Source organism: Chitinophagales bacterium, assembly GCA_020636535.1.
GTDB lineage: Bacteria > Bacteroidota > Bacteroidia > Chitinophagales > JADIYW01 > JADJSS01.
Genome location: JACJXT010000011.1, coordinates 2,076,174 through 2,133,844 on the forward strand (window position 1 = coordinate 2,076,174; position 57,671 = coordinate 2,133,844).

Annotated in this window: 48 protein-coding genes and 2 tRNA genes (2 of these 50 cut by a window edge); 20 read left to right on the forward strand and 30 right to left on the reverse strand. The window is 30.5% G+C overall.

Annotation, left to right across the window (positions count from 1 at the left end; all coding sequences use genetic code 11):
- A protein-coding gene (locus H6553_09550; GenBank protein ID MCB9034070.1) for an acyltransferase crosses the window boundary here: on the forward strand, window positions 1-574 show its 3' portion. It extends 482 nt beyond the left edge of the window; only the last 574 of its 1,056 coding nucleotides appear in the window; its start codon lies off the left edge, out of view; it ends in the stop codon at window positions 572-574.
- Window positions 575-698: 124 nt separating this feature from the next.
- Entirely contained in the window at window positions 699-1,439 is a 741-nt protein-coding gene (locus H6553_09555) for a mechanosensitive ion channel (GenBank protein ID MCB9034071.1), read from the forward strand.
- A 69-nt stretch (window positions 1,440-1,508) separates the two neighbouring features.
- Here the strand turns inward: H6553_09555 and H6553_09560 are convergent, their stop codons facing one another.
- Window positions 1,509-2,981 carry an IS1634 family transposase gene (locus H6553_09560; protein MCB9034072.1) on the reverse strand — a complete coding sequence of 491 codons (1,473 nt, stop codon included), beginning with the start codon at window positions 2,979-2,981 and terminating at the stop codon, window positions 1,509-1,511.
- Between H6553_09560 and H6553_09565 the strand changes: the two genes are divergently transcribed.
- The gene (locus H6553_09565; protein MCB9034073.1) at window positions 2,927-3,514 is read left to right on the forward strand and encodes a mechanosensitive ion channel; all 588 of its coding nucleotides are present in this window, start codon (window positions 2,927-2,929) and stop codon (window positions 3,512-3,514) included. The genes H6553_09560 and H6553_09565 overlap by 55 nt on opposite strands.
- A 36-nt stretch (window positions 3,515-3,550) precedes the next feature.
- On the opposite strand, the gene H6553_09570 is transcribed toward H6553_09565, so the two are convergent.
- Together H6553_09570 and H6553_09575 are read right to left on the reverse strand one after the other, a co-directional pair.
- Entirely contained in the window at window positions 3,551-8,527 is a 4,977-nt protein-coding gene (locus H6553_09570) for a T9SS type A sorting domain-containing protein (protein ID MCB9034074.1), read from the reverse strand.
- Between the two features lies 1 nt (window position 8,528).
- Window positions 8,529-9,653 (reverse strand): PorV/PorQ family protein, encoded by a 1,125-nt coding sequence (locus H6553_09575; GenBank protein ID MCB9034075.1) that lies wholly within the window; start codon window positions 9,651-9,653, stop codon window positions 8,529-8,531.
- Between the two features lie 185 nt (window positions 9,654-9,838).
- Between H6553_09575 and H6553_09580 the strand changes: the two genes are divergently transcribed.
- From H6553_09580 to H6553_09590, 3 genes are all read left to right on the forward strand, one after another.
- Complete coding sequence (locus tag H6553_09580; protein MCB9034076.1) at window positions 9,839-11,119, forward strand: tyrosine--tRNA ligase; 1,281 nt, start codon at window positions 9,839-9,841, stop codon at window positions 11,117-11,119.
- 619 nt (window positions 11,120-11,738) lie between these two features.
- Window positions 11,739-12,623 carry a hypothetical protein gene (locus H6553_09585; protein ID MCB9034077.1) on the forward strand — a complete coding sequence of 295 codons (885 nt, stop codon included), beginning with the start codon at window positions 11,739-11,741 and terminating at the stop codon, window positions 12,621-12,623.
- A gap of 15 nt (window positions 12,624-12,638) precedes the next feature.
- Window positions 12,639-13,049: a GNAT family N-acetyltransferase gene (locus H6553_09590; protein ID MCB9034078.1), complete on the forward strand. Its 411-nt coding sequence runs from the start codon at window positions 12,639-12,641 to the stop codon at window positions 13,047-13,049.
- A gap of 25 nt (window positions 13,050-13,074) precedes the next feature.
- Here H6553_09590 and H6553_09595 read toward each other — a convergent pair whose 3' ends face one another.
- Complete coding sequence (locus H6553_09595) at window positions 13,075-13,356, reverse strand: 2Fe-2S iron-sulfur cluster binding domain-containing protein (protein ID MCB9034079.1); 282 nt, start codon at window positions 13,354-13,356, stop codon at window positions 13,075-13,077.
- 90 nt (window positions 13,357-13,446) lie between these two features.
- Here H6553_09595 and H6553_09600 point away from each other — a divergent pair, with 90 nt between their 5' ends.
- The 3 genes from H6553_09600 to H6553_09610 all read left to right on the forward strand — a co-directional run bounded on the left by H6553_09600 (window position 13,447) and on the right by H6553_09610 (window position 17,855).
- Window positions 13,447-15,189, forward strand: a complete 1,743-nt coding sequence (locus H6553_09600) for an amidohydrolase family protein (protein ID MCB9034080.1) — start codon at window positions 13,447-13,449, stop codon at window positions 15,187-15,189.
- An 83-nt stretch (window positions 15,190-15,272) separates the two neighbouring features.
- Window positions 15,273-16,754: a DNA (cytosine-5-)-methyltransferase gene (gene dcm, locus H6553_09605; GenBank protein ID MCB9034081.1), complete on the forward strand. Its 1,482-nt coding sequence runs from the start codon at window positions 15,273-15,275 to the stop codon at window positions 16,752-16,754.
- A 3-nt stretch (window positions 16,755-16,757) separates the two neighbouring features.
- Window positions 16,758-17,855, forward strand: a complete 1,098-nt coding sequence (locus tag H6553_09610; protein MCB9034082.1) for an HNH endonuclease — start codon at window positions 16,758-16,760, stop codon at window positions 17,853-17,855.
- Window positions 17,856-17,865: 10 nt separating this feature from the next.
- On the opposite strand, the gene H6553_09615 is transcribed toward H6553_09610, so the two are convergent.
- Window positions 17,866-18,318 (reverse strand): RES family NAD+ phosphorylase, encoded by a 453-nt coding sequence (locus tag H6553_09615; protein ID MCB9034083.1) that lies wholly within the window; start codon window positions 18,316-18,318, stop codon window positions 17,866-17,868.
- Between the two features lie 2 nt (window positions 18,319-18,320).
- Window positions 18,321-18,758: a DUF2384 domain-containing protein gene (locus tag H6553_09620; GenBank protein MCB9034084.1), complete on the reverse strand. Its 438-nt coding sequence runs from the start codon at window positions 18,756-18,758 to the stop codon at window positions 18,321-18,323.
- 169 nt (window positions 18,759-18,927) lie between these two features.
- On the opposite strand from H6553_09620, the gene H6553_09625 reads away from it, so the two are divergent.
- Window positions 18,928-21,174, forward strand: coding sequence for a cation:proton antiporter (locus tag H6553_09625; protein ID MCB9034085.1), 2,247 nt, complete (start codon window positions 18,928-18,930; stop codon window positions 21,172-21,174).
- A 107-nt stretch (window positions 21,175-21,281) separates the two neighbouring features.
- Here H6553_09625 and H6553_09630 read toward each other — a convergent pair whose 3' ends face one another.
- A complete protein-coding gene (locus tag H6553_09630) occupies window positions 21,282-22,892 on the reverse strand; it encodes an IS1634 family transposase (GenBank protein ID MCB9034086.1) in 1,611 nt (536 codons plus the stop codon).
- 249 nt (window positions 22,893-23,141) lie between these two features.
- The gene (locus H6553_09635; protein MCB9034087.1) at window positions 23,142-23,660 is read right to left on the reverse strand and encodes an acyl-CoA thioesterase; all 519 of its coding nucleotides are present in this window, start codon (window positions 23,658-23,660) and stop codon (window positions 23,142-23,144) included.
- 69 nt (window positions 23,661-23,729) lie between these two features.
- Here H6553_09635 and H6553_09640 point away from each other — a divergent pair.
- Window positions 23,730-23,803 (forward strand) — tRNA-Arg (locus H6553_09640).
- Between the two features lie 14 nt (window positions 23,804-23,817).
- Entirely contained in the window at window positions 23,818-24,267 is a 450-nt protein-coding gene (locus H6553_09645; GenBank protein MCB9034088.1) for an SRPBCC family protein, read from the forward strand.
- On the opposite strand, the gene H6553_09650 is transcribed toward H6553_09645, so the two are convergent.
- The 13 genes from H6553_09650 to H6553_09710 form a co-directional block, all read right to left on the reverse strand.
- A complete protein-coding gene (locus H6553_09650; GenBank protein ID MCB9034089.1) occupies window positions 24,261-24,854 on the reverse strand; it encodes a bifunctional phosphoribosyl-AMP cyclohydrolase/phosphoribosyl-ATP diphosphatase HisIE in 594 nt (197 codons plus the stop codon). The genes H6553_09645 and H6553_09650 overlap by 7 nt on opposite strands.
- A 126-nt stretch (window positions 24,855-24,980) precedes the next feature.
- Complete coding sequence (locus H6553_09655) at window positions 24,981-25,820, reverse strand: phosphopeptide-binding protein (protein MCB9034090.1); 840 nt, start codon at window positions 25,818-25,820, stop codon at window positions 24,981-24,983.
- The gene (locus H6553_09660; protein MCB9034091.1) at window positions 25,798-27,246 is read right to left on the reverse strand and encodes a hypothetical protein; all 1,449 of its coding nucleotides are present in this window, start codon (window positions 27,244-27,246) and stop codon (window positions 25,798-25,800) included. Before H6553_09660 ends, H6553_09655 begins: the two co-directional genes overlap by 23 nt.
- Window positions 27,239-28,435 (reverse strand): oligosaccharide flippase family protein, encoded by a 1,197-nt coding sequence (locus tag H6553_09665; GenBank protein ID MCB9034092.1) that lies wholly within the window; start codon window positions 28,433-28,435, stop codon window positions 27,239-27,241. Before H6553_09665 ends, H6553_09660 begins: the two co-directional genes overlap by 8 nt.
- A gap of 146 nt (window positions 28,436-28,581) precedes the next feature.
- Window positions 28,582-29,304 carry a sulfite exporter TauE/SafE family protein gene (locus tag H6553_09670; protein ID MCB9034093.1) on the reverse strand — a complete coding sequence of 241 codons (723 nt, stop codon included), beginning with the start codon at window positions 29,302-29,304 and terminating at the stop codon, window positions 28,582-28,584.
- Window positions 29,301-29,747 (reverse strand): FixH family protein, encoded by a 447-nt coding sequence (locus H6553_09675; protein MCB9034094.1) that lies wholly within the window; start codon window positions 29,745-29,747, stop codon window positions 29,301-29,303. The genes H6553_09670 and H6553_09675 overlap by 4 nt, the downstream gene beginning before the upstream one ends.
- Window position 29,748: 1 nt before the next feature.
- Entirely contained in the window at window positions 29,749-31,152 is a 1,404-nt protein-coding gene (gene ccoG, locus H6553_09680; GenBank protein MCB9034095.1) for a cytochrome c oxidase accessory protein CcoG, read from the reverse strand.
- Between the two features lie 10 nt (window positions 31,153-31,162).
- Window positions 31,163-32,287, reverse strand: a complete 1,125-nt coding sequence (locus H6553_09685) for a c-type cytochrome (protein MCB9034096.1) — start codon at window positions 32,285-32,287, stop codon at window positions 31,163-31,165.
- A 1-nt stretch (window position 32,288) separates the two neighbouring features.
- A complete protein-coding gene (locus H6553_09690) occupies window positions 32,289-32,480 on the reverse strand; it encodes a CcoQ/FixQ family Cbb3-type cytochrome c oxidase assembly chaperone (protein ID MCB9034097.1) in 192 nt (63 codons plus the stop codon).
- A gap of 3 nt (window positions 32,481-32,483) precedes the next feature.
- Window positions 32,484-34,607, reverse strand: coding sequence for a cytochrome-c oxidase, cbb3-type subunit I (ccoN, locus tag H6553_09695; protein MCB9034098.1), 2,124 nt, complete (start codon window positions 34,605-34,607; stop codon window positions 32,484-32,486).
- A gap of 13 nt (window positions 34,608-34,620) precedes the next feature.
- Window positions 34,621-34,773, reverse strand: a complete 153-nt coding sequence (gene ccoS, locus H6553_09700; GenBank protein ID MCB9034099.1) for a cbb3-type cytochrome oxidase assembly protein CcoS — start codon at window positions 34,771-34,773, stop codon at window positions 34,621-34,623.
- 155 nt (window positions 34,774-34,928) lie between these two features.
- Window positions 34,929-35,010: transfer RNA gene (locus H6553_09705), tRNA-Leu, on the reverse strand.
- Window positions 35,011-35,125: 115 nt separating this feature from the next.
- The gene (locus H6553_09710; GenBank protein MCB9034100.1) at window positions 35,126-36,286 is read right to left on the reverse strand and encodes a porin; all 1,161 of its coding nucleotides are present in this window, start codon (window positions 36,284-36,286) and stop codon (window positions 35,126-35,128) included.
- Between the two features lie 314 nt (window positions 36,287-36,600).
- Between H6553_09710 and gltB the strand changes: the two genes are divergently transcribed.
- On the forward strand, window positions 36,601-41,139 hold the full coding sequence (gene gltB / locus H6553_09715) for a glutamate synthase large subunit (protein ID MCB9034101.1): 4,539 nt from the start codon (window positions 36,601-36,603) through the stop codon (window positions 41,137-41,139).
- A gap of 12 nt (window positions 41,140-41,151) precedes the next feature.
- Window positions 41,152-42,645 carry a glutamate synthase subunit beta gene (locus tag H6553_09720; protein MCB9034102.1) on the forward strand — a complete coding sequence of 498 codons (1,494 nt, stop codon included), beginning with the start codon at window positions 41,152-41,154 and terminating at the stop codon, window positions 42,643-42,645.
- Between the two features lie 196 nt (window positions 42,646-42,841).
- Here H6553_09720 and H6553_09725 read toward each other — a convergent pair whose 3' ends face one another.
- The 4 genes from H6553_09725 to H6553_09740 form a co-directional block, all read right to left on the reverse strand.
- Window positions 42,842-43,387 (reverse strand): NUDIX hydrolase, encoded by a 546-nt coding sequence (locus tag H6553_09725; GenBank protein MCB9034103.1) that lies wholly within the window; start codon window positions 43,385-43,387, stop codon window positions 42,842-42,844.
- A gap of 513 nt (window positions 43,388-43,900) precedes the next feature.
- Window positions 43,901-45,529 carry an L-glutamate gamma-semialdehyde dehydrogenase gene (pruA, locus tag H6553_09730; GenBank protein ID MCB9034104.1) on the reverse strand — a complete coding sequence of 543 codons (1,629 nt, stop codon included), beginning with the start codon at window positions 45,527-45,529 and terminating at the stop codon, window positions 43,901-43,903.
- A 245-nt stretch (window positions 45,530-45,774) separates the two neighbouring features.
- Entirely contained in the window at window positions 45,775-46,362 is a 588-nt protein-coding gene (locus tag H6553_09735; protein ID MCB9034105.1) for a hypothetical protein, read from the reverse strand.
- 242 nt (window positions 46,363-46,604) lie between these two features.
- Window positions 46,605-47,021 (reverse strand): transcriptional repressor, encoded by a 417-nt coding sequence (locus H6553_09740; GenBank protein MCB9034106.1) that lies wholly within the window; start codon window positions 47,019-47,021, stop codon window positions 46,605-46,607.
- Between the two features lie 53 nt (window positions 47,022-47,074).
- Between H6553_09740 and H6553_09745 the strand changes: the two genes are divergently transcribed.
- Window positions 47,075-47,464 carry a MerC domain-containing protein gene (locus tag H6553_09745; protein ID MCB9034107.1) on the forward strand — a complete coding sequence of 130 codons (390 nt, stop codon included), beginning with the start codon at window positions 47,075-47,077 and terminating at the stop codon, window positions 47,462-47,464.
- Here H6553_09745 and H6553_09750 read toward each other — a convergent pair.
- The 3 genes from H6553_09750 to lysM form a co-directional block, all read right to left on the reverse strand.
- On the reverse strand, window positions 47,447-48,358 hold the full coding sequence (locus H6553_09750) for a hypothetical protein (GenBank protein ID MCB9034108.1): 912 nt from the start codon (window positions 48,356-48,358) through the stop codon (window positions 47,447-47,449). The two genes, H6553_09745 and H6553_09750, sit on opposite strands and share 18 nt — an antisense overlap.
- A 7-nt stretch (window positions 48,359-48,365) precedes the next feature.
- A complete protein-coding gene (locus H6553_09755; protein MCB9034109.1) occupies window positions 48,366-48,719 on the reverse strand; it encodes a hypothetical protein in 354 nt (117 codons plus the stop codon).
- A 115-nt stretch (window positions 48,720-48,834) separates the two neighbouring features.
- Entirely contained in the window at window positions 48,835-49,296 is a 462-nt protein-coding gene (gene lysM, locus H6553_09760; GenBank protein MCB9034110.1) for a peptidoglycan-binding protein LysM, read from the reverse strand.
- A gap of 127 nt (window positions 49,297-49,423) precedes the next feature.
- Between lysM and H6553_09765 the strand changes: the two genes are divergently transcribed.
- Genes H6553_09765 through H6553_09775 form a run of 3 tightly spaced genes read left to right on the forward strand, consistent with a single transcriptional unit; the run spans window position 49,424 to window position 53,363 of the window.
- Complete coding sequence (locus H6553_09765; protein MCB9034111.1) at window positions 49,424-50,446, forward strand: fatty acid desaturase family protein; 1,023 nt, start codon at window positions 49,424-49,426, stop codon at window positions 50,444-50,446.
- 12 nt (window positions 50,447-50,458) lie between these two features.
- Window positions 50,459-51,709: an MFS transporter gene (locus H6553_09770; GenBank protein MCB9034112.1), complete on the forward strand. Its 1,251-nt coding sequence runs from the start codon at window positions 50,459-50,461 to the stop codon at window positions 51,707-51,709.
- Window positions 51,710-51,752: 43 nt separating this feature from the next.
- Window positions 51,753-53,363 carry an OmpA family protein gene (locus tag H6553_09775; GenBank protein MCB9034113.1) on the forward strand — a complete coding sequence of 537 codons (1,611 nt, stop codon included), beginning with the start codon at window positions 51,753-51,755 and terminating at the stop codon, window positions 53,361-53,363.
- A gap of 616 nt (window positions 53,364-53,979) precedes the next feature.
- On the opposite strand, the gene H6553_09780 is transcribed toward H6553_09775, so the two are convergent.
- Together H6553_09780 and H6553_09785 are read right to left on the reverse strand one after the other, a co-directional pair.
- Window positions 53,980-54,282 carry a GIY-YIG nuclease family protein gene (locus H6553_09780; GenBank protein ID MCB9034114.1) on the reverse strand — a complete coding sequence of 101 codons (303 nt, stop codon included), beginning with the start codon at window positions 54,280-54,282 and terminating at the stop codon, window positions 53,980-53,982.
- Window positions 54,283-55,001: 719 nt separating this feature from the next.
- Window positions 55,002-55,709, reverse strand: a complete 708-nt coding sequence (locus tag H6553_09785; GenBank protein ID MCB9034115.1) for a hypothetical protein — start codon at window positions 55,707-55,709, stop codon at window positions 55,002-55,004.
- A 251-nt stretch (window positions 55,710-55,960) separates the two neighbouring features.
- Between H6553_09785 and H6553_09790 the strand changes: the two genes are divergently transcribed.
- Together H6553_09790 and H6553_09795 are read left to right on the forward strand one after the other, a co-directional pair.
- Window positions 55,961-56,902, forward strand: coding sequence for an SH3 domain-containing protein (locus H6553_09790; protein MCB9034116.1), 942 nt, complete (start codon window positions 55,961-55,963; stop codon window positions 56,900-56,902).
- A gap of 749 nt (window positions 56,903-57,651) precedes the next feature.
- On the forward strand, window positions 57,652-57,671 hold the 5' end (the start) of the coding sequence (locus H6553_09795) for an NfeD family protein (GenBank protein MCB9034117.1). Its footprint extends 571 nt past the window's final position; the window shows 20 of its 591 coding nt (coding positions 1-20); it begins with the start codon at window positions 57,652-57,654; its stop codon lies beyond the right edge, outside the window.

A 57,671-nucleotide genomic window follows, 5' to 3' on the forward strand; every position in this document is an offset into this window, starting at 1 on the left:
TCAAATTGCAATCATTCTACTAATTCTAGTAGCGTGTCCTTTGTTTAGAGTTTATGGTATTATAAGTGAACACACTTGGAATAACGGTTTAACTATATTTCAAAGATTAGATGCTATAGCTATAGGTTGTTTAGCTGCTTTTAATTATAAAGTATTAACTAAATTTATTGTAAAAGCAGGACACTACATAGTTATTATAGTTGTTCTATATTTTATTTTATTTCCATACTTGGAGTATATCAATAGAGTTTTTTCTCTTCATATGAATCTTTTTATTGTTACTTTCTTTGGTTCGTTTGGAACATTCACCAATCTTATCATATTGTTTTTATTAATATATTCAATAAACATAAAAAATAGTATTGCATTTAAATTATTAAACAACAAATTATTAAATTTTATAGGAATTATTTCCTATAGTTTATATTTATGGCAACAGCTATTTGTTGCTGATACGGCATTTGGCATGAAAATATTTCCTTATAATATTATTCTAATTATACTCTGTAGTTTGATATCTTACTATGTAATAGAAAAACCTTTTTTAAAATTAAAGAAAAAGTTTAGTGTATAATATTATTAAAAATTACGACAAACAAAGTAATATATAGCAAATATAATTACTAGAAAATACAGAGTATATTGTGAATTCTTTTTTAAATCATAAACAAAATTAAAATATAGTTGTATTTTGCAATATGATTATTCATTCAATACTATTAAACAGTAACAATTTATCACCTTGGGAAAAGGTAAGCAATAAGCTAGTTGGCTGGTATGATGCTTTAGTTATTAATTTACCTAATATACTAATTGCATTATTACTATTTACCATATCCTTTTTCCTTTCAAAGTTTTTACAAGAAAAAATAAGTCGTTTATTGCGTCGTTTCATCAAACAACCCTCAATTAGAGAATTAATAGGTAATCTTACCGCTATTGTAATAATAATGCTTGGTCTAATTTTAGCACTAGCTGTTCTTAACTTAGATAGCACCTTAAAATCTTTATTAGCTGGTGCTGGTGTTGCTGGTTTAGCTATAAGCTTAGCATTACAAGGTGCATTAACTAATACTTTTTCTGGAATCTTTATTGCTGTAAATGATGAATTAAATATTGGAGACTGGATTGAAAGTAATGGATTTGCTGGAAATATTGAAGAAATAGATTTAAGAAACACAAAAATTAAAGAAGCAGATAACAATATTGTTGTTATTCCGAATAAAATGATTCTGGATAAACCATTTAAAAATTATGGTTTAACTAAAAGAATTAGATGTTCGATAGAGTGTGGAATAGATTATGAATCTGATTTAGAGAAAACTAAAAATATTGCAATAGCAGCAATACAACAAAAGTTTCCTAATAATGATGGCAGTAAAGTTGAGTTTTATTATACCAACTTTGGAGATAGTGCTATAGATTTTTCTCAAGTTTGACACGATATTGAGTTAATTAATTGATTATCAACAATAGTGTTATTGGATTGGCTCACTACAAATTGGATTTTATAGTGTTAGTTTGTCTTTTGGAATGATGGGTTGTAATGGCATTAAACCTATTGCTCTTTGAAGTGCAATTTCGTTTTCTGTTGGTCTTGAACGTACATAGATTTGCTCTTTATTGTGTTGTAACAAGCTTACTTGCATTTTATTTAGCGTAGTTCTTAGCGTATTCTCTGTGAGTTTTAGTCCGCTTTTATTGGTTCTTTGTAGTGTGTAGTTTAATAGTGTATAAGCGATATAGCATAAACAAATATGTCCTTTAATTCGTTTGTCTGTCCAATGAAACATGGGTCTTATTTCTAAGTGTGCTTTAAAGGTTCTAAAGGTGTGTTCTATTTTATAAAGTTGTTTGTATTGTTCTAATACTTGTGTTGCTGTAAGGGTTTTGTTGTTGGTGCTAATAGCCAAAATGCCATCGTACTTTGCATCGTTTATTAGTTTTTGTTCATTCAGTTCATAGCTGCCTTTTGGGTTTTGTTGTATATAAAACCTACTTGCTTTTTTGGTAATTAGAGCTGTATTTTTTAATAGTATTTTAGCTGTAGCTTCTTTGTCTTCTCTATCTTGTTTGTCTTTTTTTGCTCGTTTTTGGCTGTGTGTTACGATGATTGTTTTACCATCGTGTTCTACGGTTTTATATGTAATTACAATGGCTTCGCCAGTTGTATCATGGTATATCCATTGTTTGGTAAAAGAAGCTAAATCGGTAAGCTCGGTTTGTAATGTTTTAGGTAAACTTTTGATGCGTTCGCCAAGTATAAATTCGTAGCCATTGTTTTTGGTAATTTCGATGTTATGTTTCGATAACATACCTCTATCTGCTACCATAATTATTTTTTCTATTTGATATTGTTTTTTTAAATCGATTAATGCTTTTTCAAAAGTATGTCCTTCGTAGGTATTGCCTTCAAAAATTTGATAACCAATCGGATTTTTATCAGTATCTATGAGCATACAAAACAAGATTTGTGTGTTTCCTATTTTGCCATCTTTACTAAATCCTTTTTGCCTAAGTTTGCCTTGTTGTTCTACTTCACTTTCAAAATACAAAGTGGTTACATCATAAAATACAACATCCAATTTTTGATTAAATAAATCTCTGCCTGTTTGGAAAATTTGTTGTTGAATGAGCGATTGATTGTCGGCTAATTTATCTAAAGTTCGATACAAGTGATGTAGCGAAACAGTAGGCAAATTAAGATATTCCGACTGATGTAGATAATTTTGATGTTTACTACACGGATCTTGTAATCGCTCTAAAAGCATCAACAAAACAGCATCCGAAAAATTAAATTGTAGTTTGTTTTTTGAGGCTATTCTGCGAAACACATCTTGCAAACCATAATGCTGTAATACTTTTTGGTAGAGGTATTGATAGCCATAATTGTATCTGCCTAATTCTAACAAATCGCCAGTTAGCAATGCCTTTACTTCGCCACCACCTAACTCAAATAATTGGATACCGATGGCTCGCAATTGGGCTGGTTTATAATCTTCTACTTTGCCAAGTGTGTGTAATATTTTGTGCTTTGATTTGCCCTCATCATTTCGATAGCTTTCTAAGATACGCAAATACGTGCCTGATGATTTTTTCTCTATCCGCAAAAATGACATACTGCAAAAATAGAGCGGATAAACTAATTATAAAAGCAACCAAAAAAAAATCGGCTCACTACAAATTTGAAAAAATAAAAACAAAACTCAATAAAATAAGGCGTTCTCAGTCATATTTTATGAAAAGGTGTCAAACTCGAGAGAAAACTAAAAATATTGCAATAGCAGCAATACAACAAAAGTTTCCTAATAATGATGGCAGTAAAGTTGAGTTTTATTATACCAACTTTGGAGATAGTGCTATAGATTTTTTATTAAGATTTTGGGTAGATGCCAAAGAAAATAAAACTGCACTAGAGGTTAAGAGCGAAGCAATTATTGCTATTAAAACTGCTTTTGATGAACATAAAATTAATATTCCGTTTCCTATTACAACACTTATACAGCAAAGTTAATTAACGATACCTTTTAATCCTTAAGAAGATAAAATATTATCTAGCAATATATAATTTGCCATAACCATTTTCAAAGTATTTATCGGCGGCAGTTGGTCTGAGTTCTATATTAGCACCATCATTTGATTTAGCAATTACTTTATAGAAGTAAACACCATTAGCTAATTTATCACCATAAGTATCTGTTCCGTCCCAAGCAAAGTCGGTAATATTAGTACCAATATGAATATTGCCTAATTCTGCTCTAGAAATTTCTTTCACCATTTTACCACTTACACTATATATTTGAATTCTAAAATTATTAGGCACTTCACTTCCTGTAATAGTAAATACAAACCTAGTAGAAGTAGAAAACGGATTTGGATAATTCAATAAATTAGTAATTGATGGTTTTCCGTCTACTTTAAAGCGAATGGTATAATCATAAATTCCTGCATTATTACTACTTCTGTCTGTTCCTTGTGCTATTAATTCATATTCGCCATCTGCTAGTGTTGGTTTGTAGTACAACCTTGCTTCGTTATTAGTTGCTAACTGAGCTGCATTGGCTGGAATAAACGAAACACCTTCTGTACTTCCTGTAATTTGAATTGGATTCAAAGGATTGCTTAAATCTTTTAAATATATTGTAAAACCATTGGTATCATTCAAAGCCAATTGTTTGTTCTCATCTTTTAGTCTAAATAAAATTTCTGGTGTAGCAGAAACATATTCATTGTCTGTGATATGCCTTCCATCAAAAGTTACATCTAAAATTGGATTGATATTGTCTTTATCTACAAATACTACAAATTCTGCAAAGTTATTATAGTGAAATTGCTCTATTTGGTCATTATTTGGATTAACTTCTACTATAATTCTGTTTACTCCATAATAAAAAGGTGTAGGAAAATTATAATTAAAAACGATATCTAAACTAGACATACCTGGAAGTGGAGCTATTCGTTCATAAAACTCATATACATTATTATTAGCATTGATAATTGTAAACTTCACCAATAAGCTATCCATATTTATTGGAGTAACATTTTGCACTGCTACAGTTGCAGTATAATTATCTCCCATGGAAATTGAATCTGCTGATGTATGAAATGTAATTGTTGGATTGACTACTGCTTCTGGAGCTTTGTCGTAAGTAATTCGCCAATAATCGAGTTGTGGTGAAGTGCTATGCGTTCTGTCTGTAGAGTTCCATTCTAACTCTAAGAACGGATATGTTGTTGCATTTATATTAGCTAATGATAGTGAATTAACAGAAATATTATTATATAATATATTTCTAGTACCATTTGTATCAATACCAATAATATCTACATTACTTAAATCATTACTAGGCGTTTCTAATGCATGCCAATCAAATAAAAAATCTTTCCAAAGTTTTGATGGCCCAATTAAAGGCGATTGCATTACACCATTTGTCCAATTGCCAGAAAAAATAAAAGTAGTATCTATAATACCTTCTGAAGCTGGTCGTTTTATTTGAATTGGCGTAAATGCAGGATTATTTTTTTGTAAGAAAAATACAAAAGGCACATTATCTTGTTGATTACGAATTTGTGTTACACCTAAGTTTTCAAAAGCATCAAAAAGAGAGTTTCCATTAATAGCTAAATCGTTATTCCATTGAGAATAACCAGCATTATAGAAAGAATAACCCATTACATAAGCATTATCTGGAATAGAGTTTAAGAAATTAGTAAGTACTAATCTTTTATAAGCTCCTTCTGTTGGATCGGTATATCTTGTAGGAAATTCTGTTATATCTAAAGGAATAGAGTTTGTTACACAATTCCTGTCTCCATAAGTTCCAAGTCCAGTATTACCTATTTGATAAGATTGCCAATTTTTATTAGTATTAACATCATAAACAAAGAAAATAAAACTTCTTCTATCACAAGAGTTTCTAGCAATTAAAAAGTTATCAAAATAAGTTTCTATAGATTGATCACTAATAATTCCATTAATAACTCTAAGTGTTCTAAATGTATTTGGATATTTAAAAATTCTATTATTTGGAAGTTGCAGTGTTACAAATTTATCTTTTAAATATTGAAAATAATGCGATTGATTCCAACCAGTACTTAGTGATGTATTATATAGGAAAGAACTATTTCTCCAATTTAATGCATTATTGTATATCGTATCTAAACTGCCACGCCAATAATATACTTTATCTTCTAAATGTGGAATATTTGGATCCCAAACGATAGTAGCTCCTGGTGCATTTACTCTTTCTGTAACTAATAAAGGAGAATTAAACAATTCTGTAGTATCTATTTGAAAAATGTATTGTCTTGTTGGCGCAAAATTATCGGCAGTATTAAAAGTTAGTTTAAAATTTGGATTATTAACTATACAAAACTCGTAGGGAAACAAAGGCAAAATATCATCGGCACTAATTACTTTAGTTATAGTAACTTGGTTGTTGAACTCTGAATATTCATCTATTTCATCACCATAATCTACTTTTATCGTAAATGTATTAATTCCTGCACCAATAAATGGATCTGTTGGAATCCAAATACTTATATCATCTTCTCTTATGGTACTTGGAATACGCACACTATATGATCTTATAGTTCCATTAGGAAAAATTCTATCAATATTAACTGTAAAATAATCATTTACAGCTGCACCTAAATTTTGTATGTGAATATTTATTTGAAAAGAATCGTTAGACACATTTGGACTAAAAGGATTGAATGTAATACTACTAGCATCTATGTAGTAATCTGGTTTAGTAAATGTATTTATTTTTAGTGCTGGATCTCCATGAAAAATCATCTGTTCTCCCATTAATGGATCTAAAGGTGTATTAGGCAAGCCAATTACTTTTGATGCAGCTGCTTTTAAAGTATTTCCTATTGCCTCATTATAATGATTAAATGATATATTATTATAAAAATTAGTCGTATAGTTATTTAAAGTAGAAGCAATAGCTAAATATATTGGAGCAATAAATCCAATAGCCGCTTTCTCTGGTGCTAGTACAAATCTTTCACTATAGCTATTAGCACTGCTACCAAAAATATTCCCTACAAAACAACCATTCGATAATAACAAATGATACTTTCCTTTATTGGTATAATTTTCTGGTACTAAATTAAAATCAAGTGTGGTAGTAGCAGAGTGACCGAAAAAAGTAATTAAAGAAACACCATTATCAATAAGTGAATCTATAAAAACACTTTGAGCAACTTGTACTGGCTCTGCACTTGTTTTAAAAACACTATACACTTTCCCACCATATTTAGCAGCTTCTATAGTTGCTTTATAACCATTTAAATATGCTTTAAATACATCTTGTTCAAAACTAGAAAAACCTCCACCTAAATGCACTACACTTTTCATCCACGCTTTATTATCTGGTGTCATATCTGATGGCAGTGTATCTTGCTGAACGGCTTCGTACTCTTTAACTTTATCTAAGTAGGTTTTAATTTTATCGCCATTTGTAACAACAGATAATCGACCTATACCTATTTGTGGTGTATTTTGTGTAGCAGAACGAGCTACTAATAAATTATCGGAAGCTGGCGTTCCATATGTTTGTACATATTTATAAGCGTTAGTCTGATAATCAGATCCTTTTCCAATAATAAATGCTAACTCTGGTTTAATAGTAAAATTATCTATAGCATAGTTTACAAAATTTCTAATAGCCAATGGATGTTGCTCTACACCATAAATATACTGATCGTTTAATTGATCGATGTAAAAGATATTAGCATTATAACTTCCTCCTGCAACAGAGTTTCTATAGTTTTTATACTCTTGTAAATAATTTACACCGCTAGTACTTGTATTAAATGTAACATTAGATATAATTAAATAATTTCCTTGATTATTTAAAGCTGCATAATTGGTAAAATTTCTAGCAGTTAACGAAGTAATATAATTAATCTGCGTTACATCGCTGGTAGATAAAATTAATTTAGTTTTAGGTAATGCAGTTGCTGGTAAATTAAATACAATTTTAGTTCCAACAACAATTCCTTCATACCTTTGTTTATTATTTACATCATATAAAATTGGTCTTAAACCACCATTACTAAAATTAGTAACTTCAAAATAAACTGCATTGGTTTTATCTATGCTAAATTGAAATAATGATTTATTTTTAAAATTATAATTACAAGGATAGGTTAATTGCACTGCAATTGCTCTAATAGATTCGCCAGTAAGTTGTGTAGCAGCAGTTATACTAGTATTACCCGTTAAGTTTATAGTATTAGCATCAAAAGATAAATCTAGTTTTCTTACCATTCTACCAAAAAAATTATCCGTATATTGAAATATATTTCCTGCCTTTACTAGTATACTATGGCTCACTTGATTGACAAAGAAATTAATTTTAAGATTAGCCGTTAGTCCACTTGCATAATACGCATTATTTGTATTTATAGTATAACCTCCACTTAAAGCACCAGAATAACCTTCTGCCATATCGAAATCAGAATTGTATAAATCACTTACACCTGCATAAGCTAAAACACCGTCATTTTTTGTAGTAGAAAATTTTTCTTCGGTAGTATAACAATACGCTTCTTTTGTTGGATGAACCGTAGTATCGTTTGTAACAGCTGTAATTCTTGAATTAACTACAAATGGATCTATGGTTAAAAAATATGGAGCATTATCTGTAAACAAACTTTTTCTATCGTGTGGTTGATCTGTTGTTGGATTTTTATACAAAGCTACATCTAAACTACCATCGTTCATTTCTCCATAAAACTCAATAAAATCACTTGTGCCAAACAAATTCAAGGTAGAAGCATATACAGGAACTTCTTGTCCGTATCTATACAACTTAATATCTGAACCTTTTAAAATAGATGGATTAATACCTGCACTGACTAGATTACTATAATTAATTCTACACAAGCCATTTGTATTAACTGTAAATTTATAATAAGTTTTAGAATAATCTATCCATTCATTGCCATAAGTTTGTGCTTCTGCTTTAAAAATAAACAGCGTACACAATAGTATACAAGCAAATATTTTATTCATATTATTCAACATTATTTGAATTTTGTTCAACAGGAATTACTATAGGTTCTTTGTCGTTTTTATCTTTTCTTTTATTAATCCCAACTCTAGCAGAAACCACATGCGAATATTGGTTATTCGATGCTTTACCTACATCTGTATAAGCATAATCTACAAAAATACTTCTAAACCTTAAACCAACACCTAAGTTTGGCTGAACGGTCATTTTATTCTTTCCATTCTCATCAGGTATTTTTTGAAAATTACCCACTCCTGCTCTTAAATAAAAAATCTCAAAAAAACCAGCTTCTACACCCAATCTTGGATCCATACTAAACGCATTGGTAGCAATCAGTGTGTTTCTTTTACCATCTGTAGTAATTTCCCAATCTAACTCAGCATTTAAACTTACTTTTTTAAACTGTTTATTATAAGCAGCACCTAACTGAATTCTTGGCAAAGTAATTTCTAATGAACTCTTAGGAATTTCATTATTGGTTTGAGCTAAAATTTGTTTTTCTTTATCTGTAAATGAAAAAGACCAAGCATTAAATGTAGTAGTAATATCTTTAACTGTTAAACCAATCTTCCAATCTTTAATAGTATAAATAGCACCAACATCGACACCAAAACCCCAAGATTTTGCAAAACCACCAGCTTTATGATGTACTACTTTTGCAGTTGCTCCAATAGATAAATTAGGAATAATTTGATTGGCATACGACAGTAAAATACCATAATCTCCAACAGAAAATGATTTTACATTGTCGTAATTAATTGTTCCATCTGGCTCAATTAGTTCTAAAGTGTTCGGAATATCATCTACACCAAAACGAAGAAAATTTAATGCAAATGCATGTTTATTACTATCCAAAGGAAATGCAATTCCAGCATAATCGTATTTAGCAATACTAGCAAAATACTCGCTATGCATAAAGCTAAATTGTATATTATTTTCAATTTTTGTTAAACCAGCGGGATTCCAATAACCAGCAGTTACATCATTTGTAGAAGCAACGACAGCATTGCCTAAACCAAAGTTATGAGCTCCTACACCAATATACATAAAATCGTTACTATACTTTGGTGGTTGAGCCGAAAGTGTTACAACAAGTGATGTAAATATAAACAAAAAACATTTTTTCATATCCAATATGTTAGATAAGCATATATAGAAAAACTACTACTATACTTATCTGTAAAATTATTTAAAATTATTTACAATAAGATTAAAAAAGCTAAATTTTCGTTGCATTTCGTAAAATTGTGAATATTAACAGCAAGACAACGACTATTGAAAAAATAGATTGTATTTTTGGCAAAAAATATTCTATGGGATTTGTTGATGAATTGAGATGGCGTGGTATGCTACATGACATTATGCCTGAAACTGAAAATTTATTGAATAGTGGCAAAGTAGTAAAAGGTTATATTGGTTTTGATCCAACTGCAGATTCTCTTGGCGTTGGTAATATGGTACAAGTAATGACCTTGTTACATTTTCAGAAAGCAGGACATCAACCTATTGCATTAGTTGGTGGTGCAACTGGTATGGTTGGCGATCCAAGTGGAAAATCTCAAGAAAGAAATTTATTAAGTACAGAAGAATTAGAACACAATTTAGCTTGTCAGAAAAAACAATTAGAACAATTTTTAGATTTTGATTGTGGTGAAAATTCAGCCAAAATTGTAAACAACTATGATTGGTTTAAAGAGTTTAAATTTTTAGATTTCATTCGTGATGTTGGAAAACATATGACTATCAACTATATGTTAGCGAAAGAATCAGTACAAAGAAGATTGGAAAATGGTTTGTCGTTTACTGAATTTTCGTATCAATTAATACAAGGTTACGATTTCTATCACCTTTGGAAAAATGATGGCGTTTTACTACAAATGGGTGGAAGCGACCAATGGGGAAATATTGTAGCAGGAACAGAACTTATTCGTAGAAAAGATGCTGGAGAAGCGTATGCTTTAACTACACAATTAATTAAAAAAGCAGATGGTACTAAGTTTGGTAAAAGTGAAAGTGGAAATATTTGGTTGGATGCAAAAAAGACATCACCGTATAAATTTTATCAATTTTGGTTACATACTAAAGACAAAGACATAAAAAACTTTATAAGCATTTTTACTTTGAAGAATAAAGAAGAAATAGATAATATAATTAAAGAACACGAACAAGCTCCACATTTATGGATTGCTCAGAAAGCTTTAGCAGAAGATATTACTAAACGCGTTCACGGACAAACAGAATTAGATAATGCAATTAAAGCATCGAATATATTATTTGGCAATTCTACTAAAGAAGATTTTAATACACTAAGTATTGAACAACTATTAGATGTGTTTGATGGTGTTCCTTCTTTTAATATTAGTAGAGATAAACTCAACGCTGGTGTTAGTTTGATTGATTTATTAGCAGTTGAAACCAATATCATGCCATCTAAAGGTGAAGCTAGAAAAATGATAAACAGTAATGCCATTGCTATTAATATGGAAAAACTAAGCGATGAACAACAAGCTATTGATACTTCGTTTTTAATTCAAGATAAACTTTTAGTAGTAAAAAAAGGAAAGAAAAATAATTATTTAATAGTGGTTGAGTAATTGTATTTTATAACGCTGATGACAATGATTTTTTTGATTTTACGCTGAAGGTTTTTTAAACTATTGCTGCGATTATCTGCTGAATCTGCATTATCTGTGTTCTATAATTCTTGGAACGCTGATGACACTAATTATTATGATTTTACGCTGAAGGTTTTTTAAACTATTGCTGCGATTATCTGCTGAATCTGCATTATCTGTGTTCTATAATTCTTGGAACGATGATGACACTAATTATTATGATTTTACGCTGAAGGTTTTTTAAACTATTGCTGCGATTATCTGCTGAATCTGCATTATCTGTGTTCTATAATTCTTGGAACGATGATGACACTAATTATTATGATTTTACGCTGAAGGTTTTTTAAACTATTGCTGCGATTATCTGCTGAATCTGCATTATCTGTGTTCTATAATTCTTGGAACGATGATGACACTAATTATTATGATTTTACGCTGAAGGTTTTTTAAACTATTGCTGCGATTATCTGCTGAATCTGCATTATCTGTGTTCTATAATTCTTGGAACGATGATGACACTAATTATTATGATTTTACGCTAAAAATTTTCTTTGTCATTTATAAAAGTTTTTCATAACTTACATTAAAATTATAACTTATGAAAAATTTATTAAAACTTTTAATTGCATTTTTTGCACTTTCAATCATTGCTTCTTGTAATAAAGATGATGATAATAACACACCTATTACGCCAACACCTACTGATACCATAACTTACAAACCTCGTTTTTTTTCTTACGATTATTATAATGGTGCACTTCTTATTTATGATGTAAGCAATACAGCGAATGTAAAACAATATGCATATGCTTGGTCTAATACCAGTCATAAATTTGAGTATTCTAAAACAATAGATACATCTTCAAGTGGCGATTATAGACATTATATTTCTAAAAATTGGCCGAGTACTGTTACAGATCCTGTTGCAACTGGTGTTTATGGCGTTCATATACAAGATAGAAGTGCAAACAATAATACTTATTTTGTGTATGCCACAGACAATCCTTTATATGCTATAAATACGAGTACCATGACTGATGACCATACCAATATTCCACTTGCTTGGACAAATGCTGGAGTTATTGATGGATATGCTCTTTCTAATGAATATTACAATAGTACAAGTTATGCTTCAAGTCGAATTTTCTTTGATTTGAATAATGACAAATATATTATTCATAGAAGTAGTAGTATTGTAGAAAATGATTCAATTTCTAACTTTGTTAAAACACCTTTAGGTAATATGACTTCTACTTCTATTGATTTTACTTTGGCAGACGCTGTATTTTATATTGAAAGAGGTTTAGACGATAGATATCCTTATGAAACACTAATTTATTTTTTAGATTACGAAACCATGCAGTATGTATTAGTAACTAGAAAAACGGACTCTATTACAGTAAACGGAAAAAATACTTTAAGAACAACAACATGGCAACCAATATCTAATTTAATAGATAGTTGGAAGGTTGATTTACAATAGTACAATACTATATATATGATAATTAGACAAACTAAAGCTATTGAGCTTAGTAAAGTCTTAGCATTCTATAATACTTGTAATTATGGTGGTGGTACTACTTTAAATGATGTAATTGTTTGTGCTGAACAAGATGGAAAAATATTAGGTGTAGTTAGACTTTGCATTGAAAATAATATTCTTGTTTTGAGAGGCATGCAAGTAGATAAACAATTCCAAAGACAAGGTATAGGAAAAGCATTACTAAAACATCTCAACAAAATAATTGGTACACAGACTTGTTATTGTATACCTTATGGTCATTTAGAACATTTTTATTCAAGTATTGGATTTGAAAAAATTGAAGAAGCTCATATACCTTCTCATTTATTACAAAGACTAAATACTTACAAACAAAAAGACCAATCTATGATTGTAATGAAAAAATAGTTTAACTAGAAAATCACTAACTATATTAACCTTCGTCGTAAGAAATAACTACTCGCTCTGATTTTGGATGCGACTGACAAGTTAATATAAATCCTTCTGCAATCTCTTCTTCTGTTAATGGTTCATCATCGTCCATTTCTACTTCGCCTTCTATTAACAATGCTTTACAACTACAACAAGCCGCTACTCTACAAGCATGTGGTGGATCTAAATCAGCATCAATTGCAGCGTCTAAAATTTTATCTCGCTCATCTACAATTAATTCATGTTCTAAACCATCTAATATTATTTTTACTTTCGATTGCATACAAAATATTTGATTGCTATAATACAAAAATTCAGTAATATCAAGAACATTTGTACTCTTTTTTTGTATTTTTATACAAAAGTTAAATAAATGCACACAACTATAATCAGAAACGGTTTATATTTTGATGGATTAGGCAACTCACCACAAAAAAAAGATGTGGTAATTAAAAATAATATCATTGATGCTGTTGTAGATACTGCACCAACTATTGATGGTGCTAAAGAAATTGATGCTACTGGACATTGGATTACTCCAGGATTTATTGACTTACATGCTCACTACGATGCAGAGATTGAAGTAATGCCAAGTTTAGATGAATCGCTTAGACATGGTGTTACTACTGTAATTATTGGCAATTGTTCGCTATCTGCTGCTCTTGGAAAAGATGAAGATATTGTTGACTTATTTGCTAGAGTAGAAAATATTCCTGCAAAAGTATTGAGCGATTGGATTATTGGTAATGTGAAATGGAAAAATGTTAGAGAGTACTACGAACATGTTGATACTTTGCCTTTAGGTTGTAATGTGGCAAGTTTTATAGGTCATTCTAATATAAGAATTGAAGCAATGGGAATTGAACGAAGCTTCATGGAAAAAAATGCGACCAAAGCAGAAATAGACCGAATGAAAGGCATTTTAAATGAAGCTATGCAAGCTGGCTATTTAGGTATGTCGGTAGATATGTTGCCATTTCATAGATGGGAAGGTCATTTCAATCCAAAATATACTGGTATTTCTGTGCCATCACAAAGAGCTGCAAAATCCGAGTACTGGAAATTATCACATGTATTAAGACAATACAATAGAGTACTACAAATAACACCAAATGCTGTTGACAAAACATCTGTTGCTACAATACTTAAATTAAGTCACGGTTTATATAAGAAAAGTTTAAAAACAACTATTGTTGCTGCTTTAGATTTAAAATCAAATGAAAACATATATAAACTATTGAAATTATTTAGTGTATTAGGAAATGATGTTTTAAGAGCTAAGATGTTGTTTCAAACATTAGCAGAACCATTTACTGTTTATGGTGATGGTCCTATTACGCCTTTGTTTGAAGAATTTCCATCGATGATTGCTGCTATTAGTGCTTCTTCTGAAGAAAGAAAAAAATTATACAAAGACGAAAAATTTAGAGCTCAATTTTTGAAAGAGTGGTTTCATAAAGCAGACTCTGTATTTCCGAGAGCATTAGATCAAATGATAGTAGTGAACTCGCCAGACCAATCACATATTGGAAAAACATTTACACAAATTGCTGTTGAAGCCAACAAAGATGCTGCAGAACATTTCTTAGATTTATTTGCCGAATACGATACTGCTATTCGTTGGAAATGCGATACTTCAAATCATAGAGAAAAAGAAAGAATGAATTTAATGTCATCTAAACACTGTGTTCCAGGTTTTAACGATAGTGGTGCACACAATGTTAATATGGCTTTTCATGATGGTGGTTTACAATTGTTGAAACAAGCCATGAACAATCCTGAGTTTATGACTATTGAAAGAGCAATACAAAGAATTACTAGTGAGCCATCTAAATTTTTAGGCATTGATGCTGGTGATATTTCTGTTGGAAAGAGAGCAGATTTGAATATTATTGATCCTACAAAACTTAACAGCGATGTTAATTCTGATGTTGTTGAAGATTATCATCCAATGTTTAATGGTAGCTATAGATTGGTTAAACGCTCTGGTAAAGTGGTTAAACATGTATTTATTAATGGTGTTGAAGCATATAGCAATAATGGTATTGTTGGATTCCATGAAGATTTAGGTAAGAAAAAAACATTTGGTCAATTACTAAAATCTAGTTGGAATTAAAAATGGTTTTATAGATTTATCAAGAAAAATTTATTTATTCCATGTTTTTGGACTACTTTTGTCCTAATGGATTTATCTATAATATGGTTGTAACTTTTGGTGAATATATAAAACAAAGAAGAACTGAATTAGGATTTCCTCTTCGTAAAGTAGCATCACATTTAGATATTGATACATCTACATTGGGAAAAGTTGAAAGAGAAGAAAGAAGTCTATCTACAGAATTATTACCTATCTTAGCAAAGGTATTAGAAACTGATAGAAAAGAATTATATAACTACTATTATTCTTCTAGATTAATACAAGAACTAAAGGATTATAAGAACTATAAAGATGTATTAATTATTGTAAATAATCAATTAGATCAACATATATTAAAACAAGGTCGTTTTCTTTTTCAAGAACCATGGACTGAGAAGAATTTTGCTCATCCAAATAAAACTATTAAACTAGCTACACTATTTTCTGGAATAGGTGCAATTGAATTTGCTTTAAGAAGGTTAAACCTAAAGACTGAAATCATTTTTGCTTCTGATATTGACAAACATGCAAAAGAAAGTTATTTTGCAAATTACGATATAGATGATACTCGGTGGTATAATAATGTAAAAGATATTAATGGAAAAAAATACAAAAATAAAATAGATTTACTTGTAGGTGGAAGTCCATGTCAATCTTTTTCCATGGTAGGCAAACGAAAAGGATTAAATGATACAAGAGGTACGCTATTTTATGAATTTGCACGAATTGTAAAAGAAAGTCAACCTAATGTTTTTATTTTTGAGAATGTAAAAGGGCTTATCAATCACGACAAGGGGAATACTTTTGATACAATAAAAGCAACTTTTGATGAATTAGGTTATAAATACTTCTATCAAGTACTCAATGCTAAAGATTATGGAATTCCTCAACACCGAGAAAGAATATTTGTAATTGGTTTTAAAGATAAATCAATAAGCTTTGAGTTTCCTGAACCAATTGAATTAGAATATAAAATGCAAGATTTTTTAGAAGACTACATAGATAGTAAATATTATTTAAAAGAAAAAGGTGTAAAGTTTGTAACTAGCTCTAAAAATAGGCAAAAAAGATATACTCAAATTAACGGACAAATAGCTCTATGTCAAAAAGCTAATCAGCAATTTAACTGGCATGGGGATTTTATTTTTGAAAATATAATTCAACAAGAATTTGATGAATTTATATTTGATGTCAACCAAGTTGAAGAAAAATATTATTTATCAGACAAGATTAAAAAATATGTACTTTCTGAAGGTACTAAAAACTTCAAAACAAAAATAAAAACAGATTTAAACATAGCTCGTCCTTTACTTCAATCTATGCATAAAATGCATAGAGCTGGAGTAGATAATTATGTTACTCATGATAAAGGCAGAATTCGTAAATTAACACCTAAAGAATGTTTACGACTAATGGGATTTAGAGATGATTTTAAACAAGTCGTTAGTGATACGCAAATGTATAGACAAGCAGGAAACAGTATTGTAGTTGATGTTCTTATTGCTGTTATAAAACAATTAGATATAACTAAATTTACATACTAAACTATGAATAATTTTCAAAAAATCAAAATAGACACAAATGAATTTTATATTATTGACTCTATCCAAAACCTAAGAGCAGAAGATAGTTTTATTTATCGTAAGAATAAACTTTCAATCTATAAGGGCAATGGAGAATCACGGAAATATGTAGGTAGTTATATTGGCTCAAGCGGAGATAGACTATGTGATTTCTTTGAATATAATAATTGGGGGCAAGGAAGAAAAAATGAAGAACGAGTATATACGCTAATTCAAAACAAATGTTTCTTTAGTAAAACTAATTTATTAAAATATATGTACGATGCTCGAATTGAGTATCAAAGACAAGAACAAGTTTACAAATTTAATATTTCAGAATTTTACAGTAAGCGATTAGAAATAGTAAATAAACTCAAAACTGAAAAAATATTCTTTTCTATTTATGATGTATCTGATTTTATTGATAACAAATTAAATAGAGCTTATATTCGTTCAGATGCTAAAATTTGGGATATTTGGAGAAAGCTTGTTTTACCAAAAATTAGTTATCTTTCAATATTAAAACTAATTCCTGTTGAAAGTAAAGGAGAAAACTTACAACCTCTCTATTACTTTAGAATTTTGCTTGATTATCAGTTTAGATCCATTGTTCACCCTAAACTTACTATTTCAACAAATGAAATTTTAATTGAAGAGAAACACAAACGTATTACAAAGAAAACACCTTCAAGAGAAGGACAACAACAATATCGAAAAAAAGTAATTGAACACATGCCACAGTGTCCATTTACAAAAATTTCAGACGATAGATTATTAATAGCAAGTCATATTAAACCATATAAAACCTGTATCAATGAAGACAAAGTTCACGAAGCAATAGATCATTTAAATGGACTAGCTCTTTCTCCAACTTATGATAGACTTTTTGACCAAGGATATATAACTTTCACAGACAAGGGAGAATTAATTTGCGGAACTCAACTTACAGCATACACTTGGGAAAGATTAAATATAAATCCCAATGCAAAAAATATAATGAGAATTTATCCTGAAGAAAGAGAAAAATATTTAGAGTATCATAGACAAAATGTATTTCAAGATAATATAAATGAATTATTATAATACATTAATCTCACAGCAATCTATCATCCCAAGGAAAATCTTCTACTAATTGTACGCTTACTTTTTTGGAAAAACTTGGATGCTTGGTATTGATGAGATAATTATTTTCCCAATGAACTAAAGCAGATGGCACTTTTAACACTAACGACTGTTGTGATTGATACCATTTAGAACCAATGATTTGTAATTTGGGATAACACTCTATCGATTTCCAATTTTTAGGCAATTGTCTAATGTTTATTTCTACAATATCTGATTTTTTAATATTCAAATCAATAAACAGTAATTTGTAACCAGTAATGAGATTAATATTATTTCTATGTGCTACTAATTCTAAAGTAGATAGTGCAACAGAACTGCCTGTGTATATAATAAATTCGTCGTCTTTATTCCATCGGTTTGCAACACCAGATGCTTGTAACGAATTGGCATATTTAGCTTTTCTTATATTATAAACTATCACTACTACACATTTTCGCCAAACTCCATTGCTGTAAGCCGATTGTCAATTAATTTTATACCAGAAATAGTTTCTAAAAAATCTGTTGGTGCTTTGTCATCTAGAAAAACATTTTTTTTAGACAACCATATCTCAAAATTATCTACGGTATCAAAAAGTGCTACACCATGTTTATATAAAGATAAAATTAATATAATATGTTCTTTTATATTTTCTTTGAGTACTAAATTTTCTTTGTTTTTATAGTTTCTTAAAGTTCTTGTAGTAATGTTTAACCACTTAGACAAAACATCATCATTTAAACCTATAATGTTATCTAGCAAAGCAATATATTCAGGATCTAATTTAGATTTTATAGAATATATATAAATATTAGAGAAATCACTGACTGGAGGAATTGCTTCAATTATTTTTCTTTGTTTGGTATTTAATTGAACGGTCATTTTTGCATGTTTTATTTTTATGCTATACAAATATAGTGAAATTTTTCCGAATATACAAAGAAATTTTTCCTACATAAATATTAATACTCAAATTATCTAAACTATAATTTTTTATAAGGTATAGCATTCCAATTTGTATTTCATTAACTTCACGAAAGAAGTAATAAATATGCCAAATATTATTTTATCATCTACCATACATTTACCAGACCTAATTACTGATTTGGCACTAATTTTAATTACTGCAAGTATAGCTGTACTTATTTTTAAACGCTTAAAACAACCTTTGGTTTTAGGTTATTTGGTTGCTGGTTTTTTGGCTGGTAAAAATTTCGACTTCTTTCCTACTGTTGTAAAAACTACCGATGTTTCTGTTTGGGCAGAAATTGGTGTTATTTTTCTTTTGTTTAGTTTAGGTTTAGAATTTAGTTTTAAGAAACTAGCAAAAGTTGGCAATACAGCATCTATAACTGCTATTACTCAAATTATAGCCATGCTTTTTATTGGTTATAATGTAGGACAACTCATGCAATGGTCTGCTATGAACAGCATTTTTTTAGGTGTAATTTTGTCTATCTCTTCTACCACAATTATTTTAAAAGCATTTGACGAATTAGGTGTTAAATCACAAAAATTTGCAGGCAATGTAATCGGTTCGCTTATAGTACAAGATTTAATGGCAATTTTATTAATGGTATTGCTTTCTACCATTGCTGTTAGTAGTCAGTTTTCTGGTGGCGAATTATTATTTGCCATACTTAAATTATTTTTCTTTCTAACACTTTGGTTTATTGTAGGTATATTTTTTATTCCACCATTTCTACAAAAAGCAAAAAACATAATGACCGATGAAATGCTACTCATTGTATCTATTGCCATGTGTTTATTCATGGTAGTTTTTGCTGCTAATGTTGGTTTTTCTCCAGGACTTGGTGCTTTTGTAATGGGTTCTATTTTGGCAGAAACAACACAATCTGAACATATAGAAAAATTAATAAAACCAGTTAAAGATTTATTTGGTGCTATCTTTTTTGTATCGGTTGGTATGCTTATTAATTTAGACACTTTAGTACATCATTTTGTGCCTGTAATTATACTTACTTTTGTAACTATTTTCGGGCAATCTATTAGTTCTACTATTGGCAGTTTAATTTCCGGACAACCATTAAAACAATCAATACAAACAGGAATGAGCTTATCGCAAATTGGTGAGTTTTCTTTTATCATTGCCACATTAGGTAGTTCGTTAAAAGTAACTGAAGATTTCTTATATCCAATTGTAGTAGCTGTTTCGGCAATTACTACATTTACTACACCATATATGATAAAATATGCTACACCATTTGCCTTGTTAGTAGAACGAAAGTTGCCAAGAAGTTGGACTTACAAAATAGCACAGTACAGTGCCAATATGCAAACATTAAAACCTACAAACTTGTGGCGTTCTTACATTAATTCATATATACGATATATTGTAATTAATGTAGTAATTTCAATTGGCATAATATTACTTTCTAGAACATTACTACTACCATTTTTAGAGCGATTTGAATATGGTACTTATCTAACAGCTATTGTTACTATTATTATTTTACTACCATTTTTTTGGGCAATTTCTTTGCGAAAAATAAAAGCAGATAGCATTAGCGAATTAATCAAAGAAAGAAAATACAGAGGTGCATTAATTATTATGTCTATTGTTAGAGTTTTAATTTCGCTATCGATACTTGGATTTATACTCAACAATTTTATATCGCCAATTTTTGGAATTATCATGATTATTATATCAATATTCATATATATTATTTTTCCAAAACAAATCAATGAAATATATCATTATTTTGAAAATAGATTATTAAGTAATTTTAATAATGAAGAAGATGAAGTATTTACTACTACTGATAAGCATCATGTGCTACGACAAAATATTAATGCTTGGGACGGTCATATTGCTTCATTTATTATTCCAGAGAACACTACTATTCTAGGAAAAACACTAGAAGAATTACGACTTAGAGAACAGTTTGGAATTAATATTGCTTATATTAAAAGAGGTGATAACACAATATATATTCCTAAAAAAACAGAACGCATTTATCCTAATGATGAAATTAGTATTATAGGAACAGATAAGCAAGCCAAGAAGTTTAGCGAATACATAAACATTAATAATATACAACAAACAGACAATAAAAATATTGAAATAGTTTTGTGGAAAATGGATTTAATAGATGATAAGTATATTAATAAAAGTATTAAATATTCTAATTTAAGAGAAGCTACCAATGGCATTATTGTTGGTATAGAAAGAGATGGCAATAGAATTTTAAATCCAGAATCGAATTTTATATTACAAGCCAACGATGTACTTTGGATAGTTGGCGACAAACGAAAAATAATTTCTATAATAGAATAGTATTATCTTTCATTTTCCAATATTTTTCTCAAGTTTGACACGATATTGAGTTAATTAATTGATTATCAACAATAGTGTTATTGGATTGGCTCACTACAAATTGGATTTTATAGTGTTAGTTTGTCTTTTGGAATGATGGGTTGTAATGGCATTAAACCTATTGCTCTTTGAAGTGCAATTTCGTTTTCTGTTGGTCTTGAACGTACATAGATTTGCTCTTTATTGTGTTGTAACAAGCTTACTTGCATTTTATTTAGCGTAGTTCTTAGCGTATTCTCTGTGAGTTTTAGTCCGCTTTTATTGGTTCTTTGTAGTGTGTAGTTTAATAGTGTATAAGCGATATAGCATAAACAAATATGTCCTTTAATTCGTTTGTCTGTCCAATGAAACATGGGTCTTATTTCTAAGTGTGCTTTAAAGGTTCTAAAGGTGTGTTCTATTTTATAAAGTTGTTTGTATTGTTCTAATACTTGTGTTGCTGTAAGGGTTTTGTTGTTGGTGCTAATAGCCAAAATGCCATCGTACTTTGCATCGTTTATTAGTTTTTGTTCATTCAGTTCATAGCTGCCTTTTGGGTTTTGTTGTATATAAAACCTACTTGCTTTTTTGGTAATTAGAGCTGTATTTTTTAATAGTATTTTAGCTGTAGCTTCTTTGTCTTCTCTATCTTGTTTGTCTTTTTTTGCTCGTTTTTGGCTGTGTGTTACGATGATTGTTTTACCATCGTGTTCTACGGTTTTATATGTAATTACAATGGCTTCGCCAGTTGTATCATGGTATATCCATTGTTTGGTAAAAGAAGCTAAATCGGTAAGCTCGGTTTGTAATGTTTTAGGTAAACTTTTGATGCGTTCGCCAAGTATAAATTCGTAGCCATTGTTTTTGGTAATTTCGATGTTATGTTTCGATAACATACCTCTATCTGCTACCATAATTATTTTTTCTATTTGATATTGTTTTTTTAAATCGATTAATGCTTTTTCAAAAGTATGTCCTTCGTAGGTATTGCCTTCAAAAATTTGATAACCAATCGGATTTTTATCAGTATCTATGAGCATACAAAACAAGATTTGTGTGTTTCCTATTTTGCCATCTTTACTAAATCCTTTTTGCCTAAGTTTGCCTTGTTGTTCTACTTCACTTTCAAAATACAAAGTGGTTACATCATAAAATACAACATCCAATTTTTGATTAAATAAATCTCTGCCTGTTTGGAAAATTTGTTGTTGAATGAGCGATTGATTGTCGGCTAATTTATCTAAAGTTCGATACAAGTGATGTAGCGAAACAGTAGGCAAATTAAGATATTCCGACTGATGTAGATAATTTTGATGTTTACTACACGGATCTTGTAATCGCTCTAAAAGCATCAACAAAACAGCATCCGAAAAATTAAATTGTAGTTTGTTTTTTGAGGCTATTCTGCGAAACACATCTTGCAAACCATAATGCTGTAATACTTTTTGGTAGAGGTATTGATAGCCATAATTGTATCTGCCTAATTCTAACAAATCGCCAGTTAGCAATGCCTTTACTTCGCCACCACCTAACTCAAATAATTGGATACCGATGGCTCGCAATTGGGCTGGTTTATAATCTTCTACTTTGCCAAGTGTGTGTAATATTTTGTGCTTTGATTTGCCCTCATCATTTCGATAGCTTTCTAAGATACGCAAATACGTGCCTGATGATTTTTTCTCTATCCGCAAAAATGACATACTGCAAAAATAGAGCGGATAAACTAATTATAAAAGCAACCAAAAAAAAATCGGCTCACTACAAATTTGAAAAAATAAAAACAAAACTCAATAAAATAAGGCGTTCTCAGTCATATTTTATGAAAAGGTGTCAAACTCGAGAGATGGCAATAGAATTTTAAATCCAGAATCGAATTTTATATTACAAGCCAACGATGTACTTTGGATAGTTGGCGACAAACGAAAAATAATTTCTATAATAGAATAGTATTATCTTTCATTTTCCAATATTTTTTTAAAATATTCACTATCTGATGCTTTTAATTTTCCTGCTTGTACTAATCTAATTTCTCTTCTGTGCAAAGCATTTTCGTACAACACTTGTTCTCGTTCTGTTTCTGGTTCAATTGCCATTACTTTCACTGGTTTTTGGTCAAAATCTAATCCTACAAAAGTAAAAAATGCCTCATGCGATTTTGTTTCTGTTCCAGTTTGTACATTTTTTATATATACTTCACAAATTACTTCCATAGAAGTATTAAATGCTCTAGTTACAAATGATTTTAGCATTACAATATCGCCAACTTTTATAGGCAAATTAAACGAAACATTATCTAGAGATGCTGTTACTGCATAAGCACCACTATGTTTTATAGCACTAATTCCAGAACACACATCCATCCAACACAATAAATTGCCACCCATTAAATTACCAATTGGATTGGCATGTCCTGGCATAATTAATTCTGTTTGTATATTCAGTGTATCGCAAGGTTTTCTCGAACTCATAAACTGCAAGTTAATAAAAATGAAAATTATTTTGGATAAACATTTTAAACTATATTTGTGCTAATCATTGACCTCGTAGTTCAACTGGATAGAATATCAGATTTCGGCTCTGAGGGTTGAGGGTTCGAATCCTTCCGAGGTCACAAAAATAAATTCTATGGAAAAAATTCATATATTACAAGACTTTGATGCACCTATTCACAATGTATTTGCTTTTATTAGCAATCATAATAGGTGGAATGAAATTTTTCCTGCTGCGTATTTAAGACGCGTAATTAATAGTCCAGATCCTAAAAATATAAATGGTGTTGGTTCTACTAGAATTGTAGCTACTTTTCCTTTTCCTTTTTTTGAAACTATTACACAATATCAAGAAGATAAGTATTTAGAATATAAAATAAGTTCACCAAGTATACTTAAAAATCATATTGGTAAAATGAATTTTATTGCATTAAGCGATAGAAAATGTAGACTAGACTATACCATTGAATTTGATGGTGTAATTCCTTTTAGCAGTTTTATTATTAGAAATATCTTAGAGAAGGAAGTTGGCAATGGCATTAGAGATTTAGCATTAAAATTTAAGCGAAATCCAAATTATTATTGATGCCTGCTTTTAAGTTTGGCTAGTACTTCATTAAACGAATAACCTTTTGCTGCTAGTAAAACTAAAAAGTGATATAATAAATCTGCTGATTCGCCCAAGAATAAATCTTTATTATCGTCTTTAGCTTCTATGACTACTTCTATAGCTTCTTCTCCAACTTTTTGAGCAATTTTATTTATGCCTTTATTTAACAGACTATTGGTATAAGAACCTTCTTTTGGATTAGCTTTTCTATCTAAAATAACTTTTTCAAGAATATGTAAAAAAGAAAAATCTTGTACATTGTCTTCTGCCCAACAAGTATCTGTTCCTTTATGACAAACTGGTCCTCTTGGTTTTGCTTTAATCAAAAAGGTATCTTTATCGCAATCTAATTCAATGCTTACTACTTCTAAGAAGTTGCCACTCTCCTCACCTTTTGTCCAAATTCTATTTCTGCTTCTACTAAAAAATGTTGCTCTGTTTGTTTCTAGTGTAATCTTTAAAGATTCTTCTGTCATATAAGCTAACATTAATATTTTACCAGTTTCGTTGTCTTGTACAATTGCTGGTAACATTCCACCTTGTTTTGTAAAATCCGCTTGCATAAAAATTAATTGTAATATAAATGTAGCAATTAAAATTTATAGCACTAAGTTATTAGTTGAAATCAATATTAAGATTTCAATACATTTCAAAAGTAAAATGTTGTAATATCATTAATATATTACATATTAATTATCTGCTTTTTCTTTTAATGTAACCGTTCTTGTTACTGGATTGAACTGGCTATCTACTACATTATTATCTTTATCTAGCAAAGTAAGTGTAATGGTATTTTCACCCATTTTCATTCCTTCAATAAAAAATGGCACCCATTTAGTAATTAAAAATGTAGCGTCGTTAATTTGTGCTTTCACTTTATAACCTTTTTCAGATAAGTTACAATTAACTATAAAAAAGTCTAATAATACATCGTTTACTTCTTCTCCAACATAAGTACCTTTTGGTCTGCTGTAAAATAGATGTGGGTCATTTAATCGTGGATTAGCATATTTTGCTGTATATCTACTTTTTCCAGTTATAATACTTGTTAATATATATGCATTTGGATTTTTTACACTTTCGTGATAAGAACGAGACAAAAAACACAATACAACATGCTGACCATCTTTTGTATCTACACTAAAATCATTGGTATAATGTGCTGTATATGGTTGATTATCTACAATACAGTGTATGTGCTGACCTTGACCAGAATTGGCACAAGTTGCAATACCTGTTCTATCTGTTTGCTCGCCAAGTGTATAATTTTTTACATCAAAATTAAGATGAATTTTATTGTTATCTAGTTCTTCTAAATTAGATGATTTCATGAGTTGCAAACTTGCATCGGCAAAAGATTCTGGACTATACAGTTCTTTTAGTGTAATGCCTTTGTCTTTCATAGTAATTAAAGGTGTACCTAAATCTTCTATTGCTTTTTGTTTGGTTTTGGTTTCTGCACTTCTACAAGAAATAAAAAAAAGTATCGCGATAAAAAATATAATGCTACAAGCTAGTATCTTTTTCATTTAAAAATATTTTGTGAATGAAGTAATATGCCCACAATGTATTAAAATTATTTTGCTTTTGGAATTTTTTATTCTTAATTAATGTTTTGAGTTGCTTAGATAAGTACTGTGTATTTATTGGATCATTTTGCAGTTTTTTATAATTGTTATTTTGTATATATTTAACAATATTATTAGGTAAAATAGATTTGAGTATCTTTTTGAATTTGTTTTTTTTAGGATGAGATGGTTTATAAAAATCTATTTGCAGTAGTTTGAAAAAGTGTTGCATTAAAAACTGCTCATAGCTTGTATAGGCATCTTTTATAGGAACACTGTACCAGTTTTGAAATAAATCGTGATGATTAGATAAAATAAACCATGGATAGTTGAAGAATTCAAAAGTCCGAAGACCATTTGTACTAAACTTTGCAGCTCTATTGATACTGTACCACTGTCTATAATCTAATAAATTATTATTAATATATTCTTTATAGTAAGCTAAATAAAATTCGGATTGATACATACTAGCAGCAAAGCAATCGGCGAAAGTACCTTGTAAAAACAAAGCATTTTTAGGTATTAAATTGTGTTGTTGCATATAAGCTAATGCAAAATAATCTTGCTCGTTTGGCAAACCTGTGTAATGATGATTTTGGGTAGCAAACTCTATAAATCTTGTAGAAAGAAATTCATTCAAACTTACTTCATCGTATTCAATAAACAAGTGCTTATAGTTTAATTGTTGAGTTACTTTTTGTGCTATTTTATGTTCAAAACTATTTTTAACACCATAGGTATAAGTTAGTACATTTTCTATATTATTTAATTTCAATAATGCAACAATAGTTCTTGAATCGTAGCCAGCACTTAATGGCACTACAAAAGTATAGTTATTATAATTTTGTTGTAGCACCTTTATTTGTGTATGATAAGTATTCAATACTTTTTCTTCATTAAATAATAGTTTATTATTAATATGTTTAAAATAATAATCTATAGTTGTCATTTGATTGATTTTATCAATAAATAAATACTGTCCTGAGTTGAGTTGTTTTAGATTTTTAAGTAAGGTATGTTCGTTATTCGTAGTATAAATGGTTTTAAAAATCTGCACTTGCTCTTCATCTATAATAGTCGTGCTTTTAAATTCGTTGCTAATATCGTTTCCTATAAATATATTGTTGTTGTCTATTGCATAAAGTATTGGAAAACTTCTTAGTCTATCTACAGCTGCAAATAAAAATTCATCGTTATCATAAATAAAAGCAAAGCTATCTTTTATTGATGTACAAATTTGTAGGCAATCATTTAAATTATTTGGCTGAGAATTAAATAAATAATCTTCATTCGTTGAATTATTAGTAATTAATCTAAAATTATTTATTAGTTTATATTTAAAGTAAAATACATCATATAGTTCTATATTTATTTTAAACTTACTCATCAGACAGTTTTAAAATATAGTTTAGCAAATAAATATTGAATAGAATACTTACTACTACAAACAAGACAATAGCTACATAGAAGTCTTGTAAATAATATCCAATAGCAATTGCGAGTACTCTACAAAGCAAAAGTGAAGTATTCCATTTTAGTTCAACAGCTAATTTCTTTTTTATGTCTAGTAAAAAACTTATTGGTTGCACTACTATAGACAAAGCGTACCACAAAATTAAGTATTGTGTAATTATTCCAGCATTTATCCATTGTTCTCCAAATATAAAAACAACTATACTTTTTCCAAATATCAATAAAATAATTGTAGGAATTAATGCCAAAACAAAACCAATGAGTGCTACTTCTTTGGTGTATGTCTTTAATTCGTTGGTATCTTTATGAGCTGCTTCACTATAATAAATTTGTCCCATTGCTGTATTGTACATATTTACTGGTGCTTGTAAAACTCTTGTTGCCATAGTGTATGAACCTGCTAATACACTTCCAAATAAAAATTGTATTAATGGAATAATTATATTTTTTGACAATGTATTAATAAACGATGATGGTACACTATACATTGGAAATATTTTGTATGCTTGTAGTGTTTGCTGTAGTGTTTTAAAATTGTATTGGTTGATTTTAAGTAGCTTAAATTTTAATATAAGTATTATACTTACTAATAGTTGTGCTATTATAAAACCAATAATTAATGCGTTTTGAAAATCAAAATAATACTTTAAGATTAGTGCAGCGATTGGAGCTACAATTGCTAGAATGAGTCGAATTATATTGATAAATTGATAATTTTTTATTCTGTTGAGCCAATAAAATAATGGCTGATAAATTCCATATGCTAACACTACAATAAATAGTGTAACATATATTTTATTATACACTATTGATAATATAACTGAGACTAATAACCAAATTAAACTAAATAAAAATGCAATAGCTATTGCGTGTAAGTATATTTGTTTAGCTTCTACATCATTTTTTGGTAATTGTACTGCTACATCTAATTTTAAATTTATGGTTTCTGTTGCAATAAGCAATAATGACATATACACACCAAATGTTGCAAATTCTGTTGGTGAAAAATAGTGTGGTAATATTAATGCAAAACAAAAATTAATGATTTGTGCTATAAGCAACACCGAAAACAATTTAGAAAAATTGCCTTTTAATAGTATCATTAGTGTTGATTTAATTGACTGCACTTAAACCCAAGTTACGCATTAGAAATTTATTTCGAAAATATACTACTTCTAATTTAATTAACATCAACTTTTGTATTGCATTTATTTATAAAATGCTAAAATAAATTCTGGTCAAAATAATACTATTCTTCATGACAACAAGAGGAGTGTGTGCCTTGTTGTGTGTGTTCTAGTTGTGGTGAGATGTATGGAATACCTAAATTCATGCCTCGTAAAATTAATAGTATTGCCATTATACTTAATACTATTGGAGTTGCTTTTCGCATGATATTTCTTACTTTAAGTGTAAGCCATTGCTTAGAAAAAATTAAGGTAGTCATTATTGGAAATGTACCTAAGCCAAATGCTACCATTAATAATGTACCATTTATAACACTTCCTGTTGCTAAAGCTGCTGCTACGCCTGCATAAACTAAACCACAAGGCAAATAACCATTTAATAATCCTATTATATATATATTAAATAATGAAGCATCTTTTTTACTATAAATAGCACTTAGTTTGTTTTTAATTGATTGATAAAATGTGTTGAGTAATGGTATTTTATTAAATCCTTTAAAAATATATTCTATTACTACAAATAATAAGATAGCTATACCAATTGCAATAGAAATTTTTTGTTGTAATGCACCTAAGAATAGTTGCTGACCTATTAATCCGAATAACAAGCCAATACTTGCGTAAGCTGTTAATCTTCCTAAATTATATAATGATGTAGCAAATAGTCTTTTGATTTTATTGGTGGTATTAATTGGCAATGCTAAAGCTAATGGTCCGCACATGCCTACACAATGAAAGCTACCTAGTAAACCTATTAAAAAACCAGAACTTATTGCTGTTATCATTTCTGAACAAATAAACTATAGTTGGTAAAGTATGCAGTATCGTTGGTATTCCAAGAAATCTCTACATCATAAAAACCTTTTACAAATTTATCTTTAGCTAATGTATAGTAGTTGGTGTTTAGTGTATTAAATCCAAAAGTTACATCTTTAGATTGGTCGTCGTTTTTAACAAACCGTAACTCTCCTTTTGTATTTGCATTGATACTTTTTGTAGGAAAGTCTATCACAATAAATTGTAATGAGTCTTTTACTCTAATTGCTTGATTTAAATTTTTATAGTTCTGTTTTCCATCTATTACTTGCTGATAGTTGATTTCTTTTTCGTAGTAATTGTCGTCTTTTAATTCTACTTTGTAGCTAAAACTTTTAACTACCATAAAGATGACACCGCTTATAAAAAAGAGTACTATAAATGCTGTAACATATGCCCAATTGAGTTTCATACTATTTAAATGGTCCGATAAAGTTAGTATTTATTCGCTGAATAATCTTTCCATTGTTGTAAATATCTAATTCTATTTTTGTTTTATAGGATTTTATATATTTATCATCTATAGTTATTATGATTGGATTATTGGTAATAGACTCTGGTTTTAGTGCAATATGTTCGTTGCCTACAACATCAATTTTTCCATCGATGCCTACTAATTTCACATCTACTTTTACGGTTTCTGCTATCTTGTTGATGGCTTTTAAATTATACATATTAGAATATCTTTCTCCATTATCTAATTTAGTATAACTTTGACCAGATGCTCTGACTATTTGTACATTAATGTCTTTTCTTGTAATGATTAAAGCTGCTAATACTGCTACTAAAATCACCAATAAACCTGTATATGCTTTGGCTTTGGTAGTAAATTTAATTTTAGTACCTGTTTTAATTTCTCTTTCAGAAGCGTAGCGAATAAGTCCTGTTGGTAAGTTAACATGTTTCATCATAAAATCGCAAGCATCAATACATGCAGTACAACCAACACATTCCATTTGCAAGCCATTTCTAATATCAATTCCTGTAGGACAAACATCTACACATTGATGACAGTCTATACAATCGCCTTCGGTTCTTTCCTTATTTTTTTTGAATTTAGCTCTTGGTTCTCCTCTATTATAATCGTAGGCAATTTGCATAGTATCTTCATCGAAAAGTGTGCCTTGCAATCTACCATACGGACAAATGGTAGTACACACAATTTCTCTTACATGAGCAAAAACACCATAAAACATGAATGAAAAAGCAAGCACTCCAATTAATAAACCTACTTGTTGAAAAGGATGAGCTAAGAACTGAAACACTGCTTCGTATCCAATAAAATAACTTAAAAATACATTGATAATTATAAATGCTAATACAAAATATATAATATGTTTTGATATTTTTTTAAACGCTTTATTACTTGTCCACGCTCCTTTATTTAGTCTTCTTTGTTTAGCAGGTGTTCCTTCAATCAACCATTCTATTGGTCGATATAAAAATTCTAAGAAAATTGTTTGAGGACAAACCCAACCACAAAAAATTCTTCCGTAAACTACAGTAAATAGTGCAATGAATAAAATAAAAATTATCATGGCTACTGCAAAAATGAAAAAATCTTGTGGCCAAAATATCTTAGAGAACAAATAGAATTTACCTTCTGGAATATTGATTTGCATAAAAGGTTTTCCATTGATTTTGATAAACGGAATTCCTAAGAACAATAACCAATAAACTGCTACAACTAATTTTCTGTAAAAGTAAAATTTACCTTCTGGTTTCTTAGCATAAACCCAATTTCTACTACCATCTTCGGCAACAGTACTAACTCTGTCTCTATAAGTTTCTCCTTCTAAAAGATCATCAATATCCATTTTAATACAATTAACCTTCTACTGTTGTAGAATCTGTAGTAGCTGTACTTGCACTAGCATCGCCTGCTTCTTGATACAACTCACCTTGTTTCTCTTTAGCATTTGCAGGATTAGTACCTTTTAATGATTTCACATAACTTGCTACTTCATTAATTTCTGCTGGTGATAGCATACTTTCCCAAGGAGTCATCCCTTTTTCTAGCACACCATATTTAATGGTATGAAAAATATCATTCAAGCTTCCACCATGTAGCCAGTAGTCGTCTGTTAAATTTGGTCCAGAAATACCTTCTCCGTTTGCACCATGACATATTTGACAATTGGTTTTAAAGATTGCTGCACCTTTTGCAATTCCTGCATCATCTAACATTTTTACATTCTTTTCATCAACAGCAGAAGTAGAGTTTGCCATAAAAGCGTCTTGCTCTGTTTTAGCTTTTAGTTCAGCGTTTTCTAATTCTACATATTGAGATGGAATTCTATGAGATACATTAAATTGATAAATATAAATTACTCCAATAATCATAGACGCAACAAAACCAAAGGCAAACCAAGGTGGTGTAATGTTATCTAATTCTCTAATGCCATCATATTCGTGTCCTACATCTAAATTATCTTCTTCACTTAAATCTTGGAAACTATTAATTTTTTCCCAAAGTGATTGTTCTTTACTACTTTCTTTAACTGCTTTTATTCCAGATAAAAACTCAATACTCTTAACTAAATAAAGAATAAATCCCACTTCTATCAAAATTAATAAAATAAGTATAAAAGTAAATGCTTTGCTTAAATCTAAAGTTTGTGCTGTTGAAGTAGCAGCATCTTGTGCTTGTAATAAAGGTATGCTTAACATTGCAACAGCTAAAAACGATAGTATTTTTTTATTCATACTATCTGGATTATTGCTTTTAAATAAATCGATTGCATTTTTAGTTGTGTTTACTAGTATTAAAATGAGAAAGGCAAGTACTAATGCAACTGCCAATAACACATAATTGAGTGGAATATTAAAACCAGTTCCTGTTGTATCTGTACTTGTTGTTTCTGTAGCTTGTGCGAATACACTACTTGTACTTAGCAAAACCAAAGATAAAAATGCAAAAGTAGCTTTGAATTTATTTATAAAATATTTCATATTATTGGTTATTATTTGAATTAACAATAGTATCATCATCTAAAGGAATATTTCCCATATATCTTATAAAGCCACTATCTGCTTTAAATACAATTACTAACATTACAACAAACACTGTAAAAAATATAATTAATGATAGTAGTGGATAAACTCCTACACCTGTAATTGACTCTAAATAATTTATGAATTTCATATACTAATTTTTATTATTAATATCAGAACCTAATCTTTGTAAATATGCAATTAGTGCAATAATTTCTTTTTTCTCACTAATTTCTATATCTGTAGTTTTTAAATCGGCAACAATCTCTTTAGCTTGTTTTTCTAAATCTGCATTGGCTTGTGCTTCGTAACCTTGTGGATATGGCACACCTAATTTACGCATTGCATATATTTTAGAATTGGTATTGCTGATGTCTAAATCTCGTTTAAATAACCACGGATAAGCTGGCATTACACTACCTTCTGACATAACACTTGGTTCTAACATATGTCTAAAGTGCCAATCATTAGATTTTGCTTGTTTATTTCCTTTACCTTCTCTAGCTAAATCTGGTCCAGTTCTTTTACTTCCCCATAAAAATGGATGATCATAAACGAACTCGCCTGCCTTAGAATACTCTCCGTATCGTACAACTTCGTGTCTTAGTGGTCTAATCATTTGTGAATGGCAGTTATTACACCCTTCTCTTATATAAATATCTCGTCCTTGTAATTCTAATGGTGTATATGGTTTTACACTAGCAATAGTTGGAATATTACTTTTAATTAAGAATGTAGGAATAATTTCTACTATACCACCAATAGCTACTACCACAAAACTTGCTGCTAATAACAACAAAGGTTTTCTTTCGATAAAGCTATGCCAAAATGTTTTACCAGTTGGTGCATATTTTTTCTCTAATGGAGCTGCTTCTGCATCAACAGTAGCTTGGAATGAACCACTTTTTACTGTTTTAATTAAATTATATCCCATTAAAACAGCACCTGTTAAATATATGGTTCCACCTAAAGCTCTTAATATATAAAATGGTTTAACCGACATTACAACATCCATAAACTGATATTGTAACTGACCTTCTGGTGTAAATGTTTGCCACATGAAATATGTTCTAAATGCAGACCAATACATTGGAATGGCATATAAAATAATTCCTAAAGTACCTATCCAAAAGTGTACACTTGCTAACTTTACAGAATGTAATTTTGTTTTGTACAAACGAGGTACTAACCAATACAACATACCAAAAGTTAAGAAACCATTCCAACCCAAAGCACCAACATGCACATGGGCAATTGTCCAATCTGTATAGTGAGATATAGCATTTACATTTTTAAGTGATAGCATTGGTCCTTCGAAAGTTGCCATACCATAACAAGTAATACCTACTACAAAGAATTTTAAAATTGGATCGGTACGAACTTTATCCCAAGCACCTCTTAGTGTAAATAAACCATTTAACATACCTCCCCAACTTGGTAATATTAGCATTATAGAAAAAGCAGTTCCTAATGACTGAGCCCATTCTGGTAGTGCTGTATATAATAAGTGGTGTGGTCCTGCCCACATATAAATAAAGATTAAAGACCAAAAGTGTACTATACTTAATCGATAAGAATATACAGGACGATTAGCTGCTTTTGGAACGAAATAATACATTAATCCTAAATATGGTGTAGTTAAGAAAAATGCTACTGCATTGTGACCATACCACCATTGTACCAATGCATCTTGAACACCTGCATACAATGAATAACTTTTAGTAAGTGAAACTGGCAACTCGAATGAGTTAACAATATGTAGTAAAGCTACCGTAACCCAAGAAGCTAAGAAAAACCAAATAGCTACATATAAGTGTCTTTCTCTTCTTTTTAAGATAGTTCCTATTAAATTGATACCAAAAGCCACCCAAACAACAGCAATCATAATATCTATTGGCCACTCTAGCTCAGCATACTCTTTAGATGTAGTAATACCTAGTAATAATGTAATTGCTGCTAATACTATAATTGACTGCCAGCCCCAAAAATGAAATTTTCCTAATTTTTCACTAAACATTGGTGCTTTTAGTAATCTTGGTACTGCATAATAGACTGCTGTAAAAATACCATTTCCTACAAATGCAAAAATTACTGCATTAGTATGTAATGGTCTTAATCTACCAAAAGAAGTTGGTGCTAAGTTTAAATTTAAAGCAGGAAATGCTAATTGAAAAGCAATAATTACTCCAACCAACATTCCAACAATTCCCCAAAAAAGCGTAGCAAAGGCAAAGTTTCTTGCCAATGTATCGTTGTAACTAAATTTTTCTATATTCATATGTAACTATTATTTAATCTTTTTTTTCAATATCATCAAATAAAATTCTATAAGCTGGTGATTCTACATCATCATACTGACCTTTGTTTACCGACCATAAGAAAGCAAACAAGAAGCCCAAAGCGGCTATCACACTTATAATTAGTAAAACTATTATTACGCTCATTTAAGACCTTTTTATCCAACTACAAATGTAAAGAATAGTTAACTAGAAAAAAAATGATAAAAATCATTTTTGTTTTATAAAAATCAATTGATAAAAATTTAATGCTACAAACAAAAAATTTACAAGAAAAATCTTGATAAAATATAAAACAAATGTGCCCACGACTGGATTCGAACCAGCACGCCTTGCAGCACCACCCCCTCAAGATGGCGAGTCTACCAATTTCTCCACATGGGCAATTGCTTTGCAAAGATAATTGATAAATTGTAATAACAAGAAAGAGCGTCTAAAAATTTAGACGCTCTTTCTTTGAAAATAAAAATACCTATGAGAGCTTTCAAGCTTTTCTTTTTTAAAATGCATATACTGCAGCAAAACCTATTACATTTTGCATTTTAGAGCCATTACCTTTTCTATTTAAGAAAACTTTTTCTGTAGCAAAATCTAATCTATATTCTGGGATGAATGTTAAACCACCTACTACATTAACATGAGCTGTTAGTGTAACATCTGCAAAGTTTTTAGCAGGACCAGCTACATATGGAGCTACTAAATCTGGATTATAAAAATAACCTACTCTTCCGCCAATACTTAATTTGTCAGAAATATCAGCACTACCATATAAGTAAGTAGTAAAATATTTAGATCTACTAGGATCACTATCTTTAGTTGCTTTAAATCTATATTGATGATAAGCTACATTTACACCAAATAATCCTTTTTCTTCTTTACCTAAAGCTACACTACTAGTTAAATCGTAAGAATGTTTGTAGTTTTTATAAGCAGACACTTCAGTAGAATCATTAATCATATAGCTAATGCCTTCATTTCCTCCTATAAAGTTTAAATAAACACCACCTTTATCGCCACTATAACCAACTTGAGCTCCTACATATTTATTTCTATCATCATCAGATTTAGTATCGGTATCATTAAAGAAACCTACCATAAAGTTTAATTTGTCTTTAGTAAAGTTTGCTTTTAAACCAGTGTGATAAAAAGGACCATTTTGGAATGCTAATGAGGTTGAGTAGTTAAAATTGTTTTGTGGCTCAATCAATTCATAACCAAAGAAAGTACTAAAGTTACCTAAAGTAAATTCTACCCAATCTGCTGGTGAATAAGTAACATACAACTGTTTAATAGCCAAAATAGTGTTAGCATACAAAGTATTGTTAGCAGCTTCTGCTCTAGGACCAAAACCCAAATCTGCCATAAACCCAACTTTGCCTACTTGTTTTGACATCATCAAGTTAATCATACCTAATTCAAATGAATTGGCTTTACCATAAAAAGCTCTGTTTAATACATCATTGGTTTGTTTTCCAACAAAATTTGTTTGTACATAAACATCAGCAGAACCAGAAATTTCAAAAGGAATCTTTTCTTTAAATGCTTCAATTTTTGTTAATTCCACTTCTACAGTGTCAGTTTCGCTTGCTGGTACTTCTTTTGCATTCAGTAACACATTACCAAAAAGCAACATACATAAAATCAGTCTAATAGTCTTCATAAAATTCAATTTTAGAGTTAAATAATTTAATTATTTGCAAGTATAAATCTATTATTTAGAGAAATACAAGAAATATTATTAAGAAATTATTAGTTAATCATTTAAAAATTGCAATTACCTCTAAAAATAATTCACATTATTTAAAATTTTAATGTGTTTGTTTTTTAACGAAATAATGCTTTATATCAATAAGATGTTAACTCTCTTTATGTATTGATAAAAATTTCTTAAACGCTGTATTTTCTAAACAAATGAGAAATATGCTTAATATAGTAGTTCGCTATTTTTCTTTTCAAATTAAAATATAGAGATAGATGACTAATAACAATTTAAATAGTGGTGGATTATATCGCCCTTCATTTGAGAAAGATGCTTGTGGTATTGGTTTTGTAGCACACATGAAAGGAGTTGCTTCGCATCAAATTATAGAGGATGCTTTAGTAATGCTAGAAAATATGGAACATAGAGGTGCTTGTGGATGTGAAGAAAATACAGGTGATGGTGCTGGTATCTTAATTCAAATTCCTCATAACTTCTATAAACAAGAAGCAGATGGTTTAGGTTTTACACTTCCTAATAAAGGAGAGTATGGTACTGGCTTAGTATTTTTTCCGAAAGATTTAGAAAAAAGAGAAGCGTGCTTAAAAATAATTAAACATGCTGCAACTAAGTTTCGGTTTACTATTCTAGGATTTAGAACACTGTCTGTAAACAATCAGCCTATTGGACCAAGTGCTTTAGCTGTCGAACCTTTTGTACAACAAATATTCTTACAACCAAATTTTGAAATAGAAGAAGATATTGCTCTCGAAAGAAAGTTGTACATCTTTAGAGCTTATACTACACATAAAATTCATGAGCTATTAGGTGAAAAAGATAGTTTTTACTACAGTTCTTTGTCTTGCAGAACAATTATTTACAAAGGACAGTTGACTACTTTTCAAGTTAGACAATACTATCCTGAGTTAAACAATCAAGCACTTACATCGGCACTTGCTTTGGTACATTCAAGATTTTCTACTAATACATTTCCTAAATGGAAATTGGCTCAACCATTCAGATTTCTTGCTCATAATGGTGAAATAAATACACTTAGAGGTAACTTAAACTGGATGCGTACTAGAGAACACTTATTAGATTGTGAAGTGTTTACTAAAGATGAGCTAGAAATTTTGTTTCCTATTTGTGATGCAGACCAATCAGATTCAGCTAACTTAGATAATATAGTAGAGTTATTGTACTTATCTGGTCGTTCTTTACCTCATGTATTAATGATGTTAATTCCAGAAGCATGGCAGGATAATGAACAAATGGAAGACTGGAAAAAAGCATTTTATGAATATCACGACTGTATGATGGAACCTTGGGATGGTCCTGCTTCTATTTGTTTTACCGATGGAAAAATTGTTGGTGCTACACTAGATAGAAATGGTTTAAGACCTTCTCGTTATGTTGTATACAATGATGATATTGTAGTCATGTCGTCAGAAGCTGGTGCTGTACCAACTCAAGAAGATAAAGTAGTTAAAAAAGGAAGATTACAACCTGGTAAAATGTTTATTATAGACATGGAACAAGGTAGAATTATTTCAGATACGGAACTAAAAAAGAAAATTTGTACTGCTTATCCATATAGAGAGTGGTTAAACAAGCACAAAATTACTTTTAAAGATTTACCAAAATCTACCAAAAAAGAAATTATACTTAACAAAGAAGATTTACTAACTCAGCAATTGGCATTTGGTTATACTTCCGAAGATTTAAAAGTTATTGTAGAACCAATGACAACTACTGGAAAAGAACCTATTGGCTCTATGGGAACAGATACGCCTTTAGCTGTTTTGTCCGATCAATCTCAAAACTTATCAAACTACTTTAAACAGTTATTTGCACAAGTTACCAATCCACCAATCGATCCAATTCGTGAAAGAATGGTAATGAGTACTTTTACAACTTTAGGTGGTGCTAGTAGTATTTTAACTACTTCAGAAAATCATGCAAAGCAAATACATATAAGACAACCTATATTAACCAATGCAGATATTGCTAAGCTGAGATATATCAACCATCCAGATTTTAAGATTTATACCATTAAAACACATTTTCCTACTAATGGAAAAGCTGGTGCTTTAGAAAGAGCGATTAACAGAATATGTGCAGAAGCTGAAGATGCAGTTGCAGATGGTAATAATATTATTATATTATCTGATAAAGGTGTAGATAAAGACAATGCTCCAATTCCTTCTTTATTAGCCGTTGGTGCTGTTCATCATCATCTTATTCGTTCTAAAACAAGAATCGATTGTTCTTTGGTTGTAGAAAGTGGCGACATTAGAGAAGTACATCACTTTGCTACACATATTGGTTTTGGTGCTTCTGCTATCAATCCATATTTAGCTTATCAAAGCATCTACGATTTAAATAAGACTAAACTAAATCATTTAGAAAAAACTGACGATTACTTAGTAGATAACTATATCAAAGCTGCTAGTAATGGTTTATTAAAGATTTTCTCTAAAATGGGAATTTCTACTTATCAATCTTATCATGGTGCTCAAATCTTTGAGATTGTAGGTTTAAGTGAAGCTGTTGTCAATAAATGTTTTACTAATACTGTTTCTCGTTTAGGCGGAATTGGTTTTGATGAAATTGCAAAAGAAACACTTAAAAAACATGCTTTAGCATATCCTGATGTAGAAAATCAATATGCTCACTTAGAAGTAGGTGGTGTGTATCAATGGAAACGAAGAGGAGAAACACATATGTTTAATCCAAATAGTATTCATTTACTACAACATTCTACTAAGAAAAACGACTATCAATTATTCAAACAATATTCTGCTGCAATCAACAATCAAACAGAAAAAGCAATTACACTAAGAAGCTTATTAGAGTTTGATATGAGCAATGCGAAACCTATTGATATTAATGAAGTAGAACCAGTTGAAAATATTTTAACAAGATTTGCTACTGGAGCAATGTCTTTTGGATCTATTTCTTATGAAGCACACACAACCTTAGCAATTGCTATGAATAGAATTGGTGGAAAATCTAATTCTGGAGAAGGTGGCGAAGATGAAATAAGATTTGAGAAAAAAGAAAATGGTGATTGGGAACGCTCTGCTATTAAACAAGTTGCTTCTGGTAGATTTGGCGTTACTTCTTACTATTTAGCTAATGCAGAAGAATTGCAAATTAAAATGGCACAAGGTGCTAAACCTGGAGAAGGTGGTCAGTTGCCTGGTCATAAAGTAGATGAATGGATTGGTAGAGTAAGACACTCAACACCTGGTGTAGGTTTAATTTCACCACCACCACATCACGATATTTATTCTATTGAAGATTTAGCTCAATTAATCTATGATTTAAAAAATGCTAATCCAGATGCAAGAATAAATGTAAAACTAGTAGCAGAAGCTGGTGTAGGAACCATTGCTGCTGGTGTGGCTAAAGCAAAATCAGATGTTATTTTAGTTTCTGGTTACGATGGTGGAACTGGTGCATCGCCAATTTCTTCTATTAAACATGCTGGTTTACCTTGGGAATTAGGTTTGGCTGAAGCACATCAAACACTAGTAAAAAATAATTTAAGAAGTAGAGTAGTGCTACAAACAGACGGACAACTTAGAACAGGTAAAGATATTGCTATTGCTACGCTTTTAGGTGCAGAAGAATGGGGAATTGCTACGGCTGGTTTAGTAGTAATGGGTTGTATTATGATGCGTAAATGTCATCTAAATACTTGTCCTGTTGGTATTGCTACGCAAGATAAAGAGCTAAGAGCAAGATTTGAAAGCGATCCACAATATGTCGTTAACTTCTTTACATTCTTGGCTCAAGAGCTAAGAGAAATTATGGCTGAATTAGGTTTTAAAACGATTGATGAAATGGTTGGACAAACGCAGTTATTAAAGAAAAGAGACAATATTGACCATTGGAAATACAAATACCTAGATTTGAATCCAATTTTATTTAAAGAAAATGTTGGTACTGATGTTGGTTTGTACAAGCAAATGGCACAAGTTCATCCTAAGAATGAAGGTGTAATGGATTTAACTTTAATAGAAGAAGCTAAACCTGCTTTAGAAAATCAAGAGAAAGTTGAAATTAATACTAACATAGTCAATACTGACAGAACTGTTGGTGCAATGTTATCCTACTATATTTCATCAAAATATAAAGGCGATGGCTTATCAGAAGATACTATTCAAGTCAACTTTACTGGTTCTGCTGGACAAAGTTTTGGTGCTTTTTTAGCTCCAGGTGTTTCCTTTAAAATTCATGGCGAAGCAAACGACTACTTTGGTAAAGGATTATCTGGTGGAAAACTAGTCATTCGTCCTTCTAAATTAGCAACATTCAATCCATCAAACAATATTATTATTGGTAATGTGGCATTTTATGGTGCTACAAGTGGCGAAGCATATATTAATGGTATGGCTGGTGAAAGATTCTGTGTTAGAAACTCTGGTGTTAAAACTGTAGTGGAAGGCATTGGAGACCATGGTTGCGAGTATATGACTGGTGGTATTGCTGTAATATTAGGTGCTACTGGTAGAAACTTTGCTGCTGGTATGAGTGGAGGTATTGCTTATGTATTTGATTTTGACAATAACTTTGCGAAAAATGTAAATAAAGAAATGGTAGAGTTAGAAGAGTTAGACCAAGAAGACTTAAATACATTGCATGGCTTAATCAGTAATCATTTAAAATATACTGATAGTGCTGTTGCTAAGAGTATCATTAATAATTGGGAAGTAAAATCTCAATTGTTTGTTAAAGTAATGCCAACCGATTATAAACGCGTGTTACAAGAAAGAAAAAATATTGCTAATCAAACTGTTAACATATAAATCAATTATTTTATGGGAAAACCTACAGGATTTAAAGAATTTACAAGAGAATTACCTAAGTATAAAGCTGTTCAAGATAGAATAAAAGATTATAAGGAATTCTATGAACCATTTGCTGATGAAAAAACCAATCAACAAGCAGCAAGATGTATGGATTGTGGCGTTCCTTTCTGTCATTCAGGTTGTCCATTAGGCAATATTATACCAGAGTTCAACGATGCAGTCTATCAAAAAGATTGGCAATTAGCTTTAGATATTTTATTATCTACTAATAATTTTCCAGAGTTTACAGGAAGAATTTGTCCAGCACCATGCGAATCCTCTTGTGTGTTAGGCATCAATCAACCACCAGTAGCTATTGAGCATATTGAAAAAACAATTATAGAAAAAGGGTTTGAGTTAAACCTAATTCAACCAAGAAAGATTGATTATCGTACTGGAAAGAAAGTAGCTGTAGTTGGTTCTGGACCAGCTGGTTTAGCAGTAGCTGAGCAATTAAATAAAGCTGGTCATAGTGTAACTGTTTTTGAAAGAGCTGATAAAATTGGTGGCTTACTACGATATGGTATTCCAGATTTTAAATTAGGTAAAAATATAGTTCAAAGAAGAGTAGATTTAATGGAACAAGAAGGTGTTACTTTTAAAACCAATGCTAATGTTGGTGTTAATGTTCCAGTTGCCGATTTACAAAGCGAATTTGATGCTATTGTTTTAGCTGGTGGCAGTACTGTTCCTAGAGATTTACCTATTCCAGGTAGAAACTTTAAAGGTATTTATCCTGCGATGGAATTTTTATCGCAACAAAATAAAAGAGTAGCCAATATTGAAACCAAAGTCGACCACAGAGGCATGACTTATGAAAATGGCGATATTTGGGCAACTGATAAAAATGTAGTAGTAATTGGTGGAGGTGATACAGGTTCTGACTGTGTTGGTACTTCAAACAGACATGGAGCTAAATCTATCTTACAAATAGAATTGATGCCAAAACCACCAGTTGAAAGAAGTGAAGCAACACCTTGGCCAGAATATCCTGTGATGTTGAGAACTTCATCTTCTCATGAAGAAGGTTGCGATAGAAAATGGAGTATGAACAGTATGGAATTTCTAGGTGATGACAATGGCAACCTAAGAGCTATTAAAATGGTAGAAATTGAGTGGAAAAAACAAGCCGATGGTAGACAAATTTTTGAGCCAGTTGCAGGAACTGAAAAAGAAGTGCCTTGCGAATTAGCTTTATTAGCAATGGGATTTGTGCATCCACAGTACGAAGGTATGTTAGAGCAATTAGGTGTTGAATTAGATGCTAGAAAAAATGTAAATACCAATAATTACCAAACCAATATTAGCAATGTATTTGCTACTGGCGACATGTACACTGGACAGAGTTTAGTAGTAAGAGCCATTAGTCATGGAAGAGAATGTGCTAGAGCCGTAGATATTTACCTAATGGGAGAAACACAACTCGAAGCCAAAGACCAATCTGCTTTAATGGTAAATGGATAGGTGCTAGCTATTCAATAAAACTAAAAACCTGAGTTCGGTTTAAAAGTTATTGTAAAATACTGTTTATCATTAATTTAGATTTAAACAGATATTAAAGGTGATACAGCTACGCTGTATTTTATAAACTTTCTATCATTTCTAATAAGGTTGAAGTGCTACGCACTTATTAAGTTAACTAATGCCAAATGTAATATGTTTATTTATCTGGAAAAGTTGCCAAATGCGTTTTGAAATTGCCCGTTTTTCTATCTTCAAAAAATCTATTTAAAGTATATGTTGATGATGTAAAAGCCATTTCTTTCCATGGTATCTCTGCTTCATCAAATAGTGCAGAAGCTAAACTTTCCTCTCCGTTTCTAATAATGCCATCTGTAAGTTCTGCTAAAAAATGTATATACACTTGATTGGCTTGTGGCAAATTATAAATTACATATGGTTGTATAATTTTAATATTAGCTCCAGCTTCTTCCCATACTTCTCGTGTTGCTCCGTCTTCTACTTTTTCATTATCTTCTAAATATCCTGCTGGTAAATTCCAAAAACCTTTTCTTGGCTCAATTGCTCTTTTACATAACAATACTTTATTTTGATAATGCACCAATGCTCCTACTACTACATTGGGATTAGTATAATGTATATTGTGACAACTATTACATACAAATCGTTTGTGTGTATCGCCTACAACTGCTTGAAAAGACATTGTAGCTCCACAATTAAAACAGTACTTAATTGGTAAGTTCATCTAAGGATAAAAATACAAAAAAATGTAAGAATAGACTTCTTTCATAATTGTTCTTTGAATAGAGTTGTGATATATTTTAATTCTAAATTACGCACTAGGAAAAATAGGTTCATTTCGTTTTTAAAAAGGTTGCGTAGCTACGCCATGCTTTACTACTTAAACCCAAATTACGCATTAGACTTTGTCATGAGAGAAAATTATACAAAATATTTACAAAGCACGGAATTTTTTTCACGGAAATGTAGTTTTAGCTACATTGAGTATAAAAAAATGAGTACTGAAGTAAATATAAAGTAGAATTTTTTCGGAATAAATTTCTAATGCGTAATTTGGGTTAAAAGCTAGTGCTAATAAAGTTGAAGTACTACGCACTTCTTATTTAGAACTAGAAGTATGTCATACTTCAATTGGAGTAACCATGCGTGAAACTCTTGGTATAACTATAGTTATTCAGATAGTACTCTACTTTGAATTCTATGTATTAGAAAGGAATTTAATGTTCTTAATCCTCCACTACGCTTTCATGTATGGATATTTGTAATTGGTTGGTGGATGGAAATTTTCTTTTACAGTTCTTGGTGATACAAATCTCAACAAATGAAATTTGCTTCCTGCTTTATCATTAGTACCAGATTTTCTTGCTCCACCAAATGGTTGTTGTCCTACTACTGCTCCAGTACATTTATCGTTGATGTAAAAGTTTCCTGCGTTATTGGTCAGTTTGTCTTTTAAATAATCAATGGCATAAACATCTTGAGCAATGATTGCTCCTGTTAATGCATACGGAGAAGTTTCGTCTAGCAGTTGCAAGGTTTCGTCAAGTAATTCATCATCATATAAATAAATTGTGAGTACTGGTCCAAAAATCTCTTCTTCCATTGTTCTCGACTTTGGATTTTTAGTGAGAATAACGGTTGGTTCTATAAAATATCCTTCTGAGTTGTCATAATTTCCACCAAACATAAAAATATTATCATCGTTGGCTTTGGCATCTTCAATATATCCTGTAATTCTATTAAATGAATCGGCTGAAATTACTGCATTCATAATGGTAGAAAAATCTTCGACACTACCTTGTTTAAAAGATTTTAAATCGTTGTACATGACTTCCCACAAATTCTCCCAAATAGATTTTGGAATATACGCACGAGAACACGCCGAACATTTTTGACCTTGATACTCGAAAGCTCCTCTTAAAATTGCTGTAGCTGCTACTTTTACATCAGCAGAGTTGTGTACAAAAATAAAATCTTTACCACCAGTCTCTCCTACTATTCTTGGATAACTTTTGTATTTATCTATATTCAAACCTATTTGCTTCCAAGCTTCTTGAAACACAAAAGTTGAGCCAGTAAAATGTAAAGCAGCAAAATCTTTATGTTCGTAAACTATTTTAGATGTTTCAATAGCATCTGTAAAAATCATATTAACTACTCCATTTGGCAAACCTGCTTCTCTAAAAATTTCCATAATCGTCCATGCAGAATAAATTTGATGTGGTGATGGTTTCCAAACAACCACATTTCCCATAAGTGCTGGAGCTGCAAACAAATTGGCTGCAATTGCTGTAAAATTAAATGGTGTAGCAGCAAAAACAAAACCTTCTAATGCTCTGTATTCTACAGAATTTCTAATATTGGTATCATTTTTTGGTTGCTCTTGATAAATTTGTGATGCATAATAGACATTAAATCGTAGGAAATCTGCTAATTCGCAAGCTGCATCTATTTCTGCTTGAAACAAATTTTTGCTTTGTGCTAACATCGTTGATGCATTGATAGCTGCACGATATTTTCCACTTACTAAATCAGCAGCTTTTTGAAATATAGCCAAACGATTTTGCCATGGTAAATTTTGCCATGCTTCTTTAGCATTTAAAGCTGCATCTATTGCTAAATGAATATGCTCGTTTGTTCCTTTATGATAATGTCCTATTTTATGTTTGATTTCGTGTGGTGGAAATAAGTCAACAGTATCATTTGTTCTAACTTCTTTTCCATTTATAAATTGTGGAATATCTATAATTGCTTTTTTTCTTCTATTTAATTCTTCTCTAATAGCACTTCTTTCTATACTATCTTTAGCATATCCTAGAATTGGTTCGTTGTTTGGTAAATCAAATTTTAATACTGCGTTTGTCATATAATGAAATTTTTACAAAGTTCTATAAATTATTTTACAAATACCTAACTGTACACAAGTATAAACAAAAATACAGACTAAATGTTGCAGTATAAGTATTCAGGATTCATCAGTGTCCTCTACGAGTGACACTGATGGAAATAGTTTTCTTTTCACTCAGAGTTATTCTTTCCACTCAGAGTTATTCAAAGAAAACTCTGAGTATTAGATTTATCAGTATCTTTTATGAGTGGCAATGGTCTGTGTTAATTCCTAGCATTTTTTTGTAACCAATCTGAGATATTTTTAGCTGGAAAATATTGTTTTGCGTTTACTTGTTGTGCTATTTTTTCTTGTGCTCTAGTTACTGAGTTATCTATCATATTATGTGAGATACTTTCGCCTTCCTTAAAACCTAAATTTTGTAGCATATTTTTTAATCTATCTGATGTATAAATTTTAATTAATTCATCATCAAAAGATATATAATACAAAATACTTCTAATTCCTTGTTCTTGTAGTGTTTTATGGAATATATTTTCAGTAGATAACAAAGGAAATCTTTCTATTCCTACATAAACAAGTGCATTACTTGATGTATTTTTAACTTTTTCTAAAACAAACAGATAAATAGATTGATTTTCTATTTTAGGCAATTGAATTAAATCATATTTTATTGAGTGATTATCAAATAGATTAGAAAATGCGTTTTTGGTATCTTCGAAATAACAAAAGTAAATAGGAAATTCATCTAAGTCGACAGATGCCAATAGTTGTTCATTTTTTTCTTTATCTGTTAAATAAATTATATTGTGTACAGGTATTTTGTCTTCTTTTTTGAATAAATTAAACATATTAATAAGCTTACTTTTGTCTTGATACAAAAGTAACAAAAAATCAAGACTGCAATAAATTCTTTACGCTCGAACTGCTTAAAAAAGCTAAAAATCTTGAAACTCGCTTCACTCAAACAACAAGATTTTCTTAACGCTTTTTTATTTGTTCTCTCTAAATTTATTGAAGGTCATCATTTGAATTATGAATTGCAAAAAATATTCTATTCATTATACCACAAAATCTTTTATAGTAACAAATTCTACTGATTACAATTAGCACAAATGCCTTCTACTAATAAATTAGCTTGTTGCATTGTGTAGTTTTTTGGCAAATGGAAATCTGGAATTTGTAAACTATGCAGACATTCTATTTTTTCGCAAACACTACATTTAAAATGTACATGATTGTCTTGATGTTCGTGTTCTATTTGATGATGATGACACATTGCATATTTGGCAATACCTGTTTCATCGCTTATTTTGTGAATGATGCCAGCTTCTACAAAAGCTGTTAGCGTTCTGTAAATGGTTACTCTATCGTAAATATGAGCAAATTTTGTTTCGATATCTGCATGTGATAATGCAAAATCTGTAGTATTAAATACAGTTAGAATTTCTTTACGAATTGGTGTAATTCGCAAGCCATGTTCTTTTATTTTACTAACAATATCTGACATAATAAAAAATTAACTTGCAACTGAGTTGCACTTTTTGTATTTTTGTATCTTCAATGAGTACAGAAGCACATTTACACGACCACAAAGCTAATAAAGTTTCTTTAATTTTATCTGCCATTTGTATTGTTCACTGCTTATTTACACCAGTTTTAGTAGTTGTTTTGCCTTTTGCTGGTACTTTTATGCATGAAAACCATTGGATTGAATTGCTTATTATTTTAGGTATTGTTTTACTAGGTTCGTCTTCATTAAAACATGGTTATCGCTATCATCATCACAACAAAAAACCTATTATTTTGTTTGTTATTGGATTAGTGCTATTATTAATTTCTAGTATGATACATTTTATTGCAGATAGTTTATTCTTGCATCATGTATTTGGCGTAATAGGTGGTTTGCTAGTTGGTGGTGCTCAGTTGTATAATTTAAAATTGAGTAGGTAAATCTTTATCTAATAAGTTTAACAACGATTCTAATTTTTCAATCATAACTTGATTTTTGCTTTGCTGAAAACAAGCAATTTGGTTGTACAACAATGCTTTAATGACTTGACTATTATGACATGGCGAATAGTAACTCTGTTCTTTCTCTAATTTTATTTGTTTGAGATAATTGGTGATTTCTATTCTTGAAAATGCAATGCCTTTGTTCAATGGATTTAAGTAAAACATTACACTTTTATCTTGATCTTTTTGATTTAATTCTTCAACAGACAAATTTCTTTTGGTATATGCCATTATAAAATGAAATGGTAAATACACACCATAAATTGGCAAATCATTTTTTTGAGCTAAAATTAAATATAAAATACTTAAAGATATACTATTGCCTTTTTTGGTTTCTAGTAATTTATTGATAAAACCTAAGTTTGGATCTGGATTTGGTGTATTGACTTGCTCGCCAAAGTAAGCATTGAGTCGGAATATTACATTATTAATTACTTGTACTTCTTCTAATGCAGAAAGTGATGCGTTGAGTTCTAACCAAATACTTTTGTTTAATCTATTTAGTTTTTCTATAATAATATTTTCATCAATATCTGGATAGAAACACTTGGCTACTAAAATACTTGGTTCTAATAAATCTACACAACCATTATCAATCCAAGTAATAAATCTATCCTTTATATTTGAAAATTGTATTGACTGAATAACTGTTTCTAATCTTTGTTGTAGTGTTTCATTATCTGCTTGCATCCAAGCATTTTCTAACATTGGAATACTTGGTTCACCAAAAGATATTAATTTTTGCTGAACATGATTAAATACTTCCCAATCATTATCATCTAATAATTTCACTAATGCATTAAATTCGCTATCTTTTATACTGTTGTTCATTCTTTTCCTATTCCTTTGTTAGCTTATTTAATTGATACATATCATTCTTAATAAAATCTTTTGTAAAAATATTAATTAAATAAGTTGGCTCTTTTAAATCATCAATACTCAAAAATAAACTATCTGTATCAAAAACAAAATCTTTTAACACTTTACTTTCATCGTCAGAAATTAAAATGCTTAAAGCTGGTTGATTGATAGATTTTTTAAACAAGAGCATTGAATCTGTAACAGTAATATTAAAATGAAATGAAGTGTCAATTTGTGTTTGCAATACACTTATAGTATAATTATTGGTATTTGCAACTGCTACAAACTTTAGCAGTATTAAACAAGCAATTATATAAGTCAATTTCTTCATGGTATTACAATACAAATTAGTATTTTTTCTTAAATAAAAAAAGACTGTCCAAATAAATCAGACAGTCTTTCTATAAATTAGATTCCAAACAAATTTTGGAATGACAAATATTATTTTATACCGTTGGTATTCTTAAAACTTGTCCTGGATAAATTTTATCAGGATGTTCTAACATTGGTTTGTTAGCTTCAAAAATAACCATGTAAGAGTTTGCATTGCCAAGTGTATTTTTTGCAATTTTAGATAAAGTATCACCAGCAACTACAGTATAAAACTGAGCAGGTTCTTTTACTTCGGCAACAGTAAATTCGTCGTTAACTACACCAACACCTTCTACATTACCTACTGCTAAAATAATTTTTTCTCTGGCTTCTTGCGTTTCTACTTCTCCGCTTACCGTTACTGTATCTCCTAGTACAGCCACTCTTAATTTTGCTACATCAAATCCTAAAGTTTTAATATAGTCTAATAGTTCTTGAGCAGCAACATGCTTATCTTCTTCAGTAGTTTGTTCTTCTGCTTTCTTGTTTTTGAAGATTTTTTGTCCTGCTGTTTTAATAAAATTAAATAATCCCATAATTGATAAATTTTTATTGGTAATATTACAAAAACTATTCCAATTTTAAAATTTATTGTAATGAAGTGTTATAACAATATTAATTTTAATACTTTTGTTAGATATTACTATAATAGAAGTTAAGCACATGAGTAAAACGAGAAATGCATGGAAGTTTGATGTTGCACCAGAAAATAATCAAGTAGTTAAATACAAGCAAATCATCAATACTTATCTTAGTAAAGAAGAAATCAAAAAATTACACGAAAAATCAAATACCAAAGCATGGTTATCTATTTTTTCTGTTTGGTTTTGGATTATTTTTGCTTTTGCTTTAGTCGGATTTTTTCCAAATATATTTACCGTAATCATAGCATTGTTTATAATTGGTGGGAAACAATTAGGTTGTGCCATAATTATGCACGATACTTCTCACTATTCTTTATTTAAAACCAAAAAACTCAATAATTTTGTAGGTAATTGGTTAGGAGCTTATCCAATCTTTCACAATGTAGAACAATATCGACCTTATCATTTTCAACATCATGTTGCTACTGGTACAGTAGATGATCCTGATTTAAATTTAGTAAAAAACTATCCTGCAAAATTGTTGAGTTTACTTAGAAAATTCATTAGAGACTTAATTGGATTGACTGGCATAAAAACCGAATTTGCTTTAGGTGCTATGCATTTAGGTTTTATACAATACAACTTAGGTAATCTAATTGTAAAAATTCCGAAAGAAGAAAGAACATGGAAACAAATTTTTACCAATGCTTATTATAACTTAAGAGGACCAATTACTGCTAACTTAATTATGTTTTTAATACTACTTGCTTTTGGCAAACCATTACTTTATCTATTGTGGATTGGAGCATTACTCACTACTTATAATTTTAGCTTACGCGTTCGTTCTATTGCAGAACATTCTGTTGTAGAAGACACTAACAATCCATATAAAAATACAAGAACTACTTATGCTAATTTTGTTGAACAAATTTTATTCGCACCGTTGCATGTTAATTTTCATTTAGAACATCATTTCTTACAAAATGCACCAAGTTATAATAATCCAAAAATACATCAGCTTTTAAAAGAACGAGGTTTTTATGAGCAAGGATTACTCAAAAACAACTATTGGGAAATTATTAAAATGGCAATCAAAAAATAATTTTTTATATCTATGACTAAAGACAATGGCAAATCAGTAAGCATACTTATAATAGTTGCTGCATTAGGATATTTTGTAGATGTATTTGATTTATTACTCTTTGGTATGGTAAGAGTAAGTTCTTTGCAAAGTTTAGGTTTTGAAGGCACTCAACTAGAAACTCTAGGCATGCGTTTAGACAACTTTCAAATGATAGGCATGCTACTTGGCGGAATTTTTTGGGGAATGCTTGGCGATAAAAAAGGTAGAATTACAGTATTGTTTGGTTCTATACTCACCTACTCTATTGCCAATACACTCAATGGTTTTGTGCATGATATTAATCACTATGCTATATTGCGATTAATTGCTGGATTTGGTTTAGCTGGAGAATTAGGTGCTGGTGTTACGCTGGTTAATGAAAGCATGAGCAAAGAAAAAAGAGGTATTGCCACTGCTTTTATTGCTGGATTTGGTGTGCTTGGTGCAGTAGTTGGTTGCTTACTAGTACTTTGGGTTGGCGACTGGAGAACTTGCTACATTATTGGTGGTATTATGGGTTTTGCATTGTTAATTCTACGAATAAGTGTATATGAATCGAGTATGTTTACGCAACTCAAAGAAGAAAAAAGCAAAGATAAAGAAATACTATTGGGCGATTTTAGAACACTGTTTAGAAATAAAGCAACGGCTATTAAATATTTGGCAGTTATTGCAATTGCCATTCCTATATGGTATGTAGTACAACTCTATGCAAAGTATGCACCAGAATTAGCCGATGCACTACACCTAACTTATCCAGATAAAAAAACCGTAGCCATTTATGCTATACTATTTATTTATTCTGGCTTAACCATTGGTGATGTTTGTTGTGGCTTACTTTCTAACTATTTAAAGAGTAGAAAAAAAGCTATTTTATATTATATGATACTTTTAATTATACTAGTAACTATATTTTGGTTTATAGCAAAACTAGGACTTGTTTTCTTTTATGGTATGATATTTTTACTAGGATTTAGTATTGGATATTGGGCTGTGTTTATGAGTACAGCTGCCGAATCTTTCGGAATTAATATTCGTTCTACAGTTACCAATACAGCACCAAATTTTGTAAGAGGTGCAGTGATAATTATCAATGCTTTGTATTTACTGTTTAAAAATCAACTAGGATTGTCTACAATATATTCAAATATTGCAGTAGGAATTATATGTATTTCCATTGCCTTATTAGCTTGGAAAAAATTAGAAGAAACTTTCGGAAAAGATTTAAACTATACTGAGTGATATATTAAAAATAATACTTAACTTTATACTAAAATTAAACCTTATGAAAATTAAACCATTTATTATAGTTATTTTTCTATGTACTATTTATGCTAATGCCTTTTCTACCGAAACTAGCTTAGAAGCCAAAGATGACAAATCAAAAACTAAATCAAAAAAAGAAGTAAAGCAATACACTTTAGAAACAAACAAGTTTTTAAAAGACTGGAATTTAATTTTACACGGTGGAGCTACCATGCCATACACTGATATTAGAAGCTATGACTGGTTTAGACAGTTTAAAAAACCTAGCGAAGTACAATGGGGTGCTGGTATTGGATTAACTAAAATGTTTGGTAGTGCTTTTGGTATTAATGTAGATTATACCTTAGGTAAAGTTTCTGGTAGAACACTTTCTCGTGGTGGTTTTGCTGAGGACAGAGATTACTGGAATCAACTTGGGTTTAATGAACCTGTGTACTTTAAAACTAATGTATTTCACCAAGCAACTGTAAACTTTTACTTAAACTGGATGGGATTATCATTTGGATACAACAAATTTATTAAAGCAGAAATTACTGGTAAACCAATTAAAGAAAGAAGATTTGCACTATACAACAAAATTGGTATTGGTATGATTAGAGCAGAATCTAACATATATAATGTTTCTGATGACTTACCAATTGATAACTCTTCTTACTTAAGAGGTTACACCAACAAGTATACAGAAGTGGTATTTCCTTTAACTACAGGAATGAAATTTAAAGTAAACAAATCTATAGATATAGGTATGGAAGGTACTTTTACTTTTACCAATTCAGATAAATTAGATGCATTCAACTTTCAAACTTATATCGATAATCAAGGAAAAACAGTAAACTCTTTATCTAAAATTAATAGAGATGCTTACGCTTATATGAATGTGAATATTACTTATAAGTTCGGAAGAATTGGTTCTCAAAAAGAACATGTAGAATGGGTTAATCCTATGGAAATGATGATGGTTTACCATGATAAACACACACCAAAACCTCAAGTATTACTAGATACAGATGGAGATGGTGTGTTAGATATTGTTGACCAAGAACCAAATACACCAGCTGGTTATCCTGTAGATGCAAAAGGCGTTACTTTAGATAGCGATAAAGATGGTTGTGTAGATGCATTAGATCCAGAACCATACTCTAATCCAAACTTACCAATTGTAGACTGTAAAAATGTAATTGATACAGTTAAAAACATTACAATTATTGAACAAAATCCAATTAAAGAAGTAGTAAAAGAAACCATAGTAGAGAAAGAAACTAAAGTTATTGATGATGAATGGAAACTATCTTCTATCTATTTTGATTTAAACAAATACAATATTACACCAGAAGCTGCTACAGAGTTAAAAAAAGTAGCTCAAACCATGCAGAAAAAATCAGATTTGATAGTAGAAGTTCAAGGACATACTGACACAAGAGGTTCTATGGCTTACAATCAAAAATTATCTGAAAACAGAGTTAATGCAGCTATTAATTACCTCATTAAAAACTATGGCATTGATGCAAATAGATTTAAAAAACTACCAATGGGAATGGTAGATCCAACAATTAAAGATGCACAAAACGAAAATCAACATCAAGTAAATAGACGCGTTGATTTTAAACCAGCATCTGGAAATGCAGAATAAAAATAAATACAATTTAAAAGATAGCTTAAAGACCTGTTCATTATGAGCAGGTCTTTTTTTCTTGTGTTACCGAAAGAAGTTTCCTACAATACACTTATAAATTATAAAAAACAAGCAAACTATAAATGAATGCAAGCAAGTTTTATAGTTGGATTATTAACTTTTTCCTTGATGAAAAAGTTACAAAACCTGCTTGCCAGCAGGCAAGAATCAAGAAGTCTTTTAAGGCAATTTTGCTCCGTTATACTACGCAAACCGTTGGCAAATTTATTTCTTCATGCTTATTGCTCGTACCTCGCAATGCAATTACGAAATATTTGCCACTATTGCTGAAAAAGACTTCCTACAAAACGAAACACTACTTTTTAAACTTTTTTATTTCAAAGAACTATTTATAACTACTTATTCTCTCCTAATTAAATAATTGATTTTCAACAACAGTTCGGATATACGAACCTTTTATGGTAGACACTTTATACATACTGTCCCAAAAAGTATGTTATTCGTCATGTTGAGTGATAGCGAAACATCTCCTAGTTTAATTACAAAATACTTCTTTTTAGTTTCTACTATGCCGTTGGGGACTCTTCGCTATCGCTCAGAGTGACGAGAGGCATTAAATACAATCTTGAATATCATACCATAAATCTTTCCATTCTGAGTTTATTGAGTTAATCAACTGTTCTTTATAATTTCTTTTCTTGCTTTTTAAATACCGTTCTCTGTTAATAGCTTCTGCTATTGAGGCAAAAAACTCATAATATATAATTTTGTTTAGATTGTATTTTGCAGAAAAACTATTACTATATCTTTTTGTCTTATGTTCATAAACTCTATTTACCAAATTAGATGTAACACCTATGTACAATGTGGTATTGTGTTGATTACTGAGTATGTAAATATATCCTCCTTTTGTCATACTATTTAGACGACAGAATAGAACAATTTCCATAAATATTTTTATTCTTCCTTCATGTTGAGTGAGATACGAGAAAAACATCTCGATTAGACAGGAGACTCTTCGCTTTGCTCAGAGTAGACGGGGATTCTTTACTATTATCCGTCATGTTGAGTGAGGTACGAACGAAACATCTCCTAAGTTTAATGAGAAGATACTTTATTTTAATTTCTGCTATTTTGTTGGAGATTCTTCGTTACATTGCATTTCTCTCAGAGTGACGCGTTATATTCTTATTCGTCTATACTGAGCGAGGCACGAACGAAGTATCTTGTTATGGAACTTGGAGACTCTTCATTTCATTCAGAGTAGACGGAATAAAGTAAGGGATCCTTCGCGTTGCTCAGAGTGACGGGGGTTCTTTACAGTTATCCGTCATGTTGAGCGATAGCGAAACATCTATTTACTTAATTGAAGTATGTTTTATTGCAGAGTCTCTGCTATTTTGTTGGAGATTCTTCGTTACATTGCATTTCTCTCAGAGTGACGCGTTATATTCTTATTCGTCTATACTGAGTGAGGTACGAACGAAGTATCTTGTTATGGAACTTGGAGACTCTTCATTTCATTCAGAGTAGACGGAATAAAGTAAGGGATCCTTCGCGTTGCTCAGGATGACGGAAAGAAAAAAGGAGGAGCAAATGCTCCTCCTCTTCATTATGGGTAAAATTCAAACAAGCTTACAAATGTTGTCGTACAACAGTCGTGCTTATAATATCACTCCAATGACCTACAATGCCATCGTCTTGTCTATAAATAGCTTTATACTGCCAGTGTTCTGCTTTCTCGGGTAAAGCGTGTTTGTCTATATAATTAGGTTTAGTATCTATGTTCAGTAAAACAAAATCTTCATTGTGTGGTCGTTTTACCCAAATTTCTATTGCATCCATACCACTTTTTGTCCAAACAATTTCTGGTTGTCCGCCTTTGCTTAATTTTATTTTAAGCGTTGGCTTAATGGTATCTATATTGGGTTTTGCTTTTTTAGGTATGGTAGATTCGATGCCTAAGTCTAAACCATCAGCAACCGTATAACTGATATTGCTTTTTATACGATTAACCAATGATTTTACTCTAAGCATAAAGCCAGCCGTGGTGGCAGGCGGTGCTGTACCTAAGTTGGGTGTTGTTGCAATGCTACCTACAGTAGCACCAGCCAATAAACCATCTTTTAATTCTTTTAAGAACTTTTTCTGTTTTTTGTTGTACTCGGTATAAGCCATAGTTGCTTGTAATTGATAAGCAAAATGGTTAACGCTTTTGGTAACATCTGCAATTTCTGCTGGTGTAATAACATATTTACTAGCATGAGCTGGTAATTTTGTTGCGAAATTTCTGAGCCAAGCTTCCAATGCTTCATCGGTTCTTGGTAAATAATTTAATGCCATAATTCTGATTTTTTAAAAATTAAAAATATTTATTGTAGGGTATAACGCAAAAGACATGCTTAATTGTTTGTTGCCATAATTATTTAATAGATTTTAATATTTTAAGTACTTATTTAGTCTGTTTTTATTAAAAAGTGTTAGCATATAAAACAAATGTTCAATGTGCTATATATGCTTCTTTTATTTAAACCAACAAAGACAAATTTGTAAAGTTCGAATATTTATTATACCTTAGTATAAAATCATTTATTATGGAAACAAAATACGGCTTTATTAAAATGACACTTCCTGAGTTTAAACGATGGATAAAAGAACAAAATGTTGCAAGACATATTTTATATCTTCAAGAACATCATACTTGGGTGCCAAGTTACGCCCACTTTACTGGAGATAATCATTTTGAAAGACAACTTGCTATGAAAAACAGTCATAGAGACAGAGGTTTTTCAAATATTGCACAGCATTTTACCATTTTTCCTGATGGTACTATTTTAACAGGTAGAAGCTTAGAAGATAATCCAGCTGGAATTTCAGGCAAGAATAGCAATGCCATTTGTATTGAAAATCTTGGAGATTTTGATATAGGTGAAGACAATATGACCACTGAACAAAAGCGTTCTATTATTGAAGTAAGTGCTGCACTTTGTAAACGATTTAATATACCTGTAAATACTGATAGAATCTTATATCACACTTGGTTTGCTTCAAAATCTTGTCCAGGCACTAACTTTTTTGGTGGAAATACTAAAAGACACTGTGAGCAAAATTTATTGCCTTTAATACTACAGGTGTATAATTTAAATGAAGAAGGTAACCATTTAACTGATAAATTTGAATATGGTATTGTAACAGCCAATACTTTAAATGTAAGAACAGGTATAAGTACTCGCTTTGATATTGCATATACTACAAGTTATGGTTCGGTAATTAGGATATGGGAAAAAAGAGACGGTTGGTATAAAATATCAAAATCTAAAGAAGAATGGGTTTATGGCAGATATGTTGATATTATAAAAGCTGCTGTTGTAAATACTGATGTGCTTAATGTGCGTTCAGGACCATCAGTCAATTATACCAAATTAGATAAGGTACTTAAAGGCGATATGGTCTTTATTTTTGAAGCAATAAATGATTGGGCTAAGATTGCTATTGATGAAAAATGGGTATCTATGAAATACTTAGATTTAGCATAATTTCTTATTGAATTTGCTTACTTTTTTAATAAGAAAAGAGTATAGTTTCTATGAGTTATACCTAAAAAGACTTTATTTTAGTAATGAAATATGGGCAGAGCATGATGTCAGCTAAGCATGGATGTTTGCCGAGTTGGAGATGCCTGCCTACCGAGCAGGTAGATTTCGTTATCGCTCAACATGACACATTGCCTGTTGGGCAGAGCATGATGTCAGCTCGGCACAAGTGTTTGCTGAGTTGGAGATGCCTGCCTACCGAGCAGGTAGATTTCGTTATCACTCAACATGACGGTTTGCCTGTTGGGCAGAGCATGATGTCAGCTCGGCACAAGTGTTTGCCCAGTTGGAGATGCCTGCCTACCGAGCAGGTAGATTTCGTTATCGCTCAACATGACTCATTGCCTGTTGGGCAGAGTATAATGCCAGCTCGGCACAAGTGTTTGCCCAGTTGGAGATGCCTGCCTACCGAGCAGGTAGATTTCGTTATCGCTTAACATGACGGTTTGCCTGTTGGGCAGAGCATGATGTCAGCTCGGCACAAGTATTTGCCCTGTTGGAAATGCCTGCCTACCGAGCAGGTAGATTTCGCTATCACTCAACATGACGGTTTGCCCATTGGGCAGAAGACTGTATCATCCTAAAAAAGTTTACAGTTTGAATATACTCCTTAAATTAATTTTATCCACATTTTTTATTTTTTGGGAACTAATATTTTTTCAAATTGGTTATTCTATAAATATCTTTAAACTATGAATATAATTAACGAATT

Bases quoted from the DNA above. Each gene is read 5' to 3' on its own strand.
- H6553_09720 (MCB9034102.1), top strand. From the start codon at position 41,152: ATGGGAAAACCTACAGGATTTAAAGAATTTACAAGAGAATTACCTAAG.
- pruA (MCB9034104.1), bottom strand. From the start codon at position 45,529: ATGACAAACGCAGTATTAAAATTTGATTTACCAAACAACGAACCAATT.
- H6553_09690 (MCB9034097.1), bottom strand. From the start codon at position 32,480: ATGAAATTCATAAATTATTTAGAGTCAATTACAGGTGTAGGAGTTTAT.
- ccoG (MCB9034095.1), bottom strand. From the start codon at position 31,152: ATGGATATTGATGATCTTTTAGAAGGAGAAACTTATAGAGACAGAGTT.
- H6553_09685 (MCB9034096.1), bottom strand. From the start codon at position 32,287: ATGAAATATTTTATAAATAAATTCAAAGCTACTTTTGCATTTTTATCT.
- H6553_09740 (MCB9034106.1), bottom strand. From the start codon at position 47,021: ATGTCAGATATTGTTAGTAAAATAAAAGAACATGGCTTGCGAATTACA.
- H6553_09580 (MCB9034076.1), top strand. From the start codon at position 9,839: ATGGGATTTGTTGATGAATTGAGATGGCGTGGTATGCTACATGACATT.
- H6553_09630 (MCB9034086.1), bottom strand. From the start codon at position 22,892: ATGTCATTTTTGCGGATAGAGAAAAAATCATCAGGCACGTATTTGCGT.
- gltB (MCB9034101.1), top strand. From the start codon at position 36,601: ATGACTAATAACAATTTAAATAGTGGTGGATTATATCGCCCTTCATTT.
- H6553_09610 (MCB9034082.1), top strand. From the start codon at position 16,758: ATGAATAATTTTCAAAAAATCAAAATAGACACAAATGAATTTTATATT.
- H6553_09735 (MCB9034105.1), bottom strand. From the start codon at position 46,362: ATGTTTAATTTATTCAAAAAAGAAGACAAAATACCTGTACACAATATA.
- H6553_09745 (MCB9034107.1), top strand. From the start codon at position 47,075: ATGAGTACAGAAGCACATTTACACGACCACAAAGCTAATAAAGTTTCT.
- H6553_09755 (MCB9034109.1), bottom strand. From the start codon at position 48,719: ATGAAGAAATTGACTTATATAATTGCTTGTTTAATACTGCTAAAGTTT.
- lysM (MCB9034110.1), bottom strand. From the start codon at position 49,296: ATGGGATTATTTAATTTTATTAAAACAGCAGGACAAAAAATCTTCAAA.
- H6553_09595 (MCB9034079.1), bottom strand. From the start codon at position 13,356: ATGCAATCGAAAGTAAAAATAATATTAGATGGTTTAGAACATGAATTA.
- H6553_09770 (MCB9034112.1), top strand. From the start codon at position 50,459: ATGACTAAAGACAATGGCAAATCAGTAAGCATACTTATAATAGTTGCT.
- H6553_09650 (MCB9034089.1), bottom strand. From the start codon at position 24,854: ATGCAAGCGGATTTTACAAAACAAGGTGGAATGTTACCAGCAATTGTA.
- ccoN (MCB9034098.1), bottom strand. From the start codon at position 34,607: ATGAATATAGAAAAATTTAGTTACAACGATACATTGGCAAGAAACTTT.
- H6553_09645 (MCB9034088.1), top strand. From the start codon at position 23,818: ATGGAAAAAATTCATATATTACAAGACTTTGATGCACCTATTCACAAT.
- H6553_09655 (MCB9034090.1), bottom strand. From the start codon at position 25,820: ATGAAAAAGATACTAGCTTGTAGCATTATATTTTTTATCGCGATACTT.
- H6553_09665 (MCB9034092.1), bottom strand. From the start codon at position 28,435: ATGATACTATTAAAAGGCAATTTTTCTAAATTGTTTTCGGTGTTGCTT.
- H6553_09625 (MCB9034085.1), top strand. From the start codon at position 18,928: ATGCCAAATATTATTTTATCATCTACCATACATTTACCAGACCTAATT.
- H6553_09725 (MCB9034103.1), bottom strand. From the start codon at position 43,387: ATGAACTTACCAATTAAGTACTGTTTTAATTGTGGAGCTACAATGTCT.
- H6553_09765 (MCB9034111.1), top strand. From the start codon at position 49,424: ATGAGTAAAACGAGAAATGCATGGAAGTTTGATGTTGCACCAGAAAAT.
- H6553_09675 (MCB9034094.1), bottom strand. From the start codon at position 29,747: ATGAAACTCAATTGGGCATATGTTACAGCATTTATAGTACTCTTTTTT.
- H6553_09570 (MCB9034074.1), bottom strand. From the start codon at position 8,527: ATGAATAAAATATTTGCTTGTATACTATTGTGTACGCTGTTTATTTTT.
- ccoS (MCB9034099.1), bottom strand. From the start codon at position 34,773: ATGAGCGTAATAATAGTTTTACTAATTATAAGTGTGATAGCCGCTTTG.
- H6553_09780 (MCB9034114.1), bottom strand. From the start codon at position 54,282: ATGACAAAAGGAGGATATATTTACATACTCAGTAATCAACACAATACC.
- H6553_09775 (MCB9034113.1), top strand. From the start codon at position 51,753: ATGAAAATTAAACCATTTATTATAGTTATTTTTCTATGTACTATTTAT.
- H6553_09575 (MCB9034075.1), bottom strand. From the start codon at position 9,653: ATGAAAAAATGTTTTTTGTTTATATTTACATCACTTGTTGTAACACTT.
- H6553_09635 (MCB9034087.1), bottom strand. From the start codon at position 23,660: ATGAGTTCGAGAAAACCTTGCGATACACTGAATATACAAACAGAATTA.
- H6553_09660 (MCB9034091.1), bottom strand. From the start codon at position 27,246: ATGAGTAAGTTTAAAATAAATATAGAACTATATGATGTATTTTACTTT.
- H6553_09790 (MCB9034116.1), top strand. From the start codon at position 55,961: ATGGAAACAAAATACGGCTTTATTAAAATGACACTTCCTGAGTTTAAA.
- H6553_09710 (MCB9034100.1), bottom strand. From the start codon at position 36,286: ATGAAGACTATTAGACTGATTTTATGTATGTTGCTTTTTGGTAATGTG.
- dcm (MCB9034081.1), top strand. From the start codon at position 15,273: ATGGTTGTAACTTTTGGTGAATATATAAAACAAAGAAGAACTGAATTA.
- H6553_09670 (MCB9034093.1), bottom strand. From the start codon at position 29,304: ATGATAACAGCAATAAGTTCTGGTTTTTTAATAGGTTTACTAGGTAGC.
- H6553_09565 (MCB9034073.1), top strand. From the start codon at position 2,927: ATGCCTTTACTTCGCCACCACCTAACTCAAATAATTGGATACCGATGG.
- H6553_09555 (MCB9034071.1), top strand. From the start codon at position 699: ATGATTATTCATTCAATACTATTAAACAGTAACAATTTATCACCTTGG.
- H6553_09590 (MCB9034078.1), top strand. From the start codon at position 12,639: ATGATAATTAGACAAACTAAAGCTATTGAGCTTAGTAAAGTCTTAGCA.
- H6553_09785 (MCB9034115.1), bottom strand. From the start codon at position 55,709: ATGGCATTAAATTATTTACCAAGAACCGATGAAGCATTGGAAGCTTGG.
- H6553_09620 (MCB9034084.1), bottom strand. From the start codon at position 18,758: ATGACCGTTCAATTAAATACCAAACAAAGAAAAATAATTGAAGCAATT.
- H6553_09750 (MCB9034108.1), bottom strand. From the start codon at position 48,358: ATGAACAACAGTATAAAAGATAGCGAATTTAATGCATTAGTGAAATTA.
- H6553_09600 (MCB9034080.1), top strand. From the start codon at position 13,447: ATGCACACAACTATAATCAGAAACGGTTTATATTTTGATGGATTAGGC.
- H6553_09585 (MCB9034077.1), top strand. From the start codon at position 11,739: ATGAAAAATTTATTAAAACTTTTAATTGCATTTTTTGCACTTTCAATC.